The sequence below is a fragment of the Helicobacter magdeburgensis genome, assembly GCF_000765825.2.
Classification (GTDB): domain Bacteria; phylum Campylobacterota; class Campylobacteria; order Campylobacterales; family Helicobacteraceae; genus Helicobacter_C; species Helicobacter_C magdeburgensis.
Genome location: NZ_JRPE02000007.1, coordinates 57,672 through 115,342, shown reverse-complemented (window position 1 = coordinate 115,342; position 57,671 = coordinate 57,672). Strand labels below are relative to the sequence as shown.

The following is a 57,671-nucleotide window of genomic DNA, read 5'->3' as shown; positions in this document are numbered from 1 at the left end:
TCCTATCATTACCTTAAGCTACAATAACATCAAACTTGCAATGCCATTTTCCCACACCTTACCACTCAATCAAAAAACATATCCAACATATGATATGCAGCTTCATTCCATAGCTCATCATATCTACACAAAAGATGGCAAACTTAATATGATTGATGTGGGGGCAAATATAGGCGATACAGCCGTTTTGACAAATATGCCAAATGCCTCTTATTTGCTGATAGAGGGCGAAAAAAGTTATGCCAATTTAATCAAAACTAACATTTCTTATAATTTTCACAAAGCAACTATCAAAGATATAAGTATGGGGGGGGGGGCATAACAAGAATCTTCCGCTAAATCCTGCTGAAACTCCCCCATTATTTATCATCTCTCACACTTTTTTGGGTGATAATGATGAGCAAAGTGCATATACCATTTCCTTGCAAGATGGAAGTGGCAAACTTATTAACGACAAACATAACTACTCTAGCGTTCAAATCCAAACTCTTGATTCTGTTGTGTCAAAGGCAGATTTCTCTCCAAACTTTATAAAAATAGATACTGATGGTTTTGATTTTAAAGTGCTTCGTGGAGCTTTCAAAACTTTAACATATTTTAAGCCCACAATATTTTTTGAATGGGACAAAAATCATCTCCAAGCACAAAATGAAGATTTTCTATCCATATTCCCTAGGCTTAACAAGTTGGGATACGAGCAATTACTCATTTTTGATAATTTTGGCGTGTTACTTTGTGTTTTGCAAAGTGATGATTGCAATAATTTAAAATTACTTATGGACTACACACAAGATTCTAGGCAAAATATTTACTATTATGATATTCTTACCTTTCATAAAGACAGCTCTTTCAAGCTCACAGAGTGGCTTAAAGCCAGAAAAACAGAATCTAAAAATCTCACAGATGTGTGAGAGTGTGAAAACCAAAAAAGTAAGATTCTACACTCACACTTCAATACTTACAAGATATAAATTAGTCCTTTTGATTGCGGAGATAGGTTGGGACTTCAAGGCTTTCATTGTCAAACAAACCAGTATCACCCCCAGAGACCTTTCGTGCAAGACGCAAACTTTGGCGAGATTGCTCCAAACCTTGTTCATCACGCATTTGCGGTTGTGGCTCGGTGCTTACAACTTCTCTTTCAAAGCCCGTGGCAACCACAGTTACCTTGACATAGTCTTTTGCCGCATCTGCAAGTGTGCGTGTCCCAAAAATCACGTGAGCCTTATTATCAACAATAGATTCAATCATATTCATCGCTTCGCCTATCTCAATGAGTGAGTATCCATTCATCTCAAAATTCACAAGCACACCCATCGCACCATTAATAGAAATATTGTCAAGCAATGGAGATTCTATTGCCATACGCACAGCCTCACACGCAGCATTATCACCTGTGGCTTCGCCAATACCCATAAGTGCTAAGCCCTTGTGGCTCATTACCGTTTTCACATCGGCAAAATCCACATTAATATCATTTGGACTATGATGTAATATCACACCTGAAATCCCATTCACAGCACGAGCCAACACACCATTTACAACTTCAAAACTCTCTTGAACACCATAACTTTTAGGAATGATAGATGAAAGCCTATCGTTTGGAATAACAACAATACAATCACTCTCTGCTTTTAAATTACGCAATCCCTCTTCAGCAAGTTCAGCGCGTCTGCCACCCTCCCATTTAAAAGGCTTAGTTACAACAGAAATAGTTAATGCCCCAACTTCTCTTGCTGCTTTAGCCACAACGGGAGCTGCCCCTGTGCCTGTGCCACCGCCAAGACCCGCAGAGATAAATACAATATCCGAGCCACTTAGCACAGCTTTTAACTCTTCATAAGTCTCTAGTGCCGCCTTTTCGCCTATATCTGGCTGCATACCCGCACCCAAGCCTTTTGTAAGCTTCTCACCAAGCTTCATTTTGATATTTGCACTTGTAGTTTCTAAATGCTGAATATCTGTATTTGTCGCTATAAGTTTGATAGATTTGTGCGGACTTGTCCCCACAAGATGATTAATCATATTTGAGCCACCGCCACCAACGCCAACAGCGGTAATAACCGCACCTTCCTGTCTCACTTCCTGAATGTCTATTTCAATATTTTCCATTGTTACTCCCTTAAAATAGTTGGCTAACCCACTTGTAGAATCTCATAAAGATGTTATCGTGCTTATCCTCCTGTGTGGTTTTAATCCCAGATAAATCACCTGTGTTTTGAGTGATTTTCAAGCTACCCAAATCCGCTTGTGAAGCGTCTTTGGACAGCCCAATACTACCTACATCATTGTTTTCTATAACACTACTTCTTTTATAGAGAATCTTTTTATCAAAATCCATCTCATAGTTTGTGTGTTGCCCCGCTCCGTGTAAAACTAAGCCAACCGCAGTGGCACTCTGCGTGCCTTTTAACCCATCAAAAAGCCCGCCCACAGACATAGGCTTAGAGATTCTCACCGGCTTTCTAAAAAAGATACTTGAAGCAAACTCCTGCATTCCATCAAGATTTGCCATACCGCCAGTTAGTGTAATACCTGCACCAATCTTATCTTTTAATCCACTCTGTTCAATGCTTTTTGCCAAAAGTTGTAAAGTCTCCTCCACTCGTGCAGAAATAACTGCGTGGACAATTTCTAAGCTTACATTCGTTGTTGCATTCTCACCTGCCATTACAGGCACTTTTATGGACTTTTCCTTATCCTCGTCTGTAAGAATGAGTTTTCCATATTCGGTTTTAATCTGCTCTGCCGTGCTTGGATGGGCGTTAAGAGCAGTAGCTAAGTCAATGGTAACATTATGCGAACCAACGCTTAGAAAATCACTATAACGCATAGAATATCCGCTATAAATCATTAAATCACAAGTTTGCCCACCCATATCAATACACGCTACACCAAGCTCTTTTTCTTCATTGCTTAGCACTGCAATAGACGACGCATACGCACTTAGCACAATATTTTCAATCTCCACACCACTTTCACGCACGGCTCGTTTAAGGTTCTCAAGTGCTGTTTTCTTAGCCGTTACAATATGCACAAACGCCTCCAACCTTGAGGCACTCATACCCATAGGATCTTCAGCGTAGTTTTGATCATCTAATCTAAACTCATAGGGCAATGCGTGGATAAGCGTGTGGTCTTCTGGAATCACAGCATTATAAATAGCTGTTTGCATTACGCGATTAATCTCTTTTAGTCCAATCTCACTATTTGGCACATTGACAACTGCAGATTCTCTAATGCTTTTGGTATAAGCACCTGAAAGAGAGATGATAGCCTTATCTACCCTTTCCCCCGACACTCTCGCAGCGTCATTAACTGCACTTCTTATAGCGCGTGAAGCAAGCTCAATATTTGTAACCGAGCCCTTTTTAATCCCATCAGCCTTATGAATCCCTGTGCCTATGATATAAGGTGAGCCATCGTCTTTCACCTCAGCAACAATCGCACAAATCTCACTAGACCCAATGTCAATACCCAATATAATCCGACTCACCCTAGCCCTCACTTACTCACATCAATATAAATAGTTGTCTTATAAGTCTCATTCAAATACTCCGCCAATGCATCAAGCACCGCTTCAGACTTCATACTCTTAAATGCCATTGCATCGCCTTGTTTCGCATTCAAAGCAGACTGCTCTACTATACGATATAGCACAGCCTTATCTTCAAGCATTACATAACCCTCTTTTTGCTTAGAAGAAAATAAATGCGAGAGAAAATTCATCTTCTGCCTATCATCAAGTGTGAGTATCACACCATTGTAGAATCTATCCACAAACCCAATATCCGTGCCTTGAAAATTTTTTAGCTTTTCTTTGGCAAGGGCTAAGAGCTTTTCCCTTTTCTTACTGCTTTCAAAAAGCACTTTTGCTTCAGCCTTTGCCTCTTCAAAGCTTTTTTGCACACTTGGCTTTTTATCAAGAATCCTTAGTGTTACAAAGCCTTTATCAACCTCAATAGGCTTTAGCACCTGCCCCACTTGAGCCGCCTTCATATCTTCAATAACCAAATCCACTCCATTTTTTACAAAAAACCGCTCGTTCTCTTTTAGACTTAGAATCTCGCCCTTCTTGCTTTCATTTTTCAAATCACGATACTCACGCTTTGCCACACTTTCAGCCTGAATCTTTTGCACATCTTTAATAAGCTTTTCCTTACTCTCTTCAAAACTTAGCAAATTCCCATTCTCATCTAAATAATCACTCTTAAAATCCTGATAATGCTTTGTCAAATCTTCATCTGTGGGATTTTGTGAAGCAAAAGGCACTAGAACATATTCTATCTTAAATTCCATAGGGCTTTTCCAATTTTCCGCATTTTTTTCCCAAAATGCCTTTAATTCATCATCTTTAACTTCAACACTCACTTGACTTATAGGCAGAATCTCAACCCTTAGCCTATCTCTCACTGCATATGCCATCTCTAATGCCGCCATCTCGCTTGATGAAATAGGCAGCATAGGACCTGCTTGAGTGATGCTCATAACGCCAAAAAGCTTTTGTGTAGTGAGAATCTTACGCACCATTTCTTCAAACTCACTTGGGCTCATACCCTGCTCTTTCAACGCCTTTCGATACACTTCTTGACTAAACTCACCCTTATCATCTACATACACTTTTGCATTGACTATCTCTTCACCCACTTCCTTATCACTTACAACAAGCCCTAAATCATTGGCGAGATTGAGAATCTGGGTTTGCTGGATAAGCCTTTGTAATGCCATTTGTGGTATGCCAAACTGCTTTGCTTGAGCTTCATCTAGCATTCCACCAAACTGCGAGATTTGACTAAACTCATTTAGAATCCTTGCATACTCTCTTTGAAACTCCGCAAGATGTATATCAATATCTCCAACACGAGCAACCTTATCATTACTTGATCCAAAGCCATAAGAACCCCAATTCACCATTCCAGCACCAATAAACGCAATGGCACTAACCCAAATAGTAACAATAAGCCATTTCTTATGCTTCTGCATCCAAGTAATCATTAATCTAGTAACCTTTTTTGTAGTAAAAATCTAAGTGAGTGTTTTAAAAGCGGCTATTGTAGCACAAAACTTGCTAAAAATATGCTAAATAAGCTTAATTTTATCAAATTTTTCCCTAATTCAGCCGATTTATAGCAATTTTCTCTCAAAAATATATCTATGTGCTTTATCAAACCCTTAACTCAACATCATTAAATAATAAAAGCACATCTCAAGCCCAACATTAATGGAATTTTATGGATTTTATTCTCATATTTTGTAGCATTTAAGAAAAAGAAGAATAACACAAGTGGTGGACCTTGCAGGATTCGAACCTGCGACCAATCGGTTATGAGCCGAGTGCTCTGACCAGCTGAGCTAAAGGTCCCCGAGCGTTAGGGGTGGAATTATACTCAAAAATAAACTTAAAGGCAAGAATGTTTTCAAGAATCGCAAAAAGTGTCATAAATGTAATAAAGCTTGTTCCTCCATAGCTCATTAATGGCAAGGGAATCCCAACCACAGGGGCTAGACCTATCACCATACACACATTAATCCCCACATATAAAAAAATCAAAATGGCTATATAGCCCGTTACCGCACGCAGGAAATAATCCCGTTCATACACAAACCCAAGACTTAGCACATACACAATCAAACAAAAAAACAATGTCAGTAACCCAAAAGCCCCAAATAACCCAAACCGCTCCACAAAATACGCAAAGATAAAATCTGTATTTGCATAAGGCAAAAATTTAAGCTGGGATTGTGTCGCCTCCTCTTTTGACTTCCCCACAAGCCCACTTGCGCCAATGGCAATAAGGGCTTGATTCACCTGATATGGATATTTATCTGATACAAAGTCCATAATACGCTTTTTTTGATAATCTTTCAAAGGATCGACGACATACGCCACAGGTGCAAGAAAAGCAACAACAAGCCCCAAACTTATCCAAATCTTTTTATTCACACCAATTAAAAAAAGTGTGCCAAATCCGGTAAGTAAAATCACCATAGCTGTCCCCAAATCAGGCTCTTTGAGAATAATCACAAAAGGGACAAGGATAAAAGAGCTAATAATACAAAACTGTTTGACCCCATAGCCGTCCTTTGAGGGAGGATTAGTCGCAATATATGAAGCTAGAAGCAACATTAAAAAAATCTTCATAATCTCACTTGGCTGGATTGAAAAACTCGTAAAAGGAATATCCACCCAACGCTGTGCCCCAAGCTTTTGTGTGCCGATAAAATGCACCAAAATCAACAAAACAAGACAAATCACATAAGAGACGGCGATAAAGCTTTTTAACTTCCTAAAAGGCACAAAAAAGAGAAAAAATACTAGCCCACAGCTTAATGCAATATACTTCACCTGCTTAGAAAACAACACAGAATCTAGCTCATTAATCAAAAATAAAGATAGCCCAACCAAAGGCAAAATAAGAAGCAACAAAATATAATCAAAATGTGCTAGAATCCGTCTGTCAATCACAAAAAACTCCCAAAAATTCTAAAAACTTAAATATGGCGGAACAAATGCGAGAATCTCAAATACAAAAATTCATTGTAACAGAACTTGACTTAAATAATGACAAATTGCGGCTTGATTCTTTCCTTACCCTAAAACTGCAAATGAGTAAAAATCAGATTCAGCAACTTATCCAAGCTGAAAATATTACGCTAAATGCCCTGCCTTGTGTCAAAAATGGCACTCTGCTTAAGCTCAATGATGAGATTCATATCACATTCCCAAAGCCTGATAGTCTAGATTCTAACACCCAAGATATAAGCCCATCTTTGCAGAATCTCTATGAAAATCTTAGTATTGATATTTTATACGAAGATGATGATATACTTATTATTAACAAGCCACCACATCTTGTTATCCACGATGCCCCAAGTGTAAAAGATTTAACCCTAACCCAATGGCTAAAGCTCCACGCCCACACATTGCATACGCTTAGTGGAAGGGAACGCTATGGCATTATCCACCGCCTTGATAAACAAACAAGCGGTGTGCTTTGCATTGCTAAATCACTCCTTGCCTATGAGATGCTTCCCGCTCAGCTAAAATCTCGCCAAATGGGGCGATACTACCTAGCTATTATTGATATGCCATTAAAGCAGAATCTCCAAGTGCAATGCTTTATGGGGCGATGTACCACAAACCGCTTGAAGATGAGTAAGATTCATATTGACGAAAATGAGAATCCATCAAAAGGTGTGCGAGACTCTAAAAGCTCTTTTGTCAAACTTGCCACTTCAAATGATGGCTCACTTGAACTCATTGCCATAAAGCTTCATACCGGTAGAACTCATCAAATCCGCACACATCTTGAGAGCTTATCCCGCCACATTTTAGGCGATAGCCTCTATGGCTACAAGTCAAGTGCAAAGAGCTTTTTTTATGAGGGAAGAATCTTGCTTCACGCTTACATTCTCTACCTAACCCACCCTAAAAATAAGCAAAACTACACTTTTAAAGCCCCCATTTTATTAGATATGTTAGAATTTATACAAAATCACTTCACAAAGGAGCTGCCAAATGGTTGCAAAGATGTTATGGAACTGCTTGAGATTGATAACATTACCCGTGCTTTTGAGTGTTTTTCTTAGTGCGTGTTTTTCAGCTTTTAATGCTAACTTGCAAGAAGATTCATCGCTGCCACGGCTAGATTCTGTCAATACGCTCGTTGATGTCTCATCTGTGGGCTTTGAGTGGAAGCTCATTAATGATGAAAATGTCAAAGGCTATGTTATCTACCGATCCGAATCTGGTGGAGGTAAAGGCTTGCAACAAATTGCTACAATCAAAAATCGCTTTGCAACACATTTTTATGATATTAATCTATCCCCCCAAACAAAATACATTTACGCCTTTGCCGTCCTTGGAGAAAATGACACAATCTCGCCAAAAAGTGAGCCTATACATATTCAAACCTCCTTTATAGACCCGGTGGAGAGTGTCTTTGCTATCAATAATCAGCCAAGAAGCATTAAGCTTATATGGTCGCCCCACCCAAATCCTAGCGTAGATTCTTATCTTATTGAGCGTCTAAACAAAGCTGGGGAGTTTAAAACGATCAAAACAATCCCGCATCGCCTTGAAGTTGAATACTTTGATGAAGATTTAAAAGATGGCGAGACCTACACTTATCGCATTGTGGCTAAAAGCCACGAGGGCGTGAAGTCTAAACCAACACAAGGCATTAGTGTAAGCACCATTCCCCAACCCGCACCTATTGAAAACATACAAGCTTCAGGTGATTTGCCCCGTAGCATTCACATCGCTTGGGAAGCTGCACCGGATTCTCCGGGGGTAAGCAAAAAATACTACAAGATTCTATTCTCATCAAATGATAAGGACTACAAAAGCATAGCTACTACAAATCAAACAAACTACACACACAAGCTTCAAGCCAAAGATGATGGAGCGACTTATTATTATCAAGTTGTGCTTTTAGGCGATAATGGCTTGGAGGGGCGAATGAGCAGCAATCCTGCCAAAGGCTCTTCACTTCCACCACCTAGCACACCCACACAATTTGAAGGCAAAATGATAGATGGCAAGGCGACACTTTCTTGGCAAACACCAAGCGATGATCGCATTGTAAGCTATATTGTCTATCGCAAAGAGGGGGCGTTATGGACGCAAAGTGCGAGATTCATTGACATTCACGCAAATAGCTTTAGTGATAAAGAAATGCAAAAGGGCAAAAAGTATAGTTATAGTGTGGTGAGTGTAGATAAGCACGGGATAGAATCTAAGCCCACACAAGAAATTGAGCTGATACTTGAATAAAGTTTTGGAATAAGGATCTTTGTGCCACATTTTTTAGCCCCAAGCATTACTTTGCCAAGCCTACCCTTTATAAGTGGAGAGTATGAATTTGCCTATGAAGCTAAATGCAGGGTAGATTCTCATCAAAGCCTTATTTTGGTGCGGTTTAAAAAAGATGATACTTTGCAGAACGATTCTTCAGGTGATGAGTTTTCACATAATGAATTTTTTTTGCGTAAAGTGGAGCGATTAAACAAAAATGATAGCATTGTCAAATGTGAAAAAAGCAGCAAGTCCCAACCAACAGGCATTATCAAAAATGCCTTAAAAGCCCTTATGGATCAGCAAAGTAATCAACATCTTATCACGCATAATCTCAATAATAACTCCCCAAGACAGAATCTCCAATCGCCCTTTTTTAAATCGGTGCAACATTTTTTGGATTTTTCTCAAAAATATCCGCAAAAATGCTTAATTGAAGTAGGCTTTGGCTCGGGGCGACATCTCCTGCATTTGGCACAGAGTAATCCACATCTTATGTGTATTGGTATTGAGATTCACAGCCCTTCTATTGAGCAGATTCTAAGACAAATTGAGCTTTTAGGGCTTACAAATCTCTACATCATTCACACCGATGCTAGAATCCTGCTTGAGATTTTACCCCCTTGTATTGCTTTAGGCATTTATGTGCATTTTCCTGTCCCGTGGAATAAAAAGCCCCATAGGCGTGTATTTTGCAAAGCTTTCTTAGAAGAATCTTTGCGTGTGTTAGATGACAATGCACTATTACATTTGCGAAGCGATGATGAGATATATTTCCGTGATGCGTTAGATCTTGCTTTATCTCACAAACACATTAATTTGCAAGTGCAAAAAAATCACAAAAATGCCATTGTCAGCAAATATGAAGCAAGGTGGGAGCGACAGAATAAGGATATTTTTGACTTAAAGATTTTTAAAACCACAACACAAGGGCAAGATTCTTGCATAAAATCAGCAAAAAACACACAAAATACAGAAAAAACCTTTATTTTTGATAAGATTCTAAGAAAAAATTTGGATAATTACACAAATTTTCCATATAAGAAAATCGCTAAGGATTGGTTTTTACACATTGATAATGTGTATTATGCGAAAGATGTGTATGTTTTAGCATTGTGCTTTGGGGACTTTAATCAGCCACAAAATAAATTTTTACAAATTTCTTTTGATACATCTTATAGCACACATTATGTCGGTGGTAATCCCATTCCAACAAAAGCAGCATATAAGGCACATAGGCATTTAATGGAGTTTTTAAGTGTGGATTCTAAAGACAAGGAGTGAAAGTTGAGTGCAATCATAGAAGCGAAAAATCTTAGTCTTGGCTACAATGATGAGCTTGTGATTAAAGAGGCGACATTTAATATTAATGCTAAAGAGTTTGTGTTTATCACCGGGGCTTCAGGAAGTGGCAAAAGCACGATTCTAAGCTCATTTTTTGGGCATTTGGGTGTGAAAAGTGGGCATTTAAATGTCTTTGGTGTGAGTATGCAAAAAGCTTCAAAAGCTCGCATTAATCATCTCCGCCGAAATATTGGCATTGTTTTTCAAGACTACAAACTCATCAAAGAATGGAATATAGAACGCAATGTAATGCTGCCTATGGTGATTAATGGCTACAAAAAAGAGGTGTGTAAATCTCAAGTAGAAAAGCTTTTGGTGCATATTAAGCTATCCCACAAGGCAAATAAGTTTCCTTTAGAGTTAAGCGGTGGGGAGCAGCAACGCGTGGCAATGGCAAGAGCCTTAGCTCATAATCCAACCATAATCCTAGCCGATGAGCCAACGGGTAACCTTGATGACTATTCCAGTGAGCTTATTTGGAATCTGCTTAAAGGTGTGAATGAACAGCTTGGAATCACCGTTGTTGTCGTAACGCACAGAATGCCAGATAGGCTAAATATCCCTTATAGGCGACTACATATTGAAGAAGGAGTGGTATATGAATTTGCTTAGGAGACATTTGGCACTTATTATTCCGCTTCTTGCACTGCTTTTTAGCCTTGAAAGCATTATGCTTGTTAATCGTGCGGTGGCAAAGCACGAAAACAAGCTTTCAGATAGTTATTCCATTGTCATTGCTTCAAAAAATGCTCTAACCCTTGATAAGGTGGAAAGCTTTATCCGTGAGGCAAAAGAGCTAAAGGCAATCACGCCTGATTATATGATGAATGAGTTAAAAAAAGATCTAAGTCGCGAGAGTTTAGAGACATTGCAAAGGGAGTTGCCATTTTTCTATTCACTAAAACTCTCCATTTTCCCCGATGAAGAGCGTTTGCAAAAGATAAATGCCACACTCTCAAAGCTTAATGGCGTAACAAAAGTAGAATCCTTTAGCAAAAGCCACTCACAAGTGTATAAGCTATTGCTTATTATCAAAAGCTCCATTGTTGTGTTTGCCTCACTCATTGCAATCTTAAGCTACATTCTTATGGTGAAGCAAATTGAAATATGGAAATTTGAACACAGCGATAGAATGGAGATTATGGCATTTTTGGGTGCGCCAGCGTGGATGAAAAATGGCATTTTATTCCGCCTTGCACTTATAGATTCTATTATCTCAACCATTGCCATTATCGCGGGTATGACCTATCTTATCAATAGCAGTAAAATGCAAGGGGTGCTTAGCACACTTGAAGTAACAAGCGATATTTTCCGTATGGGCAGTGATTTTATCATTTTGCTTTTCACATCTATACTTGTATCTATCGTATCAGTTGTGTTTGTTATCATTAAGCAAAAAGACCTCTAATGAAACAAGGCTTTGCCTCTCTTGCACTCTGTGCTATTGTTAGCTTATCTTTGGCAAATATTGATAAAGACATTGCAAAAAACAAAGATAAGCTTGTCAATGCACAGATTCAAGAGCGGGCTATAAGCAAAAAACTTGATGAGCTAGGTAAAGCCATTAATGCCAAAAATGCCGAGCTTACAAAGCTAGGTAAGCAAATAGAAACTCTCTCAAAAGACATAAGCCAAAATCAAGGCAAATCCCAAAGCCAAGAAAAAACGCTCAAAGATTCACAACGCAAACAAAATCTTCTGCTAGATCAAAAGCGTGAGCTTGAATCTCAAATGATTAAACTTCTCACACGGGGCATTGCTTTTAGTATGGTGATGGAGCGTGAAAAGCATATTGATTCTGTTGATGGTGTGCTAGAATATGAAATTTATAGAATCCTGCACAAAAATGCTAAAGATTCTATAAAAACACTTAACGCCAAGCAAAGCATTCTCAATGATGAAATTGAAAAAATCTCAAATAATATCTCACAGATTCAAAGCTCCATTAAAATTCAAACAAACAAAAAGGATAATCTCCAAATCGCTAAAGAGCAGCAAAAAGCCACTTTGAGTAAAATGCAAACGGAGCTTAAAAGCTATGATGAGCAACTCAAAGCCATAGTCAAAGAGCGAAAAAGCCTTGATGAGATTCTCTCTCGTCTTAATATTGTAAAAGAGCAAAAATCCCAAGGCAAAAACCAACAAGCCTTTATTGATAATCAAAAGAAGCCAGATAGCATAAAAGCCCCAAAGCAGTTTGGCACTTCATACCGCGATGTGCCAACAATCGCTTACAAAGGGACAAAGACTATTCCACCCCTTGATAGCTACACGATTGAAAAAAGATTTGGACCATACTTTGATCCTGTGTATAAGTTTAAAATCTTTAATGCCGCTATTATGTTTAATCCCAAAAGCACAAATGCCAGTGTCAAAAGTGTGCTTGATGGCAAGATTGTCTATGCTAAGGACGCTCCGGGGCTAAAAAAAGTCATTATTATTGAGCATAGTAACGCCATTCATACCATTTATGCATATTTAGACAAAATAGAATCTAATATCAAAGTCGGCTCAAGTGTCAAAAAAGGTGCGATTATAGGCAAGGTCAATGAACGACTAAGCTTTGAAATCACCCAAAAAGACAAGCATATTAACCCAGCAGATTTTATAAAACTCTAATTAAAAAAAATTTTTTTTAGCCGATATGTCTTTTGCTTTATTTTAGAACTTCAAGGAGGAAGCTATGATTAATAGTATTAATAGTGTTGAAAACAATAACGATGCTGTTAAGAATCGGCTCGTAAATATGGTAAATGCGAGTGGAAGGGCGGTCACGGAAGACACCCGTCCAACTGAAGTGCGTTTGCAACAAGAAACTGCACAGCACCACGACAAGGAAAATAAAAAACAGCTTGAAAGTGAGTTGCGTGAGCTAAGTAAGAAGCTCAATGATGAGATGAAAAAAATCGGCACAGATTTGAACTTCTCGTATAATGAAAACATTCCCGGTCTTATGGTAACGGTAAAGGAATTTAATGGCGATAAAGTCATTCGGGAGATTCCATCAAAAGAAGCTATTGAGCTTATGAAAAGAATGCGTGAAGTGATTGGTGTGATTTTTGATAAGCAGGGCTAAAAGAGAGGTTAAATAAACTTAAAGATTCTAGAATCTAAAATTTGCGAAAGGAGGTTGTATGGCACTTGGTAGTTTGAGCTCTCTTGGGCTTGGAAGTAAAGTCTTAAATCACGATGTGATTGATAAGTTACGCAAAGCTGATGAAAGCACACATATTGATCCTATTGATAAAAAGATAGAACAAAATGTAGAAAAACAAACCGAGCTTGTTACCATCACCTCGACCTTGCGAGATTTGAAATCAAGCACAAGCAAACTTGCGGATTATTCAACCTACTTGGGACGCTCAAGCAATGTCATTGGCGATGCACTGAAAGCCACCATTTCCACTGGTGTGCCAACCCAAGATATCAAAATTGATATAGATTCAGTGGCGACTTCAGATATTAACGAGATAGGCTCAAAATATGAGAGTAGAGAAACTGCATTTAGTCAAAAAGATTCTACACTCAAATTTCATCATAAGGGACAGGACTATAAGATTGAAATCAAAGCAGGTATGGAATTAGCCGAAGTCGCACAGCTCATCACTGATACCACAAAAGGCGAGATTATGGGGATTGTGATGAAAACAGGTGGCTCAAATCCCTATCAGCTGATGATAAATTCCAAAGATACGGGCGAAGCCTCAAGGGTGTATTTTGGCTCAACCGCCACAGGTTCTGTTGTCCCAAGTGGGGCTTTTGAACTCAATGATGGGGATTTTAACATTACTTTAAAAGATAAAAAAGGTATTGATAAAACCCTATCTATCAAGCTTCCAAAGACTGCCACTGAATCCAAAACACAAGACAACGCACAAGCTTTAAAAGAAGCTGTGATTGCTGCCATTAAGGATAATGCTGATTTTGAAGGCTTGCTTGATAATGACTTAAACATAGGCATAGGTGGGGCTAATAGCGATATGCTGACTATCAATGATAGGCGGGGCTATGGCATAAAGGTAGAAGGTGCAAAAGCTCAAGCCTTAGGCTTTGGTGAAGATAACAAAAGCACACAAAAAGAAGACCTTATGGTAGCCACCAAAAGTGTGGGTGCTGGGCTACTCACAGGAACGATTAACATAGGCAGTGTCCCGCTTGATCTCTCAACCTTAACAAACAAGAAAAACACCGCCAAGCAAAACGCACAAGCCATTGCTGAAGCCATTAATAACATCGCTGGAATCTATGGCTCTGTCAATGATGAAGGTAAGCTTGTGATTAACTCCGATACCGGCGAAGTCAATATTTATGCCAACAATGATGCTGAAAGCAAAAAGGCATTAGAAGATTTAGGCTTGAAATCAGGCACAACAATGGACTATGCCAAGACACAAGAAGATTTATTCAAAATACGCAAAGTGCAGAGTGCTGAAGATGCGAAATTTTCATATAATGGAATCTCAATGAGACGCCCTACAAATAATATTGATGATATTGTGAGTGGCGTAAATATTGAGCTACTTACCACAACAGAGCCGGGCAAACCTGCGGTGATTAGTATCACACGCAATGATGAAGAGATAATAGAGAGTGTGAAAAGCTTTGTAGAAACTTACAACGAGCTTTCACTCAAGCTTGATGAAGTAACACGCTATGATGAAGATTCTAAAATCGCTGGAATCTTTAATGGCAATAGCGATATTCGTATGATCCGCCCCACACTTACGAGAATCTTTTCTACCAACATTCCAACGGAAACGGAAATTAAAAGTCTTGCTAAGTATGGATTAGCCCTTGATGAAAAGGGAAAAATGAGTCTTGATACAAGTAAGCTTTCAATGGCTCTAAGCACAGATCCAGAGGGGACGCAAGAGTTTTTTTATGGCAGTATGAAAAGCACAGAGTTTAAGGAGGTGCAAACCGATGGTGTATTCAAAAAGTTTGATCAAGAGCTTGATAAATTGCTTAATGGTGGCAATGCGAGACTTAAGCTACTTGAAGAAAGTCTTACTAAAGATGATAAAAAGCTGCGTGAAGACCGCAAGAGAGCAGTTGAGCAGCTTAACACCCGCTATGACATTATGGCACAGAGATTTGCAGCCTATGATTCTCAAATCTCAAAGACCAATAATGCCTTTAGCAGTGTTCAGCTGATGATTGACCAATCTGTGGCAAAAAAATAAATTCTAAGGAGTAAGCAATGTATGGCAACAACGCGTATAATTTGTATCAACAAAATTCAGTTTCAGTAGAATCTCCAGTTAAACTCATAGAAATGCTCTATGAGGGTATTTTACGATTCTGTGCTCAAGCAAAGCGGCATATGGAAGCAGAAGATATTGAGAAAAAAATCTACTATATTAACCGCACGACCGACATTTTCACAGAGTTACTTAACACCCTTGATTATGAAAAAGGCGGTGAGGTGGCAAGCTATCTTACAGGACTTTACACGCATCAAATCAAGCTCCTTACCCAAGCCAATGTTGCCAATGATACTGCCAAAATTGATATTGTTATCAATGTTGCCAAAGGACTTTTGGAAGCGTGGAGAGAGATTAATCAAGATGAATTGGCACGATAAGCTAAAAGTTGCTCTGCTTAATCAAGATGATAAAAGTGCTTTTGCCCTAGTTAGCAATCTCCCTGAAAATCTCGCCCAAGCACCGCTTGAAGAGAAACTTCAAGCTTTAGAGCTTATCTCTCAAACCAAACGCCTTTTAGAGTCTAAACAGCTCCAAGTTAGAATCAATATGGAACAAATCAAGGCAGCTAAAAAGTTCCTTGAAAACTCTCTTCAGTAAGCAATACTTCCGCTCTCAAACCCCAGATATTCCCTATTATATGGCTTTTTTGCAACAAATTTCCCAAAAAATCCGCGTATATCCTTGACTTCAAGCCTAAAATCGTATAGAATAGGCGCGTTCAAAATTTTAACAACAAGGAGTTGCAATGAACAAGGCAGAATTCGTAGAATTAGTAAAAAAAGTTGGCGAATACGATACAAAAAAAGATGCTGAAAAAGCAGTAAATTCTTTTGTAGATGCTATTTCTCAAGCTCTTACTAAGAAACAAAGCGTTGAGCTTGTAGGTTTTGGTAAATTTGAAACAGCTGTTCAAAAGGCTAAAACAGGTAAAGTTCCCGGAACAAACAAAACTTACAAAACGAGTGAAAAAGCTGTGCCTAAATTCCGCCCCGGAAAAGGTTTAAAAGACCAAGTAGCTAAGGCTAAAAAATAATCTCCCTCATAGCCTTTTAGGCTATGACATTAACTTCTTAAAACTCTCACTTACACTTTTTCCATTCAATACTAGACTAATCTCTTTTGCAATAGGCGTATAAATATTTTCTCTCTCCCCAATCTCTGTAATAGCCCTTGCTGTGATAACACCCTCAGCCACTTCGCCAAGCTCGGATAGAATCTCGCTAATAGGCTTTTGGTTTGCTAGTCCAAGCCCTACGCGGTAATTACGCGACATCGTAGAGCTTGAAGTCAAAAATAAATCTCCAGCTCCAGAAAGCCCCAAAAATGTCTCCATTTTCGCCCCAAAATGCTCTCCAAAACGGCATATCTCCACTAGTCCCCTAGCAACCAATGACGCCTTAGCATTTGCCCCAAGATTCAACCCATCGCAGATTCCAGCAGCAATGGCAATGACATTTTTATACGCCCCAGCGACTTCTCCGCCCACTACATCAGGGCTTACATAGGCTTTAATAAACTTTGGCATTAATGTGCCAAATTCTCGGCTCAAAGCAAGATTACGTGAGTGAATGACTAACGCACAGGGTAAAGACTGCACCACTTCAGAAGCAAAGCTAGGACCGCATAAATACGCAAGATTCTTATGCCAAATCCACTCTTCCATAATATCGCTCACAAATGCCCCACTCCCAGATTCTATCCCCTTACTCGCACACAGGACTTTTATATCTTTTGGCAACTTCACACGCGTAAGCCACTCTCGCAAAGCACTTGTAGCAATCGCCATAACAAAATATTGTGAATCTAGCCCATCTTTATAATCTACCTGCATAATCGGTTTAGAATCTTGTGCCAATAAACGCTCATTTAAAGGTGCTAGAAGTGAGCTAAGATCTCGCCTTGAGATAATCCTCACATCATTTTTTTCCGCCAATGCAAAGGCTAACGCCCTGCCCCACGCTCCACCGCCAAATACACTTATTTTCATTCCCTTATCCTTATTCATCAAAAATATATCAAATGCTAAAATGTATAACTATATGTCAAAAAAACCTGTGTTGTCAGCACATAAGGGTTCGCATTCACAGCAGTGTTTGAAGCGACATTGCCTACAATGGGTGTTCCACTCACACCACTTTGTGGCATACCTTGCGAAGCACTCATAGCCAAAAGCGCGTCATTAGTAGAAAGCTGTGTTTGTTTCAAAGTCAGCATTATGCGATGAGTTTTCAAAATCGTAATCGTCATACCAATGCTATTTACCCACGCAGGATACATAACCTTATTGCCATAGTTATAGGCATTCTCCTCATACCTTTGCACCGTGTCATACGCCTTTATTTTACCGCCCCTTCTTTGGGTATTAAGCTCCACCGTGTTAGAAAAGAATAGCTCTAGCTCCACACGAGAATCGGGCTTTACAGAATAGTTTAGCTCCACTCCAGCTCCATAGCGAGACATCGGTGTATCAAGCTCATTAAGATTTGCTTTGCCCGTTTCAAGCTCCATTTCAGAATATCCATCATTCACAAAAGCATCAGCCTTTATGGAAAGATTCTTGCTGACTTTCGCTCCTTGCTTCTCTTCACTCTCTTTTTTTTCAAGTTGTTTTGTAAGCGGATTTGCAGGAGATTCTGTATTTGTCTCGTGGAGCATAAGCTCTTCAGCCCCACCAAAAACAAGCACAAAGCCCAACACACACATTATCTTTTTCACGCACCACACCTTTAGCTATCACTTCCCATTAAATCGGCTTTTTCTGCCACTTTTTGTAACCCTACCCAGCCCCAAAAATCATATTTTCATTTTATCTCAAATCTTTTTAAGAATTTATAAATGTTTTATACGCTTTTGCCTATACTTGCAGTCTTTATTCCTAGATTCCACTAAATAAGGTTATAGAATGTCAGCGTATGAAACTATTATCGGGCTTGAAGTCCATGTCCAGCTAAACACCGCCACAAAGATTTTCTGCTCCTGTGCCACAAGCTTTGGAGAAGAGCCAAACAAAAATGTCTGCCCCACTTGCTTGGGACTGCCCGGTGCATTGCCTGTGCTAAATCACGAAGCGGTAAAAAAGGCGATTAGCTTTGGCACAGCAATCAATGCTACAATCAACCAAAACTCTGTGTTTGCGCGCAAAAACTACTTCTACCCAGACTTGCCTAAAGCCTATCAAATCAGCCAGTTTGAGATCCCAATTATAGGGCGTGGGGAGATTGAGATTGAAGTAAATGGAGAGCAAAAGACTATCGGCGTTACTCGCGCTCACCTAGAAGAAGATGCGGGCAAAAATATCCACGAAAGCGACTTTTCAAAAGTGGATTTAAACCGCGCTTGCACGCCGCTTTTAGAGATTGTCAGTGAGCCAGATATGAGAAGTAGCGATGAAGCCATTGCCTATCTTAAGAAACTGCATTCTATCGTGCGATTTTTAGGCATAAGTGATGCCAATATGCAAGAAGGGAGCTTCCGCTGTGATGCCAATGTCTCTATCCGCCCAAGGGGAGATTCTAAGCTTTATACACGCGTAGAGATTAAAAATCTAAACTCCTTTAAATTTATCCAAAAAGCCATAGAATACGAAGTGGAGCGGCAGATTGAAGCGTGGGAAGATGGCAAATATGAGAGTGAAGTCGTGCAAGAAACTCGTCTTTTTGACACCGCAAAAGGCGTAACCCGCTCAATGCGTGGCAAGGAAGAAGCGGCAGATTATCGCTACTTCCCTGACCCAGATTTGCTGCCTGTGTTTATTGATGAAGAGTTAATGAAACAGGGCAAACAAATCCCAGAAATGCCAGATGAAAAAGCACAGAGATATGTCAAGGACTTTGGCATTAAGCCCTATGATGCCGGTGTGCTGACTTCTAGCCTAGAGCTAACAAAATACTTTGAATCTATGCTAGATTTTGGTGCAAGTGCCAAAGGCTCTCTCACTTGGCTAACAACAGAGCTTCTAGGGCGGCTAAAGGGCGAAAACACCCTGCAAACTTGCGGTATAGATTCTGCCACACTTGCCACACTAGTTAAACGCATAGATGAGAGCAAAATCAGCGGCAAAAGTGGTAAAGAAATCTTAGATGTGCTTGTGGAGCAAAAAGGTGGCGATGTGGATTCTCTCATAGATTCTATGGGATTAGCACAAGTGAATGACGATGGAGCAATCCTAGCTGCCATAGATTCTGTGCTCAGTGCCAACCCTGATAAAGTCGCGGAGTTTAAAAGCGGTAAGGATAAGCTTTTTGGCTTTTTTGTAGGGCAAGTGATGAAAGCAAGCAAGGGTGCAAACCCCGCTCGTGTCAATGAGCTATTAAAAGAGAAGCTACAATGACTTACACGCTTATTCCCTTAGAAGACTTTCTATCAAACGCCCATAGTCCAAGTGAGAGTGAGCTAGAATCTTTTAGCAAACATAGGGATAAGCTTTTACTCACAAATGAAAATGAGAGTGAAGAGCATCAAAAGATCGCTTTGATAGAGTTTCTAGCCAAAAGCTTTGCCTATGAGTGCAACACCAAAAATCGCATTGATTTAAGCATTTATGAAGACAACAAAGCTAAAGTGCTTTTTGAAGTCAAAAGTCTAAACAATAAGATAGAGTTTGTTTCTAGCGGGGGGGATACACTACTTTTACAAGAATATAGCCTAGAATCCAAAGCCTTTTATGAATCTATTCTCTACTTTTTACGCGAGTATAAAACCCATAACAACAACGACATAAAGCACATTATCCTAACAAATACACGAGATTTCTATCTCATAGACGCTAGAGAGTATCTCACATTTGCTAAAGATAAAACAATCCTAAAAGCCTTTGATAACTGCGATAAGAATCAAGGCACAGACACAAGCACAAGCAAGTTTTACGCCACACTTAAAGACTATTTGCTCTCCCTTAACTCCACACTAAAATTTACCCATTTTAATATACAGACTACACCCCTGCCCCTGCTCTATCAAGCCCTAAGCCCACAAGTGCTACTCAAACAAAAAACCTACATTGACGCCAACACACTCAATCAAAGCTTTTATGATGAGCTACTCTACATTCTAGGGCTAAAAGAGATAGACCAAAAAGGCAAGATTCTAATCCTCCCCACCACAGAGCAAAACACGCTTTTAGATTCAATCTGCAACAAACTAGGGCTTGGTAGAGACAAAGACTTTGAGACAATCTTTTCCCTGCTTACCACTTGGAATAACCGCATATTATTCCTGCGACTTTTAGAATCTATGCTTTTAAGTTTCAAGCATATTACAAAGCCCTTTTTAGACATTGACACGCTACAAAACTTCACAGACTTAAACACACTCTTTTTTGACATATTAGCCCTTAAAAAAGAGAAGCGAAAAACAGACTTAAAGCTAAAAGATTCTATCCCTTATCTTAACTCAAGCCTTTTTGACAAAACAGAATTAGAAAAGCAAAATAACGAAATAAGCAAACTAGATTCTAATCATCTCGCCATTTTCAAGCACTCAATCCTTAAAAAAGACAAAGAGTATAAAGACACGCAATCCCTGCCCCTTTTAGAATATCTCTTTAAATTCTTACACGCCTATGACTTCACCACCACGCCAAAGGACATTATAAACCACACCAAAACAAACCACGACAAACTGATAAATGCCGCCGTGTTAGGACTAGTCTTTGAAAAGCTAAATGGCTACAAAGAGGGCAGTTTCTACACGCCTAGCTTTATCACTAGCTATATGTGTAAAGAGTCGCTAGAAAAAGTCGTTATAGATAAGTTTAATGAAAGAAAATCGTGGGAATGCGATAGCTTAGAATCTTTAGCACAAAAGCTAGACAAACTCACAGATTCAAAAGATGGCTATAAAGAGGCAAATGCCATTTTTGATTCTATAAAGGTTTGCGATCCAGCCGTTGGTAGCGGACACTTCCTTGTATCTATGCTCAATGCTATGATAGAGCTAAAATTCCGCCTTAAGATTCTCTGTGAGATTCACATTGATGACAAGGGGGAGCGAGACTATAAGCGATTAAAAGACATAAGATTACGCCTAGAAAATGATGAGATTTTAATACAAGATTCTAATAACACCCTGCATACTTATCAAACCCCAGCCCACGAAAATTTAGAATCTCACATAATCCAAAAAGCCCTATTTCACAACAAACGCATTTTGATAGAATCCTGCCTTTTTGGCGTGGATATAAACCCAAACTCTTGTGAAATCACAAAGCTAAGACTATGGATAGAGCTACTCAAATACAGCTTTTATATCTTTGATTCTAATGGTAAGAATACAGGCGATTTAGAAACCCTGCCAAACATTGATATAAATATTAAATGTGGGAATAGCCTTACTTCATATATGCCAATCTCTGAGCCACTTCATATGAATATTAAGGGCAAAATAAAAGAATATCAAAGGCTAGAAAGCGATTATTTTAATTGTTTTTACATAGATAAAGAAAAACATCAACAACAAATAGAGAATATAAAAAAAGACCTTTTACAAACCTTTTTTATGATGAAATACAGCAAAGAATTAGAGGAATTGCGTGAAAAATGTGATGAGTATTCAAAACATTATGAAAAATATGGAATAGACGAACTCCCAAAACACTATGAGTTTTTAAAAAATAATGTCAGATTCTATAGTATGTTTCCACGAACAGATGAAGTTGATAAAGAAAAAGCCCAACAAGCACTAGAGAATCTCAAAAAAGAACACAATAAAATCTTTAGTTTAGAAAACAACTTTGAATGGCGTATAGAGTTTTCAAAGCTATTAGACACAGGGCTAACGCAAGAACAAATAGCAAACAATAATAAAAACAAGCAAAAAAGAAATTTCAAAAACCTACACAAGAATAATCAAGGCGACTTTCTAGGCTTTGATTTAGTCATAGGTAATCCACCTTATATCCGCCAAGAAGAGATAAAGCACCTAAAACCACAACTTCAAAAAGCCTTTAGAATCTACAAAGGCACAAGTGATATTTACACCTACTTCTACGAGCAAGGACACAAGATTCTAAAACACAATGGAATCTTAAGCTTTATCACAAGCAACAAATACTGCCGAGCAGGATATGGCGAACCTTTAAGGGAGTTTCTACTTGAAGCCACCGCCCTGCTTTACTACATAGAACTAAATGGTATAAAAGTCTTTGACTCCGCCTCTGTGGATACAAGTATCCTAAGCTTTATCAAAACAACGCCAGATTCTAAGCATACATTTGACTTCGCACACCCCAAAGACTACGATACTAAAGCCAATGCCCCACTGCAAGAATACATCACACCACAAAGCCTTTTGCAATCTAGCTTAACTAAAGAAAGCTTTATCTTCCAAGACAGCACCAACGCCGCCCTTAAAGCTAAGATTGAAGCCATCGGCACACCGCTAAAAGAATGGGATATTTCTATATATCGTGGAATCTTAACAGGCTATAACGAATCTTTTATTATAGATTCTACAAAAAGAGATGAGATTTTAAGGAATTGTGTGAGTGAAAATGAAAGGCAAAGGACAAGTGAGCTTATAAAGCCCATTTTGCGTGGCAGGGATATTAAGCGGTATAGCTATGAGTGGGCAGGATTGTGGATAATAGGCACTTTCCCAGCTTTAAAATTAAACATTGATGACTATCCAGCACTAAGAAATTATTTAGAATCTTACCGCCCACGCATAGACCAAAGCGGAGAAAAAGGGTGCAGAAAAAAGACTTCAAACAAATGGTTTGAAACGCAAGATAATATTGCGTATTACCAAGAGTTTGAAAAAGAAAAGATTGTGTATAGCGAGATTGTGCGAGAACCGCAGTTTTACTTAGATAGTGGGGAGTTTAAGTTTGGTAATTTTTACGCAGAAGCAACGAGCTTTATCCTAAGTGGGAATGAAAATTTCACACACTCTCTGCATTATCTTTTGGGAATCTTGCATTCTAAACTTATCACTTATGCTTTTAAGGAGTTTTATGCAGGTGGTGGGCTAGGTGAGAGTGGATATAGATATAAAAAGGCGTTTTTAGAGCGACTCCCAATTCCTAAAGTGGATTCTAAGACTGAAGCGAAGTTTATACAAATCGTGCAAGAGATAGTAGAATCTAAAAAGCAAGGCAGGGATACAAAAGAGCTAGAATCTACACTTGATGCAATGGTTTGCAAACTCTATAACTTAAGCGATGATGAGATAAGGTTTGTAGAATCTATGGGGGGGGGGGGGTAATTATAGCCCTACTTCTCATAGCAGTCATTGAGAGCAGACTCTCAAAGCTTACAAAACTGCTTATAGAAAATTTTGAGAAAGAGTTGTGCGAAGCCTTTAGATTCTGTGAGGGACTAAAACTCCCAAAAAGAGAATATCAAGGGAAGATACTTTACCCTTGCATTATGGCTAAAGAGCCTTGCTTTGTGTATGAAGAAAAAGGCTTTTTCGCCCCAGCTCCAGCTAATCTCATCACAGGGCAAGAGCAAGATATAAAATATCTCACGGGACTTTTAAATTCTACATTTATATATTTTGCAATGCGAAGTTTTTATATGGGCGGTGGGATTGATGGCGAGTTAAAGACAAATAATTTATTAAAACTCCCTATCCCACAAATCACAGAATCCAACAAGCCCTTGTGCGATGAGATTATAAAATGTGTAGATAAAATCCTAGAAATTAAAGCTTGTCATACTGAGGCGTTAGCCGAAGTATCTAAAAATCCAGAATCTAAAAAAGATTTTTCGCCTTTTTCAAAGGCTCAAAATGACAAAGCAGATTCTGCCCTTGACACAAAAGAGTTAGAATCTAAACTTGACTCTTTAGTCTATAAACTCTACAATCTCACAAATGACGAGATAGCAATAATAGATTCCAAAACATAAAAAACTAATGCTAGAATCAAGCAACACAAAAGCCCAAAGGATAACAAATGACACTGATTATAGAAAATGCTAGTAAAGAGCTTTACACTGCGATAAAAAGCCTAGCAAAGATTGATAACGCAAAATGCAAGGTGCAAAAGCCCAAGCTTACAAAGTTTGAAAAAGAGATTCTAAAGGCAAAAGCAGAACTTGAAAAAGAGAAAAGAGAAGGCACACTAAAGACTTATGCCAGTGCGAAAGAAGCGTTTGAAAAAGAGGGCTTACTCTAATGTATAAAGTGCATTTGACAAAAAGTTTTAAAAAAGACGCAAAAGCCCTAAATCAAGCAGATAGAATCTTATCAATGCAGATTATAGACACACTAGCCACAGGACAGCCCCTAGAGCCAAAGCACAAAGACCACGCCTTAAGCGGCAACTTGCAAGGCTTTAGAGAATGCCACATTAAACCAGACTTATTACTCATTTATGAGCTATGCGATGATATTTTGCAGCTTAATGCCTTGCGTGTGGGGAGTCATAGCAAATTGTTTAAAAAATAGTAAGTTATGAAAGGCTAGAATCTAGCAATAAACCCCTTGTGTGATGAGACTATAAAATGTGTAGATAAAATCCTAGAAATTAAAGCAAAAGATTCTACCCTTGACACAAGCAAGTTAGAATCTAAACTTGACTCTTTAGTCTATACACTCTACAATCTCACAAATGATGAAACAAGGCTTGTGCTATGAATGATATAAAAGAAAAGATTGCTGATTATATTAACCAACACAAATCAAGTTTGCTATACGATATAGACCATCGCTCTATAGAACAAAGCGTTATGGGACTTATTAACGGAAATAAGGCTGCTGGAAATATACTAAATATTGATGATACTACTATCAAAGAGCGTGTTTATAAAGAAATAGGACAGCAAGAGACAAAACAAGCTTTACAAATAAAAGAAGAAGGAGTGGTTGTATATAGTCAAAATAGTTTTGTAGTTTCTCCAAGACCAGCAGTTTATCACGATAATGGAACTACACAACCACCACAACAGCAGGAAAAATTACAAATAAATTCTTTTGATATGCGAATATTGTCTAAATACAATCTCATATTTAGACAATGCGAATTTAATGTTGGTTTGTCAATGGACTATGGGTTGAAATGCCGTCAAGTAGCATTTTATGATTGTGCTTTCAATGATAAATGGCTTATAAAAAATCTATCAGCTGATGATACATTTTCTATGGAAAATTGCACTTTTAATAAAGATGTTGATTTTTCTAATGGAAAGTTTTTAAATAATGTTTATTTTAATAACTCCCATTTTAAAGGCTATGCTGATTTTCACGAGTGTGAATTTGAAAAAACCGCTTGTTTTTATGGCATAACCTTTGAAAAATCCCCAAATTTTTCACAAGCTATTTTTAAAGGCAGTTTGAATATAGTCAATACAAATTTAAATTTTGATTTTGAGAATCTAAATGAGAGAATCAAACAAGAATACCAAAATTTTAATGCAAACAAAGGGCAGGAAAATAGGAAATCTTTAGATAAATTTGCCAACGACTTTAGAGATTCTTTTAGAAATTTTAAAAGTGCTTTAATAAAAGATAATAATCTCCTAGACGCTTCAAACTTTCACAAATACGAACTCTATTGCAAAGAAATAGAGCTAGATTCTAAAAATCCTAAAATATTTTCAAAAGATTTTATTGATAAATGGCAGTTGTTTTTTTATCGCATTACTTCAAATCATCATACAGACTTATTAAAGTCATTTCATTCTCTCCTTGTCGTAATTGGCATTTTTGCATTTTTAAATATAGCCACTATCATTGGATTTAATTGCTATTGCTTACAAAATATATCATTATCTCCTTACACACTGATAGCACACCATAATGCCATTATTAAACATTTGCTAAATTGCAATTACATATCGTTGCTAGGCATAAATTTTGCCTTAGCAGTAGTTTTTATACTCCTATTTTGTTTTTCATTGTGTAGTAAAATAAGGAAAATTATTATTTCTTTAAGTTATTTTTTAGTCTTGCTTTTGCTTATATCATTGCCTCAATACATTATCCCAACAATCGGTATTTTTACCGATAAAAGACCGCTCCTTGACCCATTGTCAATAATCGGTGGAATATACACGTTATTGTTTGCGATTATGTTTTTCTCTCTTATAAAAACCGCACGCAAAAACTCCATAATCCCACACTAAATATGCTAAAGCCTAGATTCTAATATAGCTCAAAGCCAAGCCGCAAATAGAATCTAAGCAAAATCTAGCAACGCAAGATTCTATCAAGCTTCAAATCTCGCCTACATTACCCTACTCTCGCACTTCCCCATTCCCCACAATGCAATACTTATAACTTCGCAGAGATTCTATCCCCATAGGACCACGCGCGTGAAGCTTAGAAGTAGAGATACCTATCTCCGCTCCAAAGCCAAACTCCCCGCCATCGCTAAATCGCGTTGAAGCATTGACATACACACACGCCGCATCAACATTGCTTAAAAACTTCTCGCACACCGCCTTATTCTCACTCACTATACATTCAGAATGCCCCGAGCCATAGCGTGCTATATGCTCCAACGCCTCTTCAAAGCCCCCCACAATCTTAAGATTAATTATCCTATCCCCCCACTCTTTAGTAAAATCCGCCAAGCCATCAAGCTCCGTGCCTAGAGATTCTAGCAAAGCTTGTGTTTCAAATCTCACGCTGATTTTATGTGTATGCAAACTCTCCACTATCTCGCTTAAAACCTGCGTCCCAAGTGCAGAATCTACAATCACGCATTCACACGCATTGCACGCCGCAGGATAGCTAAGCTTTGCATTTAGCATAATCGCCTTTGCCTTTTGCAAATCCGCGTCCTTGTGGATATAGGTATGACACACGCCCTTATCGTGCTTGATGATAGGAATGCTCGCATTATGCTTTACAAACTCTATAAGCCCCTCTCCACCACGCGGGATAAGCAAATCCACATACTTATCCATTTTGACAAATGCCAATACAGATTCACGCGAAGTATCTTGTATCATACTCACACATTCTTTTGGGAGATTGTGCTGTTGCAAGGCTTGTTGCAAAGCAGAATGAATTGCTTTGTTAGAATGATACGCCTCTTTGCCACCTTTTAGCACACAGGCATTCCCACTTTTAAAGCAAAGGGCAGCCACATCGCTTGTAACATTAGGACGAGATTCATAAATCACGCCTACAACGCCCAAAGGCACACTTATCTTTGAGATATTTAATCCTGCTTTACTCTGCCAACTCTCCATTATCTCGCCAACGACACAAGGAAGCTTCACAATATCCCTTATCCCTTGAGCCATTGCTAGAATCTTGCTGTGATTAAGCTCTAGACGCTTTTGCACAGCTTGGGGCAGGGCAGAAGCTAACTTTAAATCCTTAGCATTTTCTTGGCAGATATACTCACTTTGAGATTCTAAAATCTCTGCCATAGATAGCAGCACAGCATTCCTTTGACTATCCTGCATAGTGTTTAGAATCCTTGCACTCTCTTTAGTCAGGCTAAGTTGTTTTTCTAGTTTTTGCATAAGTTTTCCTTTTTGTAAAATGTAGATTCCGCAGTGGGGGGGGGGTTTGAGTTTGTAGATTCTATTTTACACCCTTAAACCCCGCACCCAAATTTGCTTAAAAATTAAGATTCTATCTCTGCTTTTTCTTTTGCCAAGGCTTCCACCTCAGCGATAAAACGCTCTAAAAGCAAATCTTCTTTGAGCTTACATAAAATCTTGCCTCCTTTAATAATCAGCCCATCTTTATTCCCAAAGGCAATGGCAATATCTGCGTGTTTAGCTTCACCCAAAGCATTGACAGCACAGCCCATTACGCTCACTTGCAATGGCGTTTTAATATGCTTTATGCGAGATTCCACTTCCTGCACCATTTTGACAAGATTCGCTTCAATCCTCCCGCAAGTGGGGCAGGAAATAAGCGTTACACCACTTTTTTGCCGCCCAGAATATTGCAAAATCATACGCGCTACTTTGATTTCTTCTTCAAGCTCCCCTGTGATAGACACTCTCATCGTATCGCCTATACCCTCCATAAGCAGCCCACCTAATGCCATTGAGCTTTTTACCATAGAGTGTGGCAAAGTCCCCGCCTCTGTAACGCCTAGATGAAAGGGGTATTCTACCAAAGGGCGGAGCATTCTATAGGCTTCCATTGTGCGTAACACATCACTTGCTTTAAGTGAAACCTTAATGTTTGTGAATCCAAAGTCCTCTAAAAGCTTAATGTTATACAACGCAGATTCCACCATACCCTTGGGCGTTGCACCATATTTCTCATCAAATTGCTTCTCCAGGCTTCCGCCATTGACACCTATGCGGATAGGAATCCCACGAGCATTACACGCATCTGCCACAGCTTTAATTCTATCTTTTGAGCCGATATTGCCCGGATTGATACGAATGCAATCCACGCTCTCTGCTGCAATAAGTGCAAATTTGTATCTAAAATGAATATCCGCGATAAGTGGCAGGGGCGAAACACTTTTAAGCTCTTTGAGTGCAGCCGCGTCTTTTGGGTCGCTCACTGCCACACGCACCATATCAGCCCCAGCAAAATACAATCTATCTAACTGCTCTTTTGTAGCTTGTATATCACAAGTTTTGCTGAAAGTCATACTTTGCACACTGATTGGTGCATCGCCCCCCACAGCCACCGAGCCTACATAAATTTGTTTTGTTTTTACCCTTTGCATATAAAAATCCTTTCGCATTTTTTGCTTTATTTTATCACTCTTGGGTAAAATTCCACCACACATTAAAGACTTAAGGGCAAATATGCACGAATATTCTATTGTCAATTCTCTCATTGAGCTGTGCGAAGAACAAGCCAAAGCCCACAATGCCAAAAGCGTGGAGGAGGTGCATATCGCCATTGGGGAGCGAAGCGGAGTGGAAAAAGCCTTGATTGAAAGTGCCTTTGAAAGCTTTAAGCTTGAATCTAGCCTATGTCAAAATGCCAAGCTTTGCGTTCAGATTCAAAGTGTGGTGCTAGAATGCAAGGATTGTGCTTTAAGCTTTGAGATAAAAGGCTTAAACCTTGCCAAATGTCCGCAATGTCAAAGTCAAAATACCCACATCATACAAGGCAAAGAGCTTCATCTCTTATCCCTTGAAATGAGTGTGGAATCCTAGTTGTGTATAGAAGGAGTGAAAATGCAGCAAGATAAACCCCTAGCCCAAAAGCTTGATGAACGCGTCTTTGAGCAGCTTTTAAAATACAATCCCAACACGCAGAATCTGTGGGATATTGTCGGGCTTTTTGAAAATGAGCGGCAGAAATTACGCCTTGAAGTGGCACAGTATCACCAAGATATTAAAGATTCTCAAAGCACGCTTAAAGCTCTGCGAGCCGAGATTATAGCAGCTAAACAAACACTTCATTCCCTAGAGCAACAGCTAAGGGACGCCCCGCAGATTCCAGAAAATGAAGAACACACACAAATGCTACAAAAAATGACCGAACTTGAGTTAGAAAATTCCAAACTCCGCGTGGAGCTAAGGGACTTACGCAGTGAGTTTGAACTAGAAGAAAATCTCCAGCAGTTTGAAGCTGAATCTCACTCCAACAAACAAACTAAATAAGGGCTAAAATGCCAAATGACACGATACATAAAAAGCACAAACGCCTTTTTGTCAGTGCGTGTGAGCCTAGCTCAAACCTGCATTTAAAACACTTAGCCAAGCATCTTGATAAGGATTTAGAGATTTGTGGTGTTTTTGATAGAGAGACTTTTATAGATTTTGAGAAAGCCACACCTAGCTTTACGCTTAAAGACTTTGCGGTGATGGGCTTTTTTGATGTGATAAAAAAAATAGCCTTTTTTAAAAAAACCATAGCCCAAATGAGTGAGTTAGCAAAAAGTGCGGATTGTGTGCTACTAATGGATAGCTCAAGCTTTAATCTCCCCATTGCCAAGGCGTTGAAAAAAAGTGGAATTAAAGTGCCTATTGTGTATTATATCTTACCGCAGGTGTGGGCGTGGAAGCCTTGGAGAGCCAAGAGTATAGAGCAGAATTGCGATTATCTGTGTGGAATCTTGCCTTTTGAACTAGAAATGTATAAAAATGCGTTGGCACAAAAAAGGGCATTATATGTGGGACACCCATTGATGGACGAAATCACGGAGTTTAAGAGCGAAGTATTGCCATACAAAACTGCTCCTATTGCCTTTATGCCCGGTAGTCGCAAAAGTGAGATAAAAAGAATCTTTCCCGTTTTTGCCGAAGCCGCAAAAAGTTTGCCAAACAAGAAGATTCTTATTTTGCCTGAACATTTTAAAAGGCTAGATTCAGGGGCATTGAATGAGATTTATGGCGATGAGATAAAGGCATTTGACATAAGCTTTGAAGCCAATAAAGCCTTGCTAGAATCGGGATTTGCCTTTATATGTTCAGGCACAGCGACACTTCAAGCCACGCTCATAGGCACACCGCTTGTGCTAGGCTACAAGACAAGGGGTATTGAAGTGCTGATAGCTAGAGCTTTTATAAAGCTTAAACACATAGGACTTGCTAATATTTTATATAACGCCCTTTATTCCAACGCCCCACATTCCAAGATGAGAGATGACACACAGCAGATTCACACCGAGCTTATTCAATCTCAACTCACAGCAGAAAATCTACTCAAAGCCTTTGAAGAGATAGATATAGAATCTTTTAGCACAAAAGCCCAAGAGTTAAGAGACTATCTCAAACACGGCAGCGCCAAGCAAGTAGCTCAAATTCTTAACACACTCCTTAATTAACATATTTTTTAGTTTTGTGCTGTTACAATCACGGGTTTAAAATAAACTTAAAGGCTAGTATTTTATGGATTCACAACTTTTAAGCAAACAATTAAATGGGGGGGGGGCAGAACAAGAATCTACTAATCCCACATCTTTTACATCACGCGCTTTACACGCATTTCATACACTTTCAATCATCATTCCCTGTTTTAATGAAAAATCTACCATTTTGGATATTTTACAAGTGGTGCAAGATGTGCAGATCCCTTATCATAAGGAAATTATCATTGTTGATGATTGTAGCAGCGATGGTACAAGGGAGATTTTATCCACTCTTCAATCCAAACAAGAAAACTGCTCTATCAAGGTGCTTTACCACGAGAAAAATCAAGGCAAGGGGGCGGCTTTGCGTTCAGGTATAGCAGAAGCAAGTGGGGATATTGTGCTTATCCAAGATGCGGATTTAGAATATGACCCAAATGAGTATCCAAAGCTTTTAGCTCCATTTGAAAAAGGTGTGGCTGATGTGGTGTTTGGCTCAAGGTTTGTAAGTGGGGAATCTCATCGTGTGCTTTACTTTTGGCACAGAATGGCAAATGGGCTTTTGACACTGCTTTCAAATATGATGACAAATCTAAACTTAACTGATATGGAGACTTGCTACAAGGTTTTCAAACGAGAGATTATACAACGCATCACCATAGAAGAAAATCGCTTTGGCTTTGAGCCTGAAATCACAGCAAAAATCGCCAAGATTAAGGGCATTAGAATCTACGAGGTGGGCATAAGCTATTATGGCAGAACTTATGAAGAGGGCAAGAAAATCGGCATTAAAGATGGCTTCCGTGCGTTATGGGCGATAGTGAAGTATAGATTCAAGGGTTAAAATATGGAATGGATTATAGTCAATCTTAAAATTACATTTGTGCTGTTAGGCTGGATTCTAGCCACTTATGGTTTTGGACTAGCATTTTTTGTTTTACTTGTAAAGTTTTATAATGTCTTTGTTACGCCTAGCATACATACAAACATAGATTCTGTTCTACCCAAACAAACATACGCACATTACTACAAAAATCTACCATTTGCTTTGGCAATACCCATTGTCGGCTTACTTGGTGTGATTTTCATAAGCGTTTTGGTGGGGTGGATTCATATCTTTATGCCTATTAATGCTTTTGTATCATTCACAGGCATTGCTCTTGGTGTATGTTTTTTGCTCTTTTTTGCGATACAAGGAGTGTTTAAGGATATGTGTAATAAAGCATATATTTTTGCTTGTATTATCGCATTTTTATTTGCTGTGTGGGTGGGTTGCCTTAGTGAAAATGCCTATGACACCGGGCTATATCATATACAAGCTACAAAATGGGTGCAGGAATCTCCGCTTGTTTTTGGAATCGCTAACATTCATACGCGTTTTGGATTTAATAACATTCTTTATAACTTCTCAGCCATAAGCGAAGTTTCACATATAGTTGGCATTCGTAGTTTTATTACTAATGAGATTCTTATCTTTTTTACCCTTATGGCTTCTTTGGTTATGTGTTTGAGTTTGCGTTTTGATAGTATCTATAAATGCTTTATTGCTCTAGGTTGTGTGTGGCTTCTTGCAGTATTTCCAAATCTTAAAGGATTATATGCGGAAGGGTATTTGGGGCTTATGGGATTTTGTATTGTGGGCTATCTCATTTATATTTTAGAATCCCACAAACAAGATTCTATCTTTGATTTTCTCCTTATTTTTATTCTCGCATTTTTTAGTGTATATATTAAAATATCTGCTGCTATGCTTATCCCCTGTGTGCTTGTGCTATTTTTTCAATACTTTAAACTTTCAAAACACTCTTTTAAGATTCTTATACTTTTATTGATTATCCCTCTTTTTCTTGGTGTTATATGGGGTATTAAGGGCATTTGTTTATCAGGGGCGGTGGCTTATCCAGCGGGATTATTCTATTTTGATTTTTTACCTTGGGCGGTAGATAATATTACAAGAGCAGGGGAAGTTGCAACTATTCATAATTGGGCAAAAGTTGGAGAGGCTCCAAATCCACAGGAATTGCTTGAAAACGGAAAATGGGTGGGGTATTGGCTCTCTCACTTTGTTATACGCTCACCATATATCATAGGCATTCTCCTATCTATTGTTGGAATCTGTGTTGGTATAGCCCTAGCTCTAACACAGAAAAGAACTATATTAAAACCTTATATACCACTTTTTGTGTGCTTATTTTTAGGTATTCTTTTTTGGTTTTTTTCGGCTCCCGATCCTCGTTTTGGGTGGCAGTATTTTGTGCCATTTTTTGGACTTTTACTTGCTATGGGGCTTTATCATCTATCGCATAAACTTATCTTAAAATCCCAAAATATCCTTTTTGCTTGTGTTTTTTTGGGTGTAAGTGGGATATATGCTTTGGGCTTAAATGATACTCTAGCAAAGCGTTTGAAAATAATCAATGGTTTTAAGGATACAAGCAAGATTCCAGATTCTCCTCTGCAAGAATATACAAATACCAATAGCTTAAGCCTTTTTATCCCATTTGAGGGTGAAGATAGGGTATATGATGCCCCACTTCCCGCTTCCACTTCTCCACGACCAAATCTTGCCAAAGGCACATTTTTGGGGCGAGATATGTATTATATACAAGCACCGAAGCAAGAGCAAAAAGAGCCAGATTCAGATTCACTTTCAAAGGATAAGCAATGAAAGAAGCCCTGCTAGAATCCACACTGCGTAAAATGCGACTAAATCGCGTTTTGCCCACAATCAAAAGCTTTAAAAATCCAAATGTCCTAGATATTGGTTGCGGCTGGGAAGCGAGACTTTTGCAAGAGATTGAGCCCTATATCGCTAAAGGCATAGGCATTGACTTTAAAGCCCCAACAATCAACACAGATAAGATTCAAACTTTTACATATTATTTTGAATCTAAAGATTGTATAGATTCTAACGGGGGGGGGGGGTAATGCTATTTTTCCACAAGATTCAACGCAGAATCCAGCACAAGATTCAAAATGCGCTCTTCCATTTGAAAATGAAAGTTTTGAAGTGGTAACAATGCTAGCTGTTTTGGAACACTTAAATTATCCGTTAGAAATGCTCAAGCAAATCGCTCGTGTGCTAAAGCCAAATGGCATTTTGCTTCTCACTGTGCCTAGCCATTTAGCTAAGCCCGTGCTAGAGTTTCTAGCCTTCAAGTTAAAAATTGTCAGTGAAGCAGAGATAAGAGACCACAAAGCCTATTACAACAAAAAAGATTTACAAAATCTCATCGCTCAAGTCCCTAGCCTACATTTAAAAACCCACAAGTATTTTCAATGTGGTATGAATAACTTTGCCATTATCCACAAAATAGAATCCTAAGGCACTCTATGCACCCACAATCCCCGCAAGATTCACAAAATCCGCATAATACTAACTCTGCTTCCACAAAAGCATTTTACACATCATTTTTTACAAAACTCTACAAATATATACTTGTAGGTGGCTCTGCCGCCCTTATTAATTGGCTTATCTTTTATATCGCCACAGAATCTGGGCTATGGTATATTTTAGCTGGATTTATAAGCTTTATCCTAGCGACTTTGTGGAATTTTTTGTTCGCTAGAATCTTTATTTTCAAGAACTCCGCACATCATATTCTTAAAGAAAGCATTCTCGTTTATGTGGTAAGTTTTATAGGGCTATGCATTGATATGGGTGTGTTGTTTGTATGTGTGGAGATTCTAGCTTTTCACACTATGCTAAGTAAAGTCATCGCCACAAGCATTGCTTTTATTTTTAATTTTTCTGTGCGTTTTTTTGGAATCTACAAGGAATAAGAGAAATTTTTCTAAAATGTATAACCAATTGAGGCGGAGAATAAATGCAACTGCCCAAATCCACCTGTTTGGTAAATGCTCTTTCTACCATCTTTAAGGCTAAGCGAGTATGCCAAGCCTATATTCCATTTATCACTTGTCTGCTTTCTTACACCTAAGCCAAACATATATGCATTACTATCTGGAATCCCTAGCTTATCTTGTGGCACAGGGCTTTGATCAAAAGCAAATGAACCCATTAAAAAGTAATTTTTCTTAGTCAAATAGCTAAGTCCCAAACGCAAGGCAATCGTGTCATTCCACCCATCACCCATAGCCACCGCACCATAATCAGCTAAATCCATCATACCACTTAACTGCTCTGGGCTAAACTGCATTACCATACCGCTTAAGGGCGTAAATCGTGGATTGCTAAAATTAAAGGCAAATTTATCGCCCTTGCTCCAATATATCTTCTCATATACAAACTCCACGCCAAGCCGTCCAAAATTATGCATAAGGGCAATTTGCATACTTGAAGGCAGTGTTACTGCAAGATTCAAATCCGCTTTCATATTGACATTTCCCATAGAGCCACCAATATAAGTTGTCGCGTCCAAATCCCCTTTAAGATTAAAAGTAACAGGTGAAGTATAAACAAAGCTTAGTGTTGTCTTTTTACTCTCAAAAGGACGCACACTCACTGCTGCCTTATACCCAAAGGCAAAGTCAGCTCCCTTGCTCTTTTGATCCACTTTTGTAGCCCCCACAAGATTTGTAGTGATATTCATATCACCCATACCAAATTTTTCTGATAACTCTTTAGCGTCCATAAGCGTAGCATAACCCCTAGGCACACCATTTTCATCGGTTTCTGTTGGAGTAGGATAAGCACAAGGACCCGGATTGCTTGTTTGCAAGTTGCCATTATAGTCATAAAATGTCCCTGTGTAGCAATTCACATACGCTCCAAGCTCTTTTGCTTTCTCCATTGTTTCGCCCATATGCTGACAGCCAAAAAATCCGCTTGTTGTATGTCCATTTTGGATACAATAATTCACTCCATTAACAAACTTATATCCCGTTTGCGTTTCTCCATTAAGTGTAGTTGTGTAGGTTTCATTTGGCACAGGATTAAATAATGTTGGCAAACAAATCGTAGTTTGACCAGCACAAGTCTTATCATTATAACGCCACTCAAGATTCCCATTTTCCCACTCGCCCTTATAATGCTCCCAATTTTTCTTAATTGTCGCATTGATTTCTTCTACTTTTGCGTTATATCCTGCCACATCAATGCTTTTTTTATCTTCATTAATAAACTCATCAAACACGCTAGGATCAGCCATACCAAACCACGCTTCAGGATTAAAAAGTGTAGGCAGCTTATAACGGAGCTTATTATCTAAATGCTTCCCACCACCTATACCGATCCCTGCTAGTGCAGCTAAGGCATTACCTTGAGCAGTATTCACCGCATAGATAAGCTCCCCCATAGCCTCTGGAATCATACTTGAAGGAATCTCATCAAAATCCTGCAGGTTTGTCTCAACCTTGCCGGGCTTTTGTGGAGTGCCTAGAGGCACAAACACGGTGTTTTGAAAATTCCCCATTCCATAGAGGATTCTAGGGGAGACACCAATAGATATGCGTTCATTATAATTCCAGCTAAGTGAAGGGCTAAACTCCACCATAGCAATCATCACATTGCGTAAAAATGCTCCAGCCTCACCATTCCAATTCATCGCCAAACCACTTGGTGCTGTAAAGCTCACGCCATAATTCCAATTGCCAAACGATGATTTTGCTGTTTTGCTTTTATAAAAAACCTTAGGCACAGGAAAGAATGTCGGATCAGCCGAGCCTTCAACCAAAGCCCCTTTTTCACTGAATCCATAAGTGCCGTGCTGATTTTTCTCTTCTGAATCTACTTTTATGGGTGCTTTGAGATCTACACCTAGGAATGTATTTGCCAAGTTTGCCATCTTATCTGGCACACCAAGGGTTGTTTCTGTGCTTAAGCCCCAGTTGATTGAACCTTGCCCTATGTCCTTTCGCCCAGTGTCTGTGGTAAATGAAAAACCGGGAATGTAAATGCCTGTGAGTGTAAGTTCTAGCTCACTTTTATCACTTTGTGATAATTGATGAGAAAAGCCCATATTCGCAGGATTGTAATATGCACTATCAGCACCAAAAGCCCCTGCTACATACGCGGAGCTTAGAGCTGTGGCATTAAGACTTTGTTCAGCAATCTTAAAGCCCGAAGCCAAAGCATAGCAACAACATAGACAAGCAATTAAAAATGCTCTCATCTCTCCTACAACTCCACCAAATCAATCTTGCAAAATTAATTAGTTGCATATACAACTATTTTTCTGCAGTTCTATCGTAAAAAGCTATTTCAAGTCAATAACCCCATAAACTCTAATATCGCTTTAAGATTCTATAATGCCACCAAAGAGATAGGGCTATGAGTAATGAGCCAAGCAAAAATTGCCCCAGATTCTCTATGCTCTGTCCCCACACAAGAGCATTAGCCACAATAGCTAAGGGAATAAGCACATTATTCATAATCGCTAAAATCCCGCTATCCACGCCACAAGCCCCCTTATTCCACCAGAAATACCCAAGCCCCGAAGCAACAACCCCAAGATAAAGCAAAATCAGCCATTGATGAGTTTCACTTGGTAGCATATTCACATTCCCAAAAAACGCATAGCTCACAAGCCCCACGCTTAATGCCCCGATATAAAAATACCCAAACACCTGTTCTTGCTTTGGCATAGTAAATTTTTCCATCACAAATTTATACGCACTCTGCCCGATACCAAAGCACATATTTGCCCCCTGAATCCACAAAAACCCCACAATAAAATCATCACTCACATCACCATATTTAATAATATACGCCCCAAGCACGGCTAGAGCAATACTTGGCAAATATCGCCAACGCATACAACGCTTACATATATCATAAAATACACTCACATAAAATGGGGTAAATATCGTAAATAATGCCACTTCGTGAATCTGCAGATACTTAAATGACTGATAGTAGCAAATATACATTATGCCTATTTGCACCGCTCCTATGCTAATGAGTGAAAGCTTTAGCATATTTGGCACATTTTTAAAGCGGATAAAGGGCAAAAACACAAGCAACGCAAGGGCAAATCTCGCCACAATCACAAAATAGCTATCCACTGGATTTGCCACATTTCTCCCCACAAGATAATGCCCGATTAAAGGAAAGGAAAATGCCCAAATCACGCTTACAATTACCAAATACCGCATTCTGCCCCTTTATTAGAATCTTTTTAATTCTCAAAGATTCTAGAATTCTAGCTTAATTTAGTAATATTTAATAAAAACTCAAGTAACATTAGCCCCTTTTCAAATTATACTACTGACGCGTCTTGCGATATGCTGTAATTTGGGTAATTTATACTTTCTAAAAGGCTTTTATGATGAATAATTTTAGTAAAATCGGCTTTATCTTAGCTGCCCTTGGTAGCTCCATAGGTTTGGGGCATATTTGGCGTTTTCCCTACATTGCAGGAACAAATGGCGGTGGTGCGTTTGTGCTACTCTATCTGTTTTTAGCCCTTACTATCGGCATTGCTATGCTTGTGGGTGAAATGCTTATAGGCAATAAAGGCAAGGCAAATGCGTTTAAAAGCTATGAGAATCTTGACCCAAGCCCTAGCAAAAAATGGCGATATGCTGGGCTAACGCTCATTGGCGGACCTATTATCCTTTCATTTTATGCTATCGTTTTAGGCTGGGTGTTTTACTATCTCTTTATGGTAAGTTTTAATCTCCCTAGCGATATGGAAAGCTCTGGGGCGGTGTTTGGCGAACTCTATGAAAATGGCTTTGTGCCTCAAACGCTAGGACTACTTTTTGTTATGGGCTTGACAGGCTGGATTATCTCTCGTGGGGTAAAAAGGGGTATTGAACTTTTGAATCTTATCCTTACACCTTTGCTTTTTATTATTTTCTTTGGGTTGCTTATCTATGCGATGAGTATGGATTCTTTTGGCAGGGCTGTGGAGTTTATGCTAAGCTTTGATATGCAGGAGGCTAAAAAGGCTCTTAGCCTTGATGTGTTTGTTGATTCCTTAGGGCAGGTGTTTTTCTCGCTTTCACTTGGAGTTGGGATTATCATCACTTACGCGGCAAATTCAGATTCTAATCAAAACCTTCTTAAAAGCTCACTTTGGATTGTGTTATCTGGCATTGCTATTGCGATTATGGCGGGACTTATGATTTTTACCTTTGTGTTTGAGTATGAAGGCGTTGTCAATAAAGGAGCTGGACTTATCTTTGTAACCCTGCCTGTGATGTTCTCTCATCTTGGAATCTTAGGCAATATCATCGCCTTTTTGTTCCTTATCGCCTTTAGCTTTGCTGGGATCACTTCTACTATCTCGCTGCTTGAACCTGCTGTAATGTATATGAGTGAGACTTATGGCTGGAGCAGGGCAAAGGCGACTTGGAGTATTACACTTGCTATCATCGCTCTTGGAATGGTGATTGTCTGCTCTATTTGCACACCTGCGGCGGATTATTTGGCTGTTGGCGGCAAGTCGCTTATGGATATTATTGAGTTTCTTTCAGCAAACTTTATTATGTCTATCGGTGGGCTTTTAGCCGTGATTTTTATCGGCTGGGTTGTGCCAAAAGAAAAGTTACAAGTCTATACTTCTCACTTTTTTGGGAATCTTGGATTCAATGTGTGGTATTACCTTATGCGGTATATCACGCCACTTATTACCATCATCATTCTTTTGGCAAAAATCGCAGAATTTTTTATGGGCGAAGATGCGGTAAAATCTATCATTGAGAGTATGGGGCTTTAGGATTTAACTTAGATTCTTGTGTTGCAATCCAAATAAATAAGGGGCAAATATGGCGACCTCAAAAGAGTATAAAGACTATGTGCTGGAGCGTTTATGCGAGTATATGACGGATTTGAGCGGAGATTCTAAAGGCGGAGTAGAATCTTACACTTTTAGTGCGAGAAAAATGTTTGGGGAATACTGCGTATATATACAAGATTCTAAATCTATGCAAAAGCCCAAAGCACTTTTCCTGCTTTGCGATGAATGCGTATTTGTAAAACAATATAAGCTTTTAGAATCTCTTTTAGCTCACTCTCAAAAAGCAAAGCCATATCCGGGTGCAAAGGAATGGTATATGATTGATATTGATTCTAAGGAATTATTGCAAGAGATTATCACAACTCTTGCTCCGATTTTATGTGCTAAAGATTCTAAAAACACTTAAAACAACGCAGAATCTAGCAAATTTTATCACGCACTTTTTTTACACAAACTCCCTTAGCAAACTCGGTTTATTCGCACTCATAAAGTGGAATTTATTATGCAATGCTTGTAAATCCTTAAAAAGCTCCCTTGATAGCTCTAAGCCGATTTTTCGCTCAACTTCTTTGCCTTTAATACTCGCCTTTTCTAGCTTTTGCACCCATTCATTTGGGATATACACGCCGGGCAGTTTATCCCGCAAAAATAACGCCACCTTATAACTTAGCACAGGGAAAAATCCTAGAATCATCACACAATTTTGCCCTAGCTCTTTATTTATAGATTCCATACTCTCAAGTAAAAACCTTGCGGCTTCAAGTGAGAATACAGGCTGTGTGAAAAGCCCTTGCACCGCGGAATTACTCAACTTTTTTAGCATTTTCTTTTTTAAAGATTCTGTGTTGTTGGCATAGGAATTAATGACTGAAAAATTATAGATTGTCTCCACGCTATCCTTTAGCACCTTGCCATTTGCGGCTATGCCTTGATTTAGCCCATCTATAATCCTGCCTAGCTTTAAAGAGCTTTCCTCAAACACGCCCTTAGCCCCCACACAATCGCCATTTTTCACCCCATCGCCACTAAGGCTTAAAAAGGAGCGCAGTCCAAACTCATTTGCCCCCAAAATATCGCCACACAAAGCAATGGAGTTTCTATCTCGCATTGAAAATGTGCAAATCACGGGTTTTTTTAGGGCATTTTGTAGCTTAATGGAAGTTAGAATCGAAGAGGGTTTAAGCCGTGCAAGTGGAGAATCTGTGCAAACAAAACAATCTGCTTGTTTTAAAGATTTTAACTCATCTATTACGCTTTGCCCGATTGTAGAGCTAAGGCTTGGCGAGACTTCTACGCTTAAAAATGCTTGGTTGCTGTGAAGTTTAGTGATGAGTTGGTCTAACATTTTCTATCCTTTTTTGTGTGTAAAGATTCGCCCTTGTGCTAACATTTGCTAGATTTTGTGTTTTTTAGGGCAGTCATTACCCATTAGGTAACTCCTGCCTAGCATCAATGGCTAGAATCTGTGTGTTTTTGTCGTGCTGAAGCGTTAGCTGAAGTATCTTTGTTTTTGGTTCTATAAAAGATTTTTTGCCTACGGCTCAAAATGACAAGGGGCAGAATCGACACAAGATTCTGGGTTTTTAGAATCCACAATTCTAGTATTTGCGGTATTGCTTTGTGTGTTTTTTGGGGATTTAGAGGTAGGAGTTACCTAACAGGTAATGACTGCCTCTAAATTTTCAAAATCGCACGAATGACTACCCAAAGACAAACCACTAAAAACTCGGCATTCTAAGATTGTGCTGCTAGTTTGGTGGTTGTCAAAAAAATCGCGATTGAGCTTACTAAAGGTAAGTGATTGAGCGATTTTTGAAGACTCCGCCGAAATAGCAGTGCAAGCTGAATGCCCCCTTAGCCCCTTACTTGCTTCACTGCCTCTACTATATTTTGCAGACTCGGCTTCACCTCTTCCCACTTCCTAGTCTTTAGCCCACAATCTGGATTTATCCATAACTGCTCTTTTGGCAGCACTTCAAGCAGAGCTTTAATTTGCTCTACTAGCTCTTCAACACTTGGGATTCTAGGGCTATGTATGTCATATACGCCCGGTCCCACTTCATTTGTATAGCCTACTTTCTTAAAGACTTTTAGCAGCTCATTGCCACTTCGTGCAGTCTCAATGCTAATCACATCGGCATCAAGGGCTTCAATGGTTTTAATAATGTCATTAAACTCGCTATAACACATATGCGTGTGAATCTGCGTCTTTGGCGTAGCAATCGCCACTGAAGTTTTAAAGCACGACAACGCCCAAGATTCATAGCCCTTGATATTTTCAGCCCTCAAAGGATAGCCCTCTTTAAATGCTGCTTCATCAACTTGAATGACTTTAATCCCAGCCTTTTGCAAGTCATCAATCTCATCAGCAATACACAAAGCCAACTGCTCGCAGACTTCCTTTCTACTCAAGTCATCACGCACAAAGCTCCAATTCAAAATCGTTACAGGACCAGTTAGCATTCCTTTCATCACTTTTTGTGTCAAACTTTGCGCGTAAGTTATCCACTCAATAGTCATAGCCTTTGGTCGCTCCACATCGCCATAAATGATAGGGGGCTTCACACAGCGGCTACCATAGCTTTGCACCCACGCATTTGCGCTAAACACAAAGCCGCTTAACTGCTCTCCAAAATACTCCACCATATCATTTCGCTCCGGCTCCCCGTGCACCAACACATCAAGCCCGATAGAATCTTGAAATTCCACGCAATCCTTGATATACGCCTTTATGCCTTTTTCATACTCTGCCTTGTTTATCTCGCCCTTTTTATAGCCTAGACGCAATGCCCTTATTTCGCTAGTTTGCGGGAATGAGCCAATCGTTGTGGTTGGCAAAAGTGGGAAGTGAAAAGCTTCTTTTTGAATCTTAATGCGTTCTTTAAAAGGCAGACTTCGCTCTTTTATACTATAAGATTCTACCCTTTGGCGTATAGCTGTATTATGCGTTTTGCTAGAGTTTTTGCGAGATTGATTTATCGCTTTATTCTGGTCTAAAAAGCTTTGCGTAGCAGAATCTAAGCTCCCTCTATACGCCTTTTCTATCGCATAAATTTCAGTAATTTTTTCTCTAGCAAAGCTTAGCCACGATAAAATCTCTTTTTCAATCTTATTTTCTCCCTCTTTACTAAAAGGCAGGTGCAAAAGTGAGCAAGAAGAGCTTATCACAACCCTATCTTTTGGCACAATGCTACTAATAGATTCTAAAAGCTTCAGCTTAGATTCAATATCTGCTACCCAAATATTTCGCCCATCAACAACCCCCGCGTAGAGAATCTTATCACTCTGTGCGATAATCTCTAAACTCTCTTTATTTTTCTCTCCATAGATAAAGTCAAGCCCAATCCCTGCAACTTTTGACTTCACAAGGATTTTTGTAAGCTCATTGCTATGCTCAAAAAATGTGCTTACAATCGCCTGTATGCCGCTATCCGCAATGGCGTTATAAACATTTAGCACTTCAGATTCTATATCAATGCCACTAAAAATATCTTTGTTTAGCCCACGCACAAAAAGCGGCTCACTAAACTCAATAAAGACTTTAGAATCTAGCTTTGCAATTTCTTTTATTAGCTCCAAATACGCCGCTTTTAGTTTATTAAAAATAGTCGCACCATTGCCATTTACAATTTTACTTAGTCCAAAGAATGTAAAAAGCCCAATGAGTGAGATTTTAGGATTGTATCCAAGCGTTTTTGCCTCATTATAATAGGCTTTAATATTGCTAATATCTGCCTTGTAGTTATCATCTTCACTTAGCTCTGGCACGACATAGTGATAGTTTGTATTAAACCACTTTGTCATCTCGCACGCCACACCGCTTTTATGCCCTCTTGCCATTGTAAAATAGCCTTCTAGCCCGCTTAAATCCTTAAATCGCTTAGGCTTTGCATTTAACGCATAAGCTAAATCTAGCACATTATCATACAAGCTAAAGTCATTCACACATACAAAGTCCAAATCCTTTTGCTCCGCCCAGTGCTTCTCTCGCAATGCCTTTGCCACAGATTCTAAATCGCTTTGTGTGCTTTTGCCACTCCAAAAGCTCTCCAACGCCTTTTTTAACTCTCTATTTTGTCCAACTCGTGGAAATCCTAAAATACTACTCATAGCAGTCTCCTTAAAGTTTAATTTTTTACACCGCTATTTTTGCATAAAATTTTTAAATACAATATGTAATTTTAATTTTTTGTAGATTATTTTGCGTAGATTTAGAATCTCATCGTGTGAATCGCCCTAATAAAAGGCATTTTCAGTAGAGATACAAAAAGTAACAAATACAATATGTAATTTTAATTTTTTGAAAAAGGAAATATTTTTAAGCCTAATTCCACAAACGGAATCCTAGCCCCAAACGATGTGAGTGCATTTTATATTCAAAGAGATTATCGCCATAGCCATTGACATACTGGCAGTAGATTCCCATATTCTTAGAAATACGGAGAGTATAGCCAAGCTCCACATAAGGATAATATCGCAATGCCACAGGCGGACGCATATACAGCTCCAAAAGGTGCTTATTTGTTTTGTAATACAAATGCAAGTCGTTGTATCCACGATACAAAGGTAAGTCCCGATTATCGTGGATAAAGCCATCAAGATTTGTCCCGATATACGCCCACGCCCCAAGCCTTATGCCAAAAGTGCCTTTGTTTGCAGTATCGTATTCCCACAACACACGGAGCAAAAGGCGATTTTGTGTGCGAGAACGCAATGCCCTTTCGCCATTAGAAGTGTGATTGTAACCAAATGATATATCTTTGATCGCCCCACCCAAAAAGGCGATGGGAGCTTCATAGCTATAAAACAACTCGGGCTGATAGTCAATATCGCGGAATGGGCGAGAATCTTCCTTGTTGTAGTTTTGAAACCACGCGGTTTGCGTATAGGCAAAATACAAGCTCCCATAAGGTGAAAAATGCCCCTTTATCACAGGCATTTTAAAGCTAAATTGAAACTTTGTCTCCGTGTCATTATTCCCCACAGCAGGGTCACTAAAACTATGATAAAAGGGCAAAATATACACTGATTTATGACGATAAAGGGCTAGATAATGGCTTGAAAAATTAGAATCTTCAGTGATTGCAGAAACTGCATTTGACACATCGTGAGATTCTGTTTTTTTGTCATCTTGCTGCTTATTTTGTGAATCTTGGGATAAAAGCTCTAAGGATTTATCTGTGGGATTTTCATTCTCCGCATTTTGTGTATGCGTTTGACTTTCATCTGCCCACACAGCACAATATATAGCAAAAGCACAGCACACAACTCGCCATATTATATTTTTTCTCATCTCTACTTATCCCTAGCACCTTAAAGTTTAAAGTTTTATCAAATGATGTAAAATGTATCAATAATTTTATAGTAAAATGTGAAAAATTTAGTTGAAGTCTTAACAAGGAGTTTTTATGTGTGGGATTGTGGGCTACATTGGCAGAGATGAGAAAAAGCAGATTTTATTAAATGGCTTAAAGGAGCTAGAGTATCGCGGATATGATAGTGCTGGGATAGCTGTGCTTAGTGAAGATGAACTTCAAACTTTCAAGGCTGTGGGGAAGCTAGAAAATCTAGAAACTAAATGCAAAGACTTTAGCTTTCAGGGCTTTGGCGTGAGTATTGGACATACGCGTTGGGCGACACACGGCAAGCCTACCGAAGCAAACGCCCACCCACATATCGCGGATTTTAGCAATGTCGTGCATAATGGGATTATTGAAAACTATCAAGAGCTAAAATCTATGCTTGAAAGCAAGGGGCATAGCTTTATCTCTCAAACAGATACTGAAGTCATCGTGCATTTATTTGAAGAAAAGCTTAAAAATACACAAGATTGCTACACTGCCTTTACTTCCACAATAGCCGATCTTAAGGGGGCTTTTGCCATTTTGCTTATTACAAAACTCGCTCCAGATTCTATCTTTTATGCTAAAAATGGCTCTCCGCTCATCATCGGCAAAAGTGCCTCACAAGAAGATGAGATTTACTTTGCAAGTTCTGATGCACCACTCATTGGCTTTGTGGATAGTGTCGTGTATCTTAATGATGGCGATATGGGGGTAATGAAGCTTGGCTCTTTTTCACAGCTTAAAAACCCAAAAAAGCTTGATAGCACTAAGGGCTATGCTCAAAAAGAGGGCTTCCGCTACTTTATGGAAAAAGAAATCTATGAGCAGCACAAAGTTTTGCTAGAGACAATGATGGGGCGTGTGAGTGAAGGGGATATTACGCTTAGTGAAATAGAATCTGGCTTTTTTGATGATGTGCAGAGCATTAGCATTTGTGCCTGTGGGACGAGCTATCACGCTGGGCTAAGTGCAAAGTATCTCTTTGAGCGACTAGCTAAAATTAAGACAAATGTGCTGATTGCAAGTGAGTTTCGCTATGCTAAACCTGTTATGGATAAAAATGAGCTTTTTATCGTTATTTCCCAAAGTGGCGAGACTGCCGACACGCTTGAAGCCTTAAAACTTGCTAAGAAAAATGGCTTAAAAAGTCTAGCTATTTGCAATGTGGATAATAGCTCTATCGTGCGTGAATCTAGCGTATCCTTGCTTACTCGTGCGGGGATTGAAAAGGGCGTGGCTAGCACAAAAGCCTTTGCTACGCAGATGATGCTACTATGGATTCTAAGTGTATATGTTGGCAAACTCCGCGGACATATCAAGCAAGATGAGCTAAAAACACATATCGCACAAATGGTAGAATCTGCCAAGGCTACAAAGGTGGATTCTGCGATGCACGAGCATATCAAACGCCTTTCAAAGCGGTATTTGCACGGACACGGCTTTTTCTTTATTGGGCGAGATATTTTCTATCCTTTGGCGTTGGAGGGGGCATTGAAACTTAAAGAGATTAGCTATCTCCACGCGGAGGGCTACCCAAGTGGTGAAATGAAGCACGGACCAATCGCACTGGCTGATGCGGAGCTTTTTACCCTAGCACTTATGCCTACGCATTTGCTTTTTGATAAGATTAAAAGCAATGTAGAAGAACTCAGTGCGCGTGATGCGACTATTTGTGCGGTAAGCACAGAGCAGATTCAGGGTGTTGATGATATGCTGCTTGTTCCGCCTTGTCAAAGCTATATGGAGGAGTTTTTCTCTATGATGGTAGTGCTGCAAATCTTTGCCCTTGAAGTTGCTATTCGGCTAGGCAATGATGTAGATATGCCAAGGAATCTAGCAAAAAGTGTAACCGTGGAATAAAAACTCAAACCTTGATAATCGCCTTATTATCTCTAATCTCTAACACCTGCACCTTATCGCCTTCTTTTAGTGGCGTGTTAGATTCTAATGTGCCAGATTCCAATCCATTAGAATCTAATGTAGGGGCTTTTTCATAAGCCCATAATGTGCCTTTGAAATACACCATTCCTTGCTGAATCTCACCTACACCGCCACCATTTTGCAAGGAGTCTTCATAGACTTGTGAGCCTTTGAACCACAATTTTATGGGCTTTCTTAGCAAAATAAGTGTAAGAAAAGCAAAAGCACAAATGCTCACCGCTTGCCACGCATACACGCTTTCCACACTCCCACCTATGATGTTGCCAAAGCCCACAAATGCCTCAATCCCAGCTGTGATACATAGCCCTAAACCGATGAAAAGCAAGAAAAATGAGCCAAAAAATATCTCCGCCACAATAAAGCCAAGCCCCAACCCCAAAAGCATAAGTGCCGACATTTCACTTCCTTATATTTGCATTGTTTTTAGAAAACTCCCATAAGGGATTTGGATTCTAAGATTTGACACTCACAAGCAAATCCTAGAATCCACAAAGCTAGATTCTACGCCTTTTTACCCCTGCCTAGAAACTCACTTATCACGCTAAGCCCACCGATAAATTCACTCGTCTCATAGGGGATAATCACTTTATCCTTGCTTGGATTCTTACTTAGCTCTGTGAAAGCCACAATCCGCTCCTTTGTCAGCAAAAACTCCGCTGCTTGTGCGTTTTTACTCATTTGATTAGCAATAAGCTCCATCGCATCGCTTTGCCCTTGTGCTAGGGCGATTTGCTCATATTTTTTAGCATCTGCCATACGCTCAATGGCTTCAGCTTGCAAAACCTTTTCTTGCTTTAGGGCTTCGGCGTTGCGGATTAGGGCTTCTTTTTCTGCTTGTGCCTTTAGCTCAATGGCGCGTTTTTCTCTCTCCGCCTTCATCTGCAGATTCATCGCATTTTCTATATCTTTTGGCACAGAGATTTCGCTAATCTCCACACGCATAATTTTCACCCCCCAGTTATTTGCCGCATCGCCCAAAGCCACTTGCAAAGCGGCATTAAGCCTATCGCGAGATGAGAGGGAGTCATCTAAATTTATCCGCCCTATCTCACCGCGAAGTGTCGTGGTAGCAAGGTTTGCAATGGCTTGTTTGTAGTCATTGACACTATATACCGCGGATTTTGCATCAAAGACCTTTAAAAACACAATCCCATCAATGTTAATATTGACATTATCTTTGGTAATCACCTGCTGCCGCCCAATGTCTATCATCTGCTCCCTAGCACTCACCACCGCACTTAGCCTATCAATTATGGGGATAATGAAGTGGAACCCACCATCAAGCACCCTGTGGAATCTCCCCAGCCGCTCCACAATGGCAATATCTGTTTGTGAGATAATCTTTATCCCAAACGCTAACACCACCGCACATAAGACCAACACCACACCAGCAAAAATAAGCATTACACTCTCCTTAACTCATAAATTTAAGTTATTTTACTTTACACATACTTCAAAGCAAATTATTTTTCTACCCTAAACTCTCTCTTGCGATTTGTTTTGCTAGATCTAGGGCTTCTTGGACTTTGCTAGATTCTGTAATCTTGCCTCCAGCGGTGGCAAAGTCATCTCTGCCCCCACCATTGCCCCCTAAGATTTGTGCGACTTGCTTTACCCACGCTCCAGCTTTGAGACTAGATATGCCCTTTACTCCAGCGGTTAGAGAGACTTTGCCGCCAGATTCTGTTACAAGCAAAATCGCTACTTTTTCATTCTCATTTTTCGCCCTATCGATAATGTCCTTTGCCTCTTTTGCTTCCACTGAATCTAGCTTTAGGACGATGAGTTTCACTCCATTGACTTCCTCATAATCTAGGCTTTTGACACTCTGCTTTGCCTTGTTTGCGTTATCTCTTGCCTCTTTCAAAGCGTTTTGTAGCTTTGCCACACCCTGCAAGACATCTTGGGCTTTTAGCTGCTCTTTTAGAGTCTTTATGGATTCTAGTGCTGCTTTGCCATAGTGATATGCCGCTTTGCCACACACCGCTTCAATACGCCTAACCCCGCTACTCACGCTACTCTCACGCACGATATAAAAGCTCCCAATCTCTGCGGTATTGTGGATATGAATCCCCCCACACAGCTCAATAGAATCCCCAAGGGTTATCACACGCACACTCTCCCCATACTTCTCGCCAAAGAGTGCCATAGCCCCCTTTGCTTTAGCTTGTTCTATCCCCATAGTCTCGCACACTTGCGGACAAGATTCTGCGATTTTACTATTGACTAGGGCTTCTATTTGTTCTAGCTCATTGACGCTTAAAGCCTTTGGGTGAGAGAAGTCAAAACGCAAACGATTAGATTCTACAAGGCTTCCAGCTTGAGCGATATGAGAGCCTAGAATCTGCCTTAGGGCGTAATGCAGTAAATGCGTGGCAGAATGGTGTTTAGCGATTTCAAAACGACTAGAATCTACTTGTGCTTTTACCAAATCCCCTGTTTTTAATGGGCTTAGGGCGTGGATTTTAGAGAGATTGAGTCCAAAGTATTTTTGGGTGTCAAGGACTTGTGCTGTCTGCGTTGTCTCTTTTTGCAACTCAGCTTTTTCATTATTTTCTTCTCGCAAAAAGGGGTTTATCCCCTCCCCGCTCCCCTTAGCCCCGAAAAAGTCTCCGCTTTTTCGGCAATCAAGGGGAGTGCCTCGCTCTTCCCTCTCTAGCTCCGCTTTGGCGGTGGCACTACTGCCACCTTGTTCCCAAAGCTCCGCACCACGAGAGGGGCGAGATTCTGCCATTGTGGAATCGACTTTGGATTCTGTATCGCTAGAATCTTGGCATTTTAGGCTTGTGGATTTTAGCTCACGCTCACAAGGGGTAGAATCCACAATTCTAGTATTTGCGGTGGTGCTTGTGCTGTTTTTCACAAATTTTGAGGGGGAGCTAGACATAAGGTCTGCGGTTCTCTCAAAATTTGTGAAATCGGTGCAATGATTACCCAAAGACGAATTGTCGCTAAATAATGCTCCTTTATCCCCCACCGGTCCGCCTGATTCTGGGTAGAACGGCGTAGATTCTAGCATTACCCAACCTTCTTGCCCTGCCTGTAAAGATTCCACTCTTTTAAAGCTAGAATCTAAAAGGGCTAGAATCCTAGAATCCACTTTTACGCACTCATAGCCTACAAACTCATTCTTTCCAAACTCGCTTAAAAGTGTGTTAAAATCGCCATCTTTTACACTATCGCCGCTTCCTTTCCAGTGTGCTTTGCTTCTATCTTTTTGCTCCTGCATACATTTTTCAAAGCCCTGCAAATCTATGCTTAAGCCAAGCTCACGCAACATATCTTGCGTTAAATCAAGCGGAAAGCCATAAGTGTCGTAGAGTTTAAAGGCTACCTCACCACTAAAATATATCGTTTCTTTAGCATTACTAGAATCCACTTTTTGAGAGTCTTGGCATTCTAAGGATTGAGATGAGAAATCGTGGTTTTGCGAAGCGGAAGCAAGAAGCTTACTCGGCGTAAGTGCCGTAGCTTCCGCTGAAGCAATCCGCGATTTATCGCTCAATACTGAATGCCCCCTTAATTTTTCTAGCTCGGCTTGAAACAACGCCATTCCCGATTCTATCGTCTCAAAAAACCGCTCTTCTTCTGCCTTGCACTGCTCTTGCAGGGCGTTTTTACGCTCTATTAAATAGCTATAATGTCCGCCCATAGAATCACACACTACCCCTACGACTTCATATAAAAATGCCTTTCTCAAGCCTAGCAAATAGCCGTGCCTAACTGCCCTGCGTAAGATTCTACGCAAAACATAGCCCCTGCCCTCTTTGTCAAAATTCACCCCTTGTGCTAACAGAAATGCCACAGCGCGGGCGTGATCAGCGATGACTCTAAAGCTTGCAATGTCTTTCTTACAAGAATCTATTATATCTTTTGCAAAGCCCATCGTGTTTTTAAGCAACACACTATCGCGGTAATAGCTCTTACCTGTAAGCTCCTTAATACACTGCATTATGGGTGCAAAAAGACTAGAATCAAAATTATTTATCTCACCCTCTTTCAACGCTATTACTCTCTCTAGCCCCATTCCTGTATCAATGCTAGGCTTAGGTAGTGGCGTCAAAGTCCCATCAGCACTTCTTTCATACTGCATAAACACAAGATTCCATATCTCTAAAAACCTATCCCCCTCACCGCCGAAATAATCTTCTTCCCCATTAAAAAACTCTGCCCCTTGATCCACATATATCTCACTACAAGGTCCGCAAGGTCCTGTATCACCCATTTGCCAGAAGTTATCCTTATCGCCCATTCTTTTAATGCGTTCTGGCTCTATATGCTCCTGCCACAGCTCAAAAGCTTCATCATCACTTTCGTGTATCGTTACATATAAAAGGCCCTTATCAAAGCCTAGAATCTCTGTTACAAACTCCCACGCATACGCAATAGCTTCTTTTTTAAAATACGCCCCAAAGCTAAAGTTGCCAAGCATTTCAAAAAGCGTGTGATGACGCGCGGTATAGCCGACATTTTCTAAGTCGTTATGCTTCCCACCTGCACGGATACAAAGCTGTGAGCTTGTAGCGATATTTGGACTTGGGATTGGAATCTTACCTGTAAAAATATCCTTAAACTGCACCATTCCCGCATTGGTAAAAAGCAGACTTGCATCATCTGGCACTAAAGGCATAGAATCATAGACCTTATGCCCTTTGCTTTTAAAAAACTCCAAATACAATGCTCTAATATCTTTCATCACCTTGCTCCTTTAGAATCTATAACGCACATTGAGGCTTACCGTTGGGTTGCCTTGCATATCAGTATCAATATTTGGCGTAATCAATGTATTTTTTGGCATATATTCCTTTGTAAAAACCCACGCAAAACCCCAAGCAATTAATGCTCCAACGCTCACTTGTAACACAGAATGCTTTTTTGCCTCTACCCTTGAAGCTGCTGTGAGTGTGGCTAGAATCCCAACGGGAATGGCTGGCTTCCACCCATAGCGGTAATACACATATCCCGCCGCGCTAAATGCCCCGCTTGCGTGTCCGCTTGGCATACCCTGCCAATTATCACAGCAAGGGCGTTTAGCAAAGTCTAAATCATAGCCCTTTTTCTCGTGGAGATATTCAAAGCTTTTTTTAATACCCTCTGTGGCAAGTTGTGTGCTAAGTGTGCCAAGTGCAAGCTGCGAAGCACCCTCATAATCCTCCATTGCAACAGATACAATCATCACATACAAAGGCAAGAATCTAAACGCATCGCCAAATTGTTCAAACTCATTCTCTCGTGCGTGAGATACGCTTAAGATTCCAAATATACATAGCACCATACAAAGCCGCTTCATTCCTATCCTTCATAAGCAAAAAATAAAAGCGTTATTATAAGATTCTATCCTTAAAATCGCTTATGATAACACTCTCTTATAGCCCATCTACCGCATATTTCACCGCATTGATATAGCTTTGAGTATGAATTTTCACGCTCTTTTTATACGCCACATCAAAACCTACGCCGTGATCAACAGAAGTGCGGAGAATGGGGAGATTCAAGCTCACATTTATACTTTGCTCAAAATACAATGCCTTAAGTGGGGCTAATCCCACATCGTGATACTGACTAACAAAATATCTAAATTTCTTGCGATTAAACGGGGAAAATGCACTATCAGGCGGATAAGCTCCAAAAAATAGCTCCTTATTTAACGCTAGATTTGCTTCACATACCGCTTGAGTGATATACTTATCCTCATCTCCCATAAGCCCATCATCGCCACAATGCGGATTTAGCCCAAGCACACAGCAAGGCTCATTTAACCTAACCGCCCTAGCAAAAGAGAGTAAAAATGTTTTTATAGAATCTTGATTTATGCTTTGACTGACTTTTCCAAGCGGTATATGATCAGTATATAGGGCTACAAACATCTCTTCACAGCCTAGCATCATAATAGAATCTACCCCAAAATATTGTGATAACACTTGCGTATGCCCGATAGATTCCACCCCTGCTTCTTGCCACGCTTTTTTGTGTATAGGCAGGGTTACAAGGGCTTGTGTTATCCTAGATTCTGTAAGTTTGATAGCTTGAAGGAAGCTTTTATAGCTATATAGCCCACTCTCTTTGCTCACCACACCGGGCTGTATATCAGCACAAAGCTCAAAGTCCGCTACACATTGCATATCCTTTGGCATTGATAAGCCTAGAATCTTTGCCGCAGATTCCACAATCTCTAAATGCGTAACATACACAGGCTCACAAATTTGAGATATAGCATTATGCGATTTTAGGGCAATCTCAAGCCCTATGCCATTTATATCGCCTATGCTAATAGCTATCTTTGGCACATTGCCCTTCTCATATCTATAATAGCATGCTCCAGCCCCACAAATACCGCCCTAGCAATGATGCTATGCCCGATATTGAGTTCGCTAATATAAGGAATACGCGCAATATCGGCGACATTTTGATAATTTAGTCCGTGTCCTGCAAAGCACTCTAACGCCCTTGTATCCATACTAGAAGTGGCAAGTTTAGCACATTGGCTAATAGAATCTAGGCTCTTTTGTATTTCAGATTCAAGCTCTTGTGGGGGTAAATCAAGCTCTGTAATCCTGCGATGTGTGCGGGAAAGGTTTGTATTTTTCATTAAATGCAGGTTCGCATATCGCCCAGTGTGTAGCTCCACAGCTTGTGCGCCAAGCTCACGCGCTAGAAAGATAGATTCTTTTTTAGGGTCAATAAATAACGCCGTGGCAATGCCTTGAGCTTCAAAAGTCTTTAGCACTTCGCGGATACTCTCATAATGAGCTTCTATATCTAGCCCTCCTTCAGTGGTTATCTCCTCTCGCTTTTCAGGCACAAGCGTAATGCGTTGTGGGGCAATCGCACAGAGATAATCAATCACCTTTTCATCAAGGGCAGATTCAATATTGACAGGCAAGGGGCTAGATTCCACAATGCGTTTGACATCGCTATCGTGGATATGCCGTCTATCTTCACGCAAATGCAGTGTGATTTGGTCTGCTCCTGCATTCTTAGCAATAAATACCGCCTCTAATGGATCAGGCTCATAAATCGCCCTAGCCTCACGCAAAGTCGCTATGTGATCAATATTCACTCCTAGCCGCATACTCTCTCCTTATCGTTCCATTGCGATGACACCACTTCGCACAATCTCTTTAGGATTAAAAATCTTAATGGCGGAAATAAACTGCTCAATAGCGGTAGGTCTATCTGTGGCTATTACAATGATATACTTTTCATTAGCATTGACGATTTTGCCATTATAGGCTTTGCACAATGCCTGTATATCTGCGAGTTTCTCACTGATTGGAATCTTCACAAGCACCGCTTCTTTCTCAAGCAAATCATCACTTGAAATCACACTCACCACAGGGATAAGCTTATGAAGCTGCTTGATAATCTGCTCAATGACAACTTCCGAGCCTTGCGTTACAATGGTGATGCGTGAAAGGTTGCTGTTGGGAATGGGAGCTGTGGTAAGCGATTCTATATTATACCCACGCGCTGAAAAAAGCCCAGAGATTCTAGCCAAAACGCTGTGTTCATTAATCACATTCACACAAATGCTTTTTCGTAAAACTTTTGCTTCCATAAGTTCGCCTTTAATCTTGTTTTTGTTGTTGTGTCTTTGGGAGTATCATCTCGTGTATTGCCCCACCGCTTGGCACCATAGGCAGCACATCTTCATACCTATCTACAATCACTTCAATAAACGCCACTTTCTTAGAATCTAACGCCTTTTGCAAGGCTAAATCAAACTCACTTTTTTTCTCTACTCTAAAGCCCACGCCACCAAAAGATTCTATAAGCTTTATGAAATCAGGCTGCAAAGTCAAATCTGTGTGCGAAAATCTATGCTCGTAAAAAAAGCTCTGCCACTGCCGCACCATACCCAAATAATTATTATTCAAAATCACGCTCACAAGTGGAATCCCATATGCCACGCAAGTCATCAGCTCTTGGATATTCATTAGAATTGAGCCATCGCCGGTAATATTAATAAGTGTTTTATCTTCACGCGCGAGTTTTGCTCCCATAGCCGCAGGCAGCCCATAGCCCATAGTCCCAAGCCCACCGCTGCTTAAAAACTGACGCGGAAAGCTAAAGGGGTAAAATTGTGCCGCCCACATTTGATGCTGTCCCACATCTGTGGTGATAATCGCACTCTCTCCTAGAATCTCGCCTAGCCTTTGAATCACCCATTGTGGCTTAATGCAATCAAGACTATCTTCAAAACTTAGCGGATAGCGCCTTGCATACTCTCGCAAATGCTCTTTCCACTCTAGAATCTTAGCACTCTCATAGCCACTTAGCTCACTTAACATATCACTCACAACGCTTTTTAAATCCCCAACAATGGGATAATCCACGCCTACAACCTTACCAATAGAGCTAGGATCTACATCAATATGGGCGATTTTTGCCTGTGTGGCAAATGCACTTAATTTACCTGTTACCCTATCATCAAATCTAGCACCCAAACACACGAGCAAATCACACTCACTCACCGCCATATTTGCCGCGTAGCTTCCGTGCATTCCTAGCATTCCTAGCAGATTATCATCATCATATCGTAGCACCCCACGCCCCAAAAGTGTCTCCGTGCAAGGAATGCCCGTGCAATGCACCAAATCTCTAATCACCTCACCCGCATTTGAGAGAATAGCCCCACCACCGATATAAAATAAAGGCTTTGAAGCCTTAGAGATAGCATCGCAAAGCTTTTTAACCTGACGCGGATTGCCCTTAATTGTGGGCTTATAGCTTTGCAACACAATAGAATCTGGGTAAGAAAACTCGCCTTTTGTGCCGGTAATATCTTTAGGAATATCCACAAGCACCGGTCCGGGACGCCCACTTCGTGCGATGTAAAAGGCTTCTTTTAAGATTCTAGGGAGTTCTGCTAGATTCCGCACTAAAAAATTATGCTTCGTGCAAGGGCGTGAAATCCCCACCGCATCAATCTCTTGAAACGCGTCTGTGCCAATTTGTGTAATAGGCACTTGTCCGCTAATCACCACAAGCGGAATAGAATCTGTATAAGCTGTGGCAATGCCTGTAACGGCATTTGTAAAGCCCGGACCTGATGTGATAATAGCTACACCCACATCGCCACTTGCCCTAGCATAACCATCAGCTGCGTGAACTGCCCCCTGCTCGTGGCGTGCGAGAATGTGGGAGAAATAATTTTGCTTATAAATCTCATCATAGATGTGTAAAACAGCCCCACCCGGATACCCAAAAACAACCTTTACACCCTCTAAGTGCAAGGCTTGAATCACCATTTCCGCACCTGTCATTATTTTCATAAAATATTCCTTCCATAGATAATCTTAACGCTTGAAACTTAGAATTTAAAGAAAAGGCAAATCATACCAATTTTGCTTAATAATGCAATAAAATCATTCAAAGTTTGAAAATTTTTCAAAAATTTATACTTATTTTATACAATACCCCTTTCACATTCGCAATACCCTGTAAATAAGCTAATTACAACGCCCAAAACACAATGGAGCAAGATTTTATGAATATGCGTCAAAAAATCTTTTTTATCAATCTTTTGCCAATTATTCTAATAAGCCTTAATCTCCGTGCCCCCATCACCGCCATAAGTCCCGTTGTTGATATTATCAAGGACTATTATCATTTAAATGCCGCATTAACCGGGCTACTGACTTCTCTGCCCCTTTTAGCTTTTGGGCTTGTATCATTTTTTGTATCATATTTTCAGCCTACAAGGGCTTTATTCATAGGGCTTATATGTATTTTTGTAGGCGAGATTTTGCGTTGCATAGGGGAGAGTGCGGAGCTTTTCATCGGCACGGCAATTATGGGAGGTGGCATAGCTATTGCCAATGTTTTGCTCCCTAGCCTTGTAAAAGCAAAATTCCCACGCAATATTCCAAAAATTATGGGGATTTATAGCCTTGTGCTGAATCTCTCTGCCGCACTTGGTATTGCCCTTATCTTGCCACTTATGATGATTTTACCCGTGCCAATCGCACTTGGAATCTGGGCAATCTTAGCTTTCATCGCATTAATAAGCTATATTCCGCAAATGAAAAATAATAGAATCTCACGCCCAAAGCTTAAAACAGATTCTAAAGGCTCACTTTTTGCTAATCTCAATGCGTGGAAAATCACTATTTTTATGGGTTTAACAAGCACCATTTCTTATGGTTTTTTTGCGTGGTATCCTAGCTTTCTTATTTCTTTTGGCTACTCACAAAGCTTTGCTTCACAGATGATGATTCTCTCTCATTGCATTATTATCCCTGCGGCATTTTTTATCCCACTGCTCTTAGGCTCACTCCCAAATCAACGCAGAGTGCTACTCATTGGCTTTACTTGTGGGCTATATGTGATAAGCTACGCACTATTGCTTTGCTTCCAGCAAATGTGGGTTGTTGTCTTTGTCTCAATCATTCTTGGAATCCCAGTAGGTGGCGTCTTTGGCATTGCCTTGCTTTTTATCTCAATTAAAAGCTCAAATGTGCAAACTGCCACTAAGCTCTCCGCGATGTCTCAAGGCGTGGGCTATCTTTTAGCTTCACTTTCACCTGTGATAATAGGGCGAATCTATGATGTATTTCATCACTTTACCTATGCTCTTATAGGCTTAATGATACTTGGCATTTTGCTTAATCTCATTGGATTTTTAGCCTACAAATCAAAGCAAATTTAGCTTAGTTTTAGCAATTTTAATTAGAATGCAAGGCTTAATTCTCATTTTAGCAAGGAGCTTTACGATGA

Annotated in this window: 54 protein-coding genes, 1 tRNA gene and 1 pseudogene (2 of these 56 cut by a window edge); 33 read left to right on the top strand and 23 right to left on the bottom strand. The window is 39.8% G+C overall.

Going from position 1 to position 57,671, the window contains the following annotated elements; translation table 11 throughout:
* Both LS74_RS06160 and LS74_RS06155 read left to right on the top strand, forming a co-directional pair.
* Positions 1-322, top strand: partial view of a hypothetical protein gene (locus LS74_RS06160; RefSeq protein WP_034589800.1) — the 3' portion only. Its footprint begins 107 nt before the window's first position; 322 of the gene's 429 nt are visible here — the last part of the coding sequence; its start codon lies off the left edge, out of view; the stop codon is at positions 320-322.
* A 25-nt stretch (positions 323-347) separates the two neighbouring features.
* Positions 348-911: pseudogene (locus LS74_RS06155) on the top strand (FkbM family methyltransferase); the annotation flags it as partial.
* Between the two features lie 61 nt (positions 912-972).
* Here LS74_RS06155 and ftsZ read toward each other — a convergent pair.
* The 5 genes from ftsZ to LS74_RS06130 form a co-directional block, all read right to left on the bottom strand.
* Positions 973-2,112: a cell division protein FtsZ gene (gene ftsZ / locus LS74_RS06150; RefSeq protein WP_034588921.1), complete on the bottom strand. Its 1,140-nt coding sequence runs from the start codon at positions 2,110-2,112 to the stop codon at positions 973-975.
* 10 nt (positions 2,113-2,122) lie between these two features.
* Complete coding sequence (ftsA, locus tag LS74_RS06145; protein ID WP_034588919.1) at positions 2,123-3,496, bottom strand: cell division protein FtsA; 1,374 nt, start codon at positions 3,494-3,496, stop codon at positions 2,123-2,125.
* Between the two features lie 8 nt (positions 3,497-3,504).
* Positions 3,505-4,995 (bottom strand): peptidylprolyl isomerase, encoded by a 1,491-nt coding sequence (locus tag LS74_RS06140; protein WP_034588917.1) that lies wholly within the window; start codon positions 4,993-4,995, stop codon positions 3,505-3,507.
* Between the two features lie 290 nt (positions 4,996-5,285).
* A tRNA-Ile gene (locus LS74_RS06135) sits at positions 5,286-5,362 on the bottom strand.
* Positions 5,324-6,466 carry an FtsW/RodA/SpoVE family cell cycle protein gene (locus LS74_RS06130; protein WP_138128926.1) on the bottom strand — a complete coding sequence of 381 codons (1,143 nt, stop codon included), beginning with the start codon at positions 6,464-6,466 and terminating at the stop codon, positions 5,324-5,326. Before LS74_RS06130 ends, LS74_RS06135 begins: the two co-directional genes overlap by 39 nt.
* A 44-nt stretch (positions 6,467-6,510) precedes the next feature.
* Between LS74_RS06130 and LS74_RS06125 the strand changes: the two genes are divergently transcribed.
* The 11 genes from LS74_RS06125 (at position 6,511) to LS74_RS06075 (ending at position 16,381) form a co-directional block, all read left to right on the top strand.
* A complete protein-coding gene (locus LS74_RS06125; protein ID WP_034588085.1) occupies positions 6,511-7,590 on the top strand; it encodes an RluA family pseudouridine synthase in 1,080 nt (359 codons plus the stop codon).
* The gene (locus tag LS74_RS06120) at positions 7,520-8,776 is read left to right on the top strand and encodes a fibronectin type III domain-containing protein (protein ID WP_034588082.1); all 1,257 of its coding nucleotides are present in this window, start codon (positions 7,520-7,522) and stop codon (positions 8,774-8,776) included. Before LS74_RS06125 ends, LS74_RS06120 begins: the two co-directional genes overlap by 71 nt.
* A gap of 21 nt (positions 8,777-8,797) precedes the next feature.
* Positions 8,798-10,081 carry a tRNA (guanosine(46)-N7)-methyltransferase TrmB gene (gene trmB, locus LS74_RS06115; RefSeq protein ID WP_034588079.1) on the top strand — a complete coding sequence of 428 codons (1,284 nt, stop codon included), beginning with the start codon at positions 8,798-8,800 and terminating at the stop codon, positions 10,079-10,081.
* Between the two features lie 3 nt (positions 10,082-10,084).
* Positions 10,085-10,753 carry a cell division ATP-binding protein FtsE gene (locus LS74_RS06110; protein WP_002955589.1) on the top strand — a complete coding sequence of 223 codons (669 nt, stop codon included), beginning with the start codon at positions 10,085-10,087 and terminating at the stop codon, positions 10,751-10,753.
* On the top strand, positions 10,740-11,549 hold the full coding sequence (locus LS74_RS06105; RefSeq protein WP_034588077.1) for a hypothetical protein: 810 nt from the start codon (positions 10,740-10,742) through the stop codon (positions 11,547-11,549). Before LS74_RS06110 ends, LS74_RS06105 begins: the two co-directional genes overlap by 14 nt.
* Positions 11,549-12,760 (top strand): murein hydrolase activator EnvC family protein, encoded by a 1,212-nt coding sequence (locus tag LS74_RS06100; protein WP_034588075.1) that lies wholly within the window; start codon positions 11,549-11,551, stop codon positions 12,758-12,760. The genes LS74_RS06105 and LS74_RS06100 overlap by 1 nt, the downstream gene beginning before the upstream one ends.
* 64 nt (positions 12,761-12,824) lie before the next feature.
* The gene (locus LS74_RS06095; RefSeq protein ID WP_034588073.1) at positions 12,825-13,217 is read left to right on the top strand and encodes a FlaG family protein; all 393 of its coding nucleotides are present in this window, start codon (positions 12,825-12,827) and stop codon (positions 13,215-13,217) included.
* 58 nt (positions 13,218-13,275) lie between these two features.
* A complete protein-coding gene (fliD, locus tag LS74_RS06090) occupies positions 13,276-15,324 on the top strand; it encodes a flagellar filament capping protein FliD (protein ID WP_138128918.1) in 2,049 nt (682 codons plus the stop codon).
* A gap of 17 nt (positions 15,325-15,341) precedes the next feature.
* On the top strand, positions 15,342-15,725 hold the full coding sequence (gene fliS, locus LS74_RS06085) for a flagellar export chaperone FliS (RefSeq protein ID WP_002955594.1): 384 nt from the start codon (positions 15,342-15,344) through the stop codon (positions 15,723-15,725).
* On the top strand, positions 15,709-15,945 hold the full coding sequence (locus LS74_RS06080) for a hypothetical protein (RefSeq protein WP_034588864.1): 237 nt from the start codon (positions 15,709-15,711) through the stop codon (positions 15,943-15,945). Before fliS ends, LS74_RS06080 begins: the two co-directional genes overlap by 17 nt.
* Positions 15,946-16,093: 148 nt before the next feature.
* Complete coding sequence (locus tag LS74_RS06075) at positions 16,094-16,381, top strand: HU family DNA-binding protein (protein WP_002955597.1); 288 nt, start codon at positions 16,094-16,096, stop codon at positions 16,379-16,381.
* 21 nt (positions 16,382-16,402) lie between these two features.
* On the opposite strand, the gene LS74_RS06070 is transcribed toward LS74_RS06075, so the two are convergent.
* Positions 16,403-17,335, bottom strand: a complete 933-nt coding sequence (locus LS74_RS06070; RefSeq protein WP_034588860.1) for an NAD(P)H-dependent glycerol-3-phosphate dehydrogenase — start codon at positions 17,333-17,335, stop codon at positions 16,403-16,405.
* Positions 17,336-17,370: 35 nt separating this feature from the next.
* Positions 17,371-18,063: a hypothetical protein gene (locus LS74_RS06065; RefSeq protein WP_236096837.1), complete on the bottom strand. Its 693-nt coding sequence runs from the start codon at positions 18,061-18,063 to the stop codon at positions 17,371-17,373.
* Positions 18,064-18,250: 187 nt separating this feature from the next.
* Between LS74_RS06065 and gatB the strand changes: the two genes are divergently transcribed.
* Genes gatB through LS74_RS06030 form a run of 7 tightly spaced genes read left to right on the top strand, consistent with a single transcriptional unit; the run spans position 18,251 to position 26,414 of the window.
* Positions 18,251-19,678 (top strand): Asp-tRNA(Asn)/Glu-tRNA(Gln) amidotransferase subunit GatB, encoded by a 1,428-nt coding sequence (gene gatB / locus LS74_RS06060; RefSeq protein WP_034587493.1) that lies wholly within the window; start codon positions 18,251-18,253, stop codon positions 19,676-19,678.
* Entirely contained in the window at positions 19,675-23,550 is a 3,876-nt protein-coding gene (locus LS74_RS06055) for a type IIG restriction enzyme/methyltransferase (protein ID WP_034587495.1), read from the top strand. The genes gatB and LS74_RS06055 overlap by 4 nt, the downstream gene beginning before the upstream one ends.
* The gene (locus LS74_RS10900) at positions 23,529-24,197 is read left to right on the top strand and encodes a TaqI-like C-terminal specificity domain-containing protein (protein ID WP_328590617.1); all 669 of its coding nucleotides are present in this window, start codon (positions 23,529-23,531) and stop codon (positions 24,195-24,197) included. Before LS74_RS06055 ends, LS74_RS10900 begins: the two co-directional genes overlap by 22 nt.
* 47 nt (positions 24,198-24,244) lie before the next feature.
* Positions 24,245-24,466 carry a hypothetical protein gene (locus tag LS74_RS06045; RefSeq protein WP_002955605.1) on the top strand — a complete coding sequence of 74 codons (222 nt, stop codon included), beginning with the start codon at positions 24,245-24,247 and terminating at the stop codon, positions 24,464-24,466.
* Positions 24,466-24,738: a type II toxin-antitoxin system YafQ family toxin gene (locus tag LS74_RS06040; RefSeq protein WP_034328221.1), complete on the top strand. Its 273-nt coding sequence runs from the start codon at positions 24,466-24,468 to the stop codon at positions 24,736-24,738. The genes LS74_RS06045 and LS74_RS06040 overlap by 1 nt, the downstream gene beginning before the upstream one ends.
* A 36-nt stretch (positions 24,739-24,774) precedes the next feature.
* Positions 24,775-24,927 carry a type II restriction endonuclease gene (locus LS74_RS06035; RefSeq protein ID WP_236096836.1) on the top strand — a complete coding sequence of 51 codons (153 nt, stop codon included), beginning with the start codon at positions 24,775-24,777 and terminating at the stop codon, positions 24,925-24,927.
* The gene (locus LS74_RS06030; RefSeq protein WP_052086427.1) at positions 24,924-26,414 is read left to right on the top strand and encodes a pentapeptide repeat-containing protein; all 1,491 of its coding nucleotides are present in this window, start codon (positions 24,924-24,926) and stop codon (positions 26,412-26,414) included. The genes LS74_RS06035 and LS74_RS06030 overlap by 4 nt, the downstream gene beginning before the upstream one ends.
* Before the next feature lie 111 nt (positions 26,415-26,525).
* Here LS74_RS06030 and LS74_RS06025 read toward each other — a convergent pair whose 3' ends face one another.
* Together LS74_RS06025 and ispG are read right to left on the bottom strand one after the other, a co-directional pair.
* Positions 26,526-27,767 carry a glutamate-5-semialdehyde dehydrogenase gene (locus LS74_RS06025; protein ID WP_034587500.1) on the bottom strand — a complete coding sequence of 414 codons (1,242 nt, stop codon included), beginning with the start codon at positions 27,765-27,767 and terminating at the stop codon, positions 26,526-26,528.
* 104 nt (positions 27,768-27,871) lie between these two features.
* Entirely contained in the window at positions 27,872-28,942 is a 1,071-nt protein-coding gene (ispG, locus tag LS74_RS06020; protein ID WP_236096835.1) for a flavodoxin-dependent (E)-4-hydroxy-3-methylbut-2-enyl-diphosphate synthase, read from the bottom strand.
* Between the two features lie 82 nt (positions 28,943-29,024).
* Between ispG and hypA the strand changes: the two genes are divergently transcribed.
* From hypA to LS74_RS05980, 8 genes are all read left to right on the top strand, one after another.
* Positions 29,025-29,381 carry a hydrogenase/urease nickel incorporation protein HypA gene (gene hypA / locus LS74_RS06015; RefSeq protein ID WP_034588735.1) on the top strand — a complete coding sequence of 119 codons (357 nt, stop codon included), beginning with the start codon at positions 29,025-29,027 and terminating at the stop codon, positions 29,379-29,381.
* Positions 29,382-29,402: 21 nt separating this feature from the next.
* Positions 29,403-29,831 (top strand): hypothetical protein, encoded by a 429-nt coding sequence (locus tag LS74_RS06010; RefSeq protein ID WP_034588737.1) that lies wholly within the window; start codon positions 29,403-29,405, stop codon positions 29,829-29,831.
* Between the two features lie 8 nt (positions 29,832-29,839).
* Positions 29,840-30,997, top strand: a complete 1,158-nt coding sequence (gene lpxB / locus LS74_RS06005; protein ID WP_034588738.1) for a lipid-A-disaccharide synthase — start codon at positions 29,840-29,842, stop codon at positions 30,995-30,997.
* Positions 30,998-31,061: 64 nt separating this feature from the next.
* The gene (locus LS74_RS06000) at positions 31,062-31,865 is read left to right on the top strand and encodes a glycosyltransferase family 2 protein (protein WP_138128916.1); all 804 of its coding nucleotides are present in this window, start codon (positions 31,062-31,064) and stop codon (positions 31,863-31,865) included.
* Between the two features lie 3 nt (positions 31,866-31,868).
* Complete coding sequence (locus LS74_RS05995; RefSeq protein ID WP_034588739.1) at positions 31,869-33,689, top strand: LIC_10190 family membrane protein; 1,821 nt, start codon at positions 31,869-31,871, stop codon at positions 33,687-33,689.
* Positions 33,686-33,949: a methyltransferase type 11 gene (locus tag LS74_RS05990; RefSeq protein ID WP_034588741.1), complete on the top strand. Its 264-nt coding sequence runs from the start codon at positions 33,686-33,688 to the stop codon at positions 33,947-33,949. Before LS74_RS05995 ends, LS74_RS05990 begins: the two co-directional genes overlap by 4 nt.
* Before the next feature lie 91 nt (positions 33,950-34,040).
* Positions 34,041-34,346, top strand: a complete 306-nt coding sequence (locus LS74_RS05985; protein ID WP_138128914.1) for a class I SAM-dependent methyltransferase — start codon at positions 34,041-34,043, stop codon at positions 34,344-34,346.
* Between the two features lie 8 nt (positions 34,347-34,354).
* Positions 34,355-34,804, top strand: a complete 450-nt coding sequence (locus LS74_RS05980) for a GtrA family protein (RefSeq protein ID WP_034584910.1) — start codon at positions 34,355-34,357, stop codon at positions 34,802-34,804.
* Positions 34,805-34,815: 11 nt separating this feature from the next.
* Here the strand turns inward: LS74_RS05980 and LS74_RS05975 are convergent, their stop codons facing one another.
* Complete coding sequence (locus LS74_RS05975; RefSeq protein ID WP_034584907.1) at positions 34,816-37,095, bottom strand: outer membrane protein transport protein; 2,280 nt, start codon at positions 37,093-37,095, stop codon at positions 34,816-34,818.
* A 112-nt stretch (positions 37,096-37,207) separates the two neighbouring features.
* Positions 37,208-38,077, bottom strand: coding sequence for an EamA family transporter (locus LS74_RS05970; protein ID WP_034584905.1), 870 nt, complete (start codon positions 38,075-38,077; stop codon positions 37,208-37,210).
* Positions 38,078-38,247: 170 nt separating this feature from the next.
* On the opposite strand from LS74_RS05970, the gene LS74_RS05965 reads away from it, so the two are divergent.
* Positions 38,248-39,645, top strand: a complete 1,398-nt coding sequence (locus tag LS74_RS05965; protein ID WP_201274712.1) for a sodium-dependent transporter — start codon at positions 38,248-38,250, stop codon at positions 39,643-39,645.
* A 49-nt stretch (positions 39,646-39,694) separates the two neighbouring features.
* Complete coding sequence (locus tag LS74_RS05960) at positions 39,695-40,072, top strand: transcriptional regulator (protein WP_034584900.1); 378 nt, start codon at positions 39,695-39,697, stop codon at positions 40,070-40,072.
* Between the two features lie 39 nt (positions 40,073-40,111).
* On the opposite strand, the gene LS74_RS05955 is transcribed toward LS74_RS05960, so the two are convergent.
* The 4 genes from LS74_RS05955 to LS74_RS05940 all read right to left on the bottom strand — a co-directional run bounded on the left by LS74_RS05955 (position 40,112) and on the right by LS74_RS05940 (position 44,959).
* Positions 40,112-41,011 (bottom strand): methylenetetrahydrofolate reductase, encoded by a 900-nt coding sequence (locus tag LS74_RS05955; protein ID WP_034584898.1) that lies wholly within the window; start codon positions 41,009-41,011, stop codon positions 40,112-40,114.
* Between the two features lie 309 nt (positions 41,012-41,320).
* Complete coding sequence (locus LS74_RS05950; protein ID WP_084584177.1) at positions 41,321-41,584, bottom strand: hypothetical protein; 264 nt, start codon at positions 41,582-41,584, stop codon at positions 41,321-41,323.
* On the bottom strand, positions 41,521-43,776 hold the full coding sequence (metE, locus tag LS74_RS05945; protein ID WP_034584896.1) for a 5-methyltetrahydropteroyltriglutamate--homocysteine S-methyltransferase: 2,256 nt from the start codon (positions 43,774-43,776) through the stop codon (positions 41,521-41,523). Before metE ends, LS74_RS05950 begins: the two co-directional genes overlap by 64 nt.
* A gap of 214 nt (positions 43,777-43,990) precedes the next feature.
* Positions 43,991-44,959: a phospholipase A gene (locus LS74_RS05940; protein WP_236096834.1), complete on the bottom strand. Its 969-nt coding sequence runs from the start codon at positions 44,957-44,959 to the stop codon at positions 43,991-43,993.
* A gap of 115 nt (positions 44,960-45,074) precedes the next feature.
* Between LS74_RS05940 and glmS the strand changes: the two genes are divergently transcribed.
* Positions 45,075-46,871 (top strand): glutamine--fructose-6-phosphate transaminase (isomerizing), encoded by a 1,797-nt coding sequence (gene glmS / locus LS74_RS05935; protein ID WP_034584893.1) that lies wholly within the window; start codon positions 45,075-45,077, stop codon positions 46,869-46,871.
* A 4-nt stretch (positions 46,872-46,875) separates the two neighbouring features.
* Here the strand turns inward: glmS and LS74_RS05930 are convergent, their stop codons facing one another.
* The 8 genes from LS74_RS05930 to LS74_RS05895 form a co-directional block, all read right to left on the bottom strand.
* Entirely contained in the window at positions 46,876-47,349 is a 474-nt protein-coding gene (locus tag LS74_RS05930; RefSeq protein WP_034584889.1) for an NfeD family protein, read from the bottom strand.
* 104 nt (positions 47,350-47,453) lie between these two features.
* On the bottom strand, positions 47,454-48,356 hold the full coding sequence (locus tag LS74_RS05925; protein ID WP_034584887.1) for an SPFH domain-containing protein: 903 nt from the start codon (positions 48,354-48,356) through the stop codon (positions 47,454-47,456).
* 67 nt (positions 48,357-48,423) lie between these two features.
* A complete protein-coding gene (gene alaS / locus LS74_RS05920) occupies positions 48,424-51,648 on the bottom strand; it encodes an alanine--tRNA ligase (protein WP_034584885.1) in 3,225 nt (1,074 codons plus the stop codon).
* Between the two features lie 12 nt (positions 51,649-51,660).
* Positions 51,661-52,242 (bottom strand): phosphatase PAP2 family protein, encoded by a 582-nt coding sequence (locus LS74_RS05915; protein ID WP_034584882.1) that lies wholly within the window; start codon positions 52,240-52,242, stop codon positions 51,661-51,663.
* 76 nt (positions 52,243-52,318) lie between these two features.
* Positions 52,319-53,239 carry a 4-hydroxythreonine-4-phosphate dehydrogenase gene (pdxA, locus tag LS74_RS05910; protein WP_034584880.1) on the bottom strand — a complete coding sequence of 307 codons (921 nt, stop codon included), beginning with the start codon at positions 53,237-53,239 and terminating at the stop codon, positions 52,319-52,321.
* Complete coding sequence (locus tag LS74_RS05905) at positions 53,227-54,024, bottom strand: pyridoxine 5'-phosphate synthase (RefSeq protein WP_034584877.1); 798 nt, start codon at positions 54,022-54,024, stop codon at positions 53,227-53,229. The genes pdxA and LS74_RS05905 overlap by 13 nt, the downstream gene beginning before the upstream one ends.
* A gap of 9 nt (positions 54,025-54,033) precedes the next feature.
* Entirely contained in the window at positions 54,034-54,510 is a 477-nt protein-coding gene (gene ilvN / locus LS74_RS05900) for an acetolactate synthase small subunit (protein WP_034584876.1), read from the bottom strand.
* 10 nt (positions 54,511-54,520) lie between these two features.
* The gene (locus LS74_RS05895) at positions 54,521-56,227 is read right to left on the bottom strand and encodes an acetolactate synthase large subunit (protein ID WP_034584874.1); all 1,707 of its coding nucleotides are present in this window, start codon (positions 56,225-56,227) and stop codon (positions 54,521-54,523) included.
* Positions 56,228-56,442: 215 nt separating this feature from the next.
* On the opposite strand from LS74_RS05895, the gene LS74_RS05890 reads away from it, so the two are divergent.
* Both LS74_RS05890 and LS74_RS05885 read left to right on the top strand, forming a co-directional pair.
* Positions 56,443-57,603: an MFS transporter gene (locus LS74_RS05890; protein ID WP_034584871.1), complete on the top strand. Its 1,161-nt coding sequence runs from the start codon at positions 56,443-56,445 to the stop codon at positions 57,601-57,603.
* 64 nt (positions 57,604-57,667) lie between these two features.
* Positions 57,668-57,671, top strand: partial view of a DUF4878 domain-containing protein gene (locus LS74_RS05885; protein WP_034584868.1) — the start only. It continues 401 nt past the right edge of the window; the window shows 4 of its 405 coding nt (coding positions 1-4); it begins with the start codon at positions 57,668-57,670; its stop codon lies off the right edge, out of view.

What these genes read in the sequence shown, in the direction of transcription:
- LS74_RS06055 (WP_034587495.1), top strand. Translation starts at nt 19,675, where the DNA reads ATGACTTACACGCTTATTCCCTTAGAAGACTTTCTATCAAACGCCCAT.
- fliS (WP_002955594.1), top strand. Translation starts at nt 15,342, where the DNA reads ATGTATGGCAACAACGCGTATAATTTGTATCAACAAAATTCAGTTTCA.
- LS74_RS06105 (WP_034588077.1), top strand. Translation starts at nt 10,740, where the DNA reads ATGAATTTGCTTAGGAGACATTTGGCACTTATTATTCCGCTTCTTGCA.
- LS74_RS06120 (WP_034588082.1), top strand. Translation starts at nt 7,520, where the DNA reads ATGGTTGCAAAGATGTTATGGAACTGCTTGAGATTGATAACATTACCC.
- LS74_RS06045 (WP_002955605.1), top strand. Translation starts at nt 24,245, where the DNA reads ATGACACTGATTATAGAAAATGCTAGTAAAGAGCTTTACACTGCGATA.
- LS74_RS05940 (WP_236096834.1), bottom strand. Translation starts at nt 44,959, where the DNA reads ATGAGAAAAAATATAATATGGCGAGTTGTGTGCTGTGCTTTTGCTATA.
- gatB (WP_034587493.1), top strand. Translation starts at nt 18,251, where the DNA reads ATGTCAGCGTATGAAACTATTATCGGGCTTGAAGTCCATGTCCAGCTA.
- fliD (WP_138128918.1), top strand. Translation starts at nt 13,276, where the DNA reads ATGGCACTTGGTAGTTTGAGCTCTCTTGGGCTTGGAAGTAAAGTCTTA.
- LS74_RS05915 (WP_034584882.1), bottom strand. Translation starts at nt 52,242, where the DNA reads ATGAAGCGGCTTTGTATGGTGCTATGTATATTTGGAATCTTAAGCGTA.
- LS74_RS06095 (WP_034588073.1), top strand. Translation starts at nt 12,825, where the DNA reads ATGATTAATAGTATTAATAGTGTTGAAAACAATAACGATGCTGTTAAG.
- LS74_RS05890 (WP_034584871.1), top strand. Translation starts at nt 56,443, where the DNA reads ATGAATATGCGTCAAAAAATCTTTTTTATCAATCTTTTGCCAATTATT.
- LS74_RS05965 (WP_201274712.1), top strand. Translation starts at nt 38,248, where the DNA reads ATGATGAATAATTTTAGTAAAATCGGCTTTATCTTAGCTGCCCTTGGT.
- LS74_RS06125 (WP_034588085.1), top strand. Translation starts at nt 6,511, where the DNA reads ATGCGAGAATCTCAAATACAAAAATTCATTGTAACAGAACTTGACTTA.
- LS74_RS06080 (WP_034588864.1), top strand. Translation starts at nt 15,709, where the DNA reads ATGAATTGGCACGATAAGCTAAAAGTTGCTCTGCTTAATCAAGATGAT.
- LS74_RS05990 (WP_034588741.1), top strand. Translation starts at nt 33,686, where the DNA reads ATGAAAGAAGCCCTGCTAGAATCCACACTGCGTAAAATGCGACTAAAT.
- LS74_RS05955 (WP_034584898.1), bottom strand. Translation starts at nt 41,011, where the DNA reads ATGTTAGACCAACTCATCACTAAACTTCACAGCAACCAAGCATTTTTA.
- ftsZ (WP_034588921.1), bottom strand. Translation starts at nt 2,112, where the DNA reads ATGGAAAATATTGAAATAGACATTCAGGAAGTGAGACAGGAAGGTGCG.
- LS74_RS05975 (WP_034584907.1), bottom strand. Translation starts at nt 37,095, where the DNA reads ATGAGAGCATTTTTAATTGCTTGTCTATGTTGTTGCTATGCTTTGGCT.
- LS74_RS05985 (WP_138128914.1), top strand. Translation starts at nt 34,041, where the DNA reads ATGCTAGCTGTTTTGGAACACTTAAATTATCCGTTAGAAATGCTCAAG.
- LS74_RS06040 (WP_034328221.1), top strand. Translation starts at nt 24,466, where the DNA reads ATGTATAAAGTGCATTTGACAAAAAGTTTTAAAAAAGACGCAAAAGCC.
- LS74_RS06010 (WP_034588737.1), top strand. Translation starts at nt 29,403, where the DNA reads ATGCAGCAAGATAAACCCCTAGCCCAAAAGCTTGATGAACGCGTCTTT.
- LS74_RS06100 (WP_034588075.1), top strand. Translation starts at nt 11,549, where the DNA reads ATGAAACAAGGCTTTGCCTCTCTTGCACTCTGTGCTATTGTTAGCTTA.
- metE (WP_034584896.1), bottom strand. Translation starts at nt 43,776, where the DNA reads ATGAGTAGTATTTTAGGATTTCCACGAGTTGGACAAAATAGAGAGTTA.
- ispG (WP_236096835.1), bottom strand. Translation starts at nt 28,942, where the DNA reads ATGCAAAGGGTAAAAACAAAACAAATTTATGTAGGCTCGGTGGCTGTG.
- LS74_RS06075 (WP_002955597.1), top strand. Translation starts at nt 16,094, where the DNA reads ATGAACAAGGCAGAATTCGTAGAATTAGTAAAAAAAGTTGGCGAATAC.
- ilvN (WP_034584876.1), bottom strand. Translation starts at nt 54,510, where the DNA reads ATGGAAGCAAAAGTTTTACGAAAAAGCATTTGTGTGAATGTGATTAAT.
- glmS (WP_034584893.1), top strand. Translation starts at nt 45,075, where the DNA reads ATGTGTGGGATTGTGGGCTACATTGGCAGAGATGAGAAAAAGCAGATT.
- lpxB (WP_034588738.1), top strand. Translation starts at nt 29,840, where the DNA reads ATGCCAAATGACACGATACATAAAAAGCACAAACGCCTTTTTGTCAGT.
- LS74_RS05905 (WP_034584877.1), bottom strand. Translation starts at nt 54,024, where the DNA reads ATGCGGCTAGGAGTGAATATTGATCACATAGCGACTTTGCGTGAGGCT.
- LS74_RS05995 (WP_034588739.1), top strand. Translation starts at nt 31,869, where the DNA reads ATGGAATGGATTATAGTCAATCTTAAAATTACATTTGTGCTGTTAGGC.
- LS74_RS05930 (WP_034584889.1), bottom strand. Translation starts at nt 47,349, where the DNA reads ATGTCGGCACTTATGCTTTTGGGGTTGGGGCTTGGCTTTATTGTGGCG.
- alaS (WP_034584885.1), bottom strand. Translation starts at nt 51,648, where the DNA reads ATGAAAGATATTAGAGCATTGTATTTGGAGTTTTTTAAAAGCAAAGGG.
- LS74_RS05960 (WP_034584900.1), top strand. Translation starts at nt 39,695, where the DNA reads ATGGCGACCTCAAAAGAGTATAAAGACTATGTGCTGGAGCGTTTATGC.
- LS74_RS05895 (WP_034584874.1), bottom strand. Translation starts at nt 56,227, where the DNA reads ATGAAAATAATGACAGGTGCGGAAATGGTGATTCAAGCCTTGCACTTA.
- LS74_RS05970 (WP_034584905.1), bottom strand. Translation starts at nt 38,077, where the DNA reads ATGCGGTATTTGGTAATTGTAAGCGTGATTTGGGCATTTTCCTTTCCT.
- hypA (WP_034588735.1), top strand. Translation starts at nt 29,025, where the DNA reads ATGCACGAATATTCTATTGTCAATTCTCTCATTGAGCTGTGCGAAGAA.
- LS74_RS06030 (WP_052086427.1), top strand. Translation starts at nt 24,924, where the DNA reads ATGAATGATATAAAAGAAAAGATTGCTGATTATATTAACCAACACAAA.
- LS74_RS06000 (WP_138128916.1), top strand. Translation starts at nt 31,062, where the DNA reads ATGGATTCACAACTTTTAAGCAAACAATTAAATGGGGGGGGGGCAGAA.
- LS74_RS06070 (WP_034588860.1), bottom strand. Translation starts at nt 17,335, where the DNA reads ATGAAAATAAGTGTATTTGGCGGTGGAGCGTGGGGCAGGGCGTTAGCC.
- LS74_RS06025 (WP_034587500.1), bottom strand. Translation starts at nt 27,767, where the DNA reads ATGCAAAAACTAGAAAAACAACTTAGCCTGACTAAAGAGAGTGCAAGG.
- LS74_RS05925 (WP_034584887.1), bottom strand. Translation starts at nt 48,356, where the DNA reads ATGCTTATTTTTGCTGGTGTGGTGTTGGTCTTATGTGCGGTGGTGTTA.
- LS74_RS05980 (WP_034584910.1), top strand. Translation starts at nt 34,355, where the DNA reads ATGCACCCACAATCCCCGCAAGATTCACAAAATCCGCATAATACTAAC.
- LS74_RS06140 (WP_034588917.1), bottom strand. Translation starts at nt 4,995, where the DNA reads ATGATTACTTGGATGCAGAAGCATAAGAAATGGCTTATTGTTACTATT.